Origin of the sequence: Micromonospora echinaurantiaca (genome assembly GCF_900090235.1) — a bacterium.
Classification (GTDB): Bacteria; Actinomycetota; Actinomycetes; order Mycobacteriales; family Micromonosporaceae; genus Micromonospora; species Micromonospora echinaurantiaca.
On the sequence record NZ_LT607750.1, the window covers coordinates 913,350 to 968,520 of the forward strand.

The window sequence follows — 55,171 nt, forward strand, 5'->3', positions numbered from 1 at the left end:
CGCCCCGCCGCCGAACGGCACGTCCGCCGTCGGTGGGCGGTCGCGGCCGGGCGCGGCGGCCGAACGGTGCCGCCGCGCCCGGTTGTCGCCGGGCGTACCCGGCGCGGCGGTCAGCCGGTGAAACCGCCGTCCACGTTGACCACCGCGCCGGTCACGTATCCGCCGTCGGCGCTGGAAAGGTGGGCCACGGTGGCGGCGATCTCGGCCGGCTCGGCGAACCGGCCGAGCGCGGTGAAGCCGGCGATCGCCGCCGCGTTCGGCCCGTCGGCCGGGTTGGCGTCGGTGTCGGTCGGCCCGGGGTTGACCAGGTTGACCGTGACGCCGTGCGGGCCGAGTTCCCGGGCCAGGCCCCGGGTCAGGCCGATCAGCGCGGTCTTGCTCATCGAGTACAGCGACAGCCCGGGGAAGACCGTCCGTTCGCCGACGTTGCTGCCGATGTTGATGATCCGGCCGCCGGCGCCCAGGTGCCGTACGGCCGCCTGTGCGGCGACGTACGGCGCGCGGACGTTCACCGCGATGGTCCGCTCCACCTCGTCGGGGCCCAGCTCGGTCACCGGCCCGACCAGGAACACCCCGGCGTTGTTGACCAGGATGTCCAGCCGGCCCAGCTCGGCCGCCGTACGGTCGACCGCGGCGCGCACTGCCGCCGGGTCGGCGCTGTCGGCCTGGACGGCCAGCGCGCGCCGGCCGAGCGCCTCGACCTGCTTCGCCACCACCGCCGCCCGGTCGGCACTGTGCTGGTAGGTGATCGCCACGTCGGCGCCGTCCTGGGCGAGGCGCAGCGCGATGCCGGCGCCGATGCCCCGGGTGCCGCCGGTGACCAGGGCGACCTTTCCGTTCAACGGGTTGTTCGTCATGACTCGATCATGCGAGCCGGACCCGCCGCCGGTCTGGCGGTGATCGGACGCCTCGTCGCGGACCTGACGTCCGAGAACCGCGGGTCGAAACCGGCCGCGCGGTCGGCGGTCAGCGGTCGGTGTCGGGCGGATCGCCAGCGAGGCCGAGGCCGCGCTCGCCCAGCGCCGCGCGGAGCACCCGGACGGCCTTGGGGCCCACGCCGTGCAGGGCCAGCAACTCCCGCTCGGTCACGCCGGTCAGCTGGGAGAGGCGAGTCCAGCCCGCCGCTGCCAACGCGCCGCGGGCCGGTGCGCCAGCCGCCCGTGGAATGTCGTCGTCGCTCATCGTGTCGGCTCCTCCCGGTGCGCTGTCTGCCCAGCCGCCGGCGGTGTCCGTGCGGCCACCTCCGTGCGGTGGACGGTAACGCCGCTCACCGACAGACCCGGCTCAGGGCAGCCGCTGGGCCAGCCAGGGCAGCAGGGCGTCGGCCTGGGCCTGCTGGAACGCCCGGACGGTGGGGATGCCGGGCGGCGGCGGTCGCCGGGCGGCATCGGCGAAGAAGCCGGCGAGGCCGGCGTACACGCCGGTCAGCGCGGCCGGGTCGACGTCGGCGGTCAGCGGCAGCCGGCGCAGCAGCGCCTCGGTGTCGTGCCCGCCGTGCAGCCGGACGTTGACCAGCAGCAGCGCGGTGTCCAGCCAGGCCGGCCCGCGGCAGGCCCACGGCCAGTCCACCACGGTCACCCGGCCGGCCGCGTCGAGCAGCAGGTTGTCGGCGCGCAGGTCGACGTGGCAGAGCGTGTCGCCGTCCAGCGCGGCGAGGCCCCGCTCGGCGGCGGCGCAGAGGTCGGGCAGGCGCGCGGCGGCCCACGGGTCCAGACCGGGCGGCGGGTCGGCGGCGATCCGGTGCCAGCCGGTGAAGTCGTACGCCAGGTGCTCGGCGGCGGTCGGCGCGTGCGGCACCGGGTTCGGGGTGAGCGCGGTGGCCATCGTCTCCAGGGCGGCGAGCACGACGGTCAGCTCGTCGGCCCGCCACGGGGTGACCGGATGCCGACCGTCCACGTCGGTGAGCACCAGCGCCACCCAGTGGCCGTCGTCGTAGCAGCCGAGCAGCCGTGGCGTCGGGGCGTGCCCGGGCAGCGCCGCGGTGTTGCGGGCCTCGGTGCGGTGCAGCCGGGGACTGACGTCGTTCTGCGCCGGGCTCACCGCCTTGACGAACGCGCGCCGCCCGGCGGCGGTGCGGACCCGGTCGGCGGTGCCGGGGGAGAAGCCGCCCGGCTGCGACACCGCCTCCACCACCCGGTCGCCGAGGATCCGCTCGACCTCGGCGCGCACGTGGTCGGGCAGGTCGGCCCAGCCGATCCGGCCCTTCGTCAGGCTCTCCACCGGTCCACCGTGCTCGACGCCGGAACCGGCGGGCAAGCCGATTACCGGCGGCGCGGATCGGCACCTCCGCGATCCCGGTGCCGGTCCTGCGCGATGTGGTGCCGCTCGTGCCGCGCTGCCGGCGCCGGGCGTCCCGTTCGTGGTCACCGGGCGGGTGTCGTGCGGGACGACCACCCCGCTGACGAGCGGCCGGCCCGACCTGGCCCCGGGCGCGCGGCGACCCGCTGCGCCGCGGCTGCCGTGACGACGTCGCCTTCCACGCTGCCAGCGGGTTACCCGGTGGCGTGTTCGAGGTCGCTCTGCTGCACTACGCCATGGACGGGCTGCCGCCCGACCTGCCGACCACCTCGATCGACGTCGGGTCCGGCCCCGACGACGTGGTTTCCGCCTTCGTGTCCCGGCTGGTCGCCGCCGTCGGCGGGAACGCCGATCCGCCGGAGTAGGGAGCGCCATGAGCCTGTCCCTGGAACCGATGACCGCGGCCCAGCTGGCCCGGCTGCGCGTGCCGCTGGAGCGGTCGTACGCCGACGCTCTGGCCGGGACCGGTGACCTGACCCCGGAGGCCGCCCGGGCGCAGGTCGCGCTCCAGGTCGGCCGGCTGCTGCCGGACGGCGCGGCCACCGCGGACGTGCTGCTGCGGGTCGCGCTGGTCGACGGCGTCGAGGTGGGCTGGATCTGGGTCACCCTGCCCGGCGGCGACCACCCGAAGACGGCCTGGATCCACAACATCGAGGTACATCCCGGACACCGGGGCCGGGGGTACGCACGGCGGATGATCGAGCTCGTCGAGGCGGAGCTCGCCCGGCTCGGGGTGGGCCGTCTCGGGCTCAACGTCTTCGGCGACAACACCGGGGCGATCCGGCTCTACGAGAGCCTCGGTTTCCAGGTCATCACCCAGCAGATGGCCAAGTCGGTCGACCCGGTGGGCTGACCGGGCGAGGGTTGTTCCCCGGCGCAACGGGAAACCCGCCCGGGACGCACCTGGGGAGGAGCGACGGATGACGCGTGGCGCCGGACTGACCATCGGTGTGCTCGGCTCGTACGGTGGTCGCAACCTCGGTGACGAGGCGATCCTCACCGGGCTGCTTGCCGATCTGCGCGAGCAGGAGCCGAACGCCCGGATCATCGTCTTCTCCCGCAATCCCGCACACACCCGGGTGGCCCACCCGGACGTGGAGGCGGTGCCGTGGGAGGGGGTCAGCCGCACCGACTCCGCGCTCGTGCTGGCCCAGCTCGACCTGCTGATCCTCGGCGGTGGCGGCATCCTGTACGACAAGGAGGCCCGCCGCTACCTGCGGGTGGTCCGGGTCGCCCAGGAACGCGGCCTGCCGCTGCTGACGTACGCGGTCGGGGTCGGGCCGCTCAGCGAGGGCGTGGACACCGGGATGGTGCGGGAGACCCTGGCCAGCGCCACCCAGGTGACCGTCCGGGACCAGGAGTCCCGGATGGTGCTGGAGGAGGCCGGCCTGCTCAACCCGATCACGGTCACCGCCGACCCGGCGTTCCTGCTGGAGCCGGAGGACTTCCCGGGGCACCTGCTGCGCGAGGAGGGGGTGCCGGCCGGCAAGCGGCTGATCGGGATGAGCGTGCGCGAGCCGGGTCGGGCCGCGGAACGCCTCGACGTGGACGGCTACCACCGGCTGCTGGCCCAGATCGGCGACTTCCTGGTGCACCGGGTGGACGCGTACGTGCTCTTCGTGCCGATGGAGCGGGACGACATCCGGCACTCGCACGGCGTGCTGTCCCACATGATCGCCGCGGAGCGGGGCCGGATCCTGCACGGCACCTACTCGCCCCAGCAGGTGCTCGGCCTGATGCGCCACTTCGATCTGGCCGTCGGCATGCGGCTGCACTTCCTGATCTTCGCCGCCATGGTGGGCACGCCGTTCCTGCCCCTGCCGTACGCCGGCAAGGTCTTCGACCTGGCCCAGCGGCTCGGCGTGCCGGCGCTGCGCGGCGTGGAGCGGGAGGTGGAGGGCCCGCTGCTGGCCGAGGTGGACCGGCTGTGGGACGAGCGGGACCACCGCGCCGAAGCCACCGCCCGGCGGGTGGCCGAGGTGTGCGACCAGGCCCGGGGCACCTCGCAGGTCACCCGCGCGGTGCTGGAGAACCTGCGCGCCCGCAACCTGGCCCAGGTCGGCGCCTGAGCGCCGGCACCCGAGCGTCGGACCGTGCCCCGGCCGGCACCGGACCGCCGCCCGGCCGGCCCGGGGCCCTCACACCGCCGGGCCCCGCCAGGAGTAGCGCCAGTCGCGGGCCCGGCCGTCGACCGTCTCCAACTCGTAGATCTCCGCCTGGGTGAGTCCCTCCGGACCCAGGTGGTGGTGGGTCAGCGGGGGACGGCCGTTCGGGTCCAGCTCGACGGTGACCGTCTCGCCGTCGGCCGGACCGCCCGCCAGAGGGATCTCTACCGTTGTCGCCATGGGCCCATCCTGCCCCGACGACCGCGCCACCGCAGCGATAGCGGGGCAGCGGGCCGGCCGGTCGCGGGGCTACCGTCGGCCGATGGCGGAGATCTCGATCGACCCCACGCTCGGCCCGGTGCTGGCCCGGACGGGCGACGAGCGGGCAGTGCTCGAATCCTTCCTCGACTTCCACCGGGCCGTGCTGCTGCGCAAGGTGCGCGGGCTCGCCGACGCGGACGCCACGCGCCGGCTGGTGCCCTCCGCTACCACCCTCGCCGGCCTGGTCAGACACCTCACCATGGTGGAGCGCAACTGGTTCCCCTGCCTGCTCGCGCCCGGGCCGGACGACGTGTACCTGACCACCGAGGAGGAGGCGTTGGCCAGCTTCGCGCTGACCGGGGAGGACACCGTCGAGCGGCTCGCCGCCGACTACGAGCGGGCCTGCGCCCGGTCCCGGGAGGTGGCCGCCCGGTTCCCGCTCGACCACGTGGTGCCGCACCCGCAGCTCGGCGAGGTCTCGCTGCGCTGGATCCTGGTGCACATGATCGAGGAGACCGCCCGGCACGTCGGCCACGCCGACATCTTCCGCGAGTTGACCGACGGCAGCACCGGCGCGCTCTGAGCCGCCACCGTCGACGACGCCGCCCCGGCCGGCCACCCCCGCCGCCGGGGCGTGGACCGGAGGCGGGGTCAGAGTCGCGGCAGCAGGCCGGGCGGGTACTCCATGCCGTCGTGCGTGCAGGCCGCGGCGGCCACCCGGGCCGCGTACGCCGCCGCGTCGGGCAGCGCCGCGCCGCGCAGCCGGGCCGCGATCAGACCGGCCGCGAAGGCGTCCCCGGCGCCGTTGGTGTCCCGCACCGGCGCCGGCGGCGCGGCGGCCGGCACCGGCCGGGCACCGGGGTGCAGTTCGGCGCCGGATGCGCCCCGGGTGACCACCACCGTGCGCGGCGCCAGCGCCTCGGCGACCTGCCCGGCCGCGGCGTCCAGCCGGACCCCGCTGACGAAGACCAGGTCGGCGGCCTCGGCGAACGGGCGGTGGTAGGGGTTGGTGCCGTCCCAGTCGTGCAGGTCGGTGGAGATCGCGGCGACCGGCGCGAGCCCGGTACGCAGCGCGGGCAGCAGGTCGAGGGTCCAATCCATGATCGACAGGTGCACGTGCGCCGCGTCCCGGACCAGCCCGGCCAGCTCGGCCGGGGTGAACGGGGCCGGTCCGCGCCACGGCCGCGGGTCGTAGAGCGACATCCGCCGGCCGGCCGGGTCGACCAGGTTCACCGACCGCCGGGTGCCCGCCGGGTCGTCGGCCAGCACGGCGTGCACCCCGGTGCGGGTCAGTGCGGCCCGGACCACGTCGCCGGCCGGGTCGGCGCCCAGCACGTCCAGCACCGCCACCCGCAGGCCGAGCGCGTGCGCGGCCAGCGCCACCCCGGCGCCGGTGTTGCCGATGCGCAGCTCGATCGGGTCGACGGTGACCGAGTCGGCGGCCGGCAGCGGCAGCGCGGGCACCCGCACCCGCACGTCAACTCCGAGGCCGCCGATCACCAACAGGTCGTACATGGCGTTCGACGGTAGCCTGCCCGGGCCGCCTATCCTGGGTCGGGCGTCGACGAGGGGGGACGAGTGCTGGTCATCCACGGGTCGTGGCTGCCCGGCGACGGCCCGGACGGCGCGCTCGCCGTCTGGGCCGAGGACAGCACCCGGCCCACCGACGCGCCCCGGCGGCCCGGCCGCGCGCCCCGGGAGCGTCCGCACCCGTTCGCCGCCGACCACGCCACGCTGGCCGCCGCGCTGGCCGAGGGCGCCGACCCCGCCGAACTCGGCACCGCGCTGCTCACCCTGCCCACCCGGGCCGGCGCGCCGCTGGACTCACCGGAGCTGGTCCGGACCGCCGTCGTGGCACCGGCCCGCGGGTCGGTCACCCTCGCCGGCTGGCGGGTGCCCGTCCTGCTGTACGCCCCGGACGCCGCGTGGGCGCTGCTGCGCCGTTTGGACCTGGCGGCCGCGGCGCCCGGCGCCACCCTGCGGCACCTCGCCGAGCTGGCCGAGTTCGCCGCCGACCTGGTCACCCGCGGCCGGGTCCTGCCCGGCCTCGCCGACCTCCCCACCGAGGCGGCTGATCCGGCGGGCGACCCCGACCGCGCCGCCGCCGACGGCGGTGTGGGCCGGGCGGTGTGGCGGCCGCTGCTCACCGGCACCGACGCGGGCTGGGCCCGGGCGCTCGCGCTGGCCCTGCCCCCGGCCGCCCGCGCCCTGATCGAGGTGGACCGGCTCGACCCGGCCGCGCGCCCGCCCGCCGCCCCGCGGGTGGCCGGTCGGGAAGCCGCCGGCCGCCGGGCGGAGGTCGCGGCCGGCGTGCTGGTCGCGGAGGCTCTCGACGCGCTCACCGACGCGGCCGCCAGGGCGGCGCTGGGGGAGATCTCACTGGCCCGGGGAGCCCGCCCGAACGGAGCGGTGCCGCCCTGGCTGGCCGCGCTCACCGGCCCGCGCCGGGACTTCACCGCCGACCCGGCCGCCCTGGACACCCTCCGCACCGAGCTGGAGACCTGGCAGCGGGACGCCGCCGGTGGCTCGGTGCGGGCCAGCTTCCGGCTGGTCGAGCCGCCCGCCGACGAGCTCACCGAGCCGGTCGTGGTGGTGCCCGTCGACCCGACGGCGAGGGTGGGGCAGCAGGGCCGCTGGCGGGTCGAGTTCGGGCTCCAGGCGGCCGACGAGCCGAGCCTGCACGTCGCGGCCGGGCAGGTCTGGCGGGCGCCCCAGTCGGTGGGCGGCCTGGCCGGGCGGCTGGACAGCCCGCAGGAGACGCTGCTGGCCGAACTGGGCCGGGCCAGCCGGCTCTGGCCGGAGCTGGACGCGGCGTTGCGTACCGCCACCCCGGAGGCGCTGGAGCTGGACGTCGAGGGGGCGCACCGGTTCCTCCGCGAGGGCGCCCCGGTGCTGCACGCCGCCGGGTTCGCGGTGCTGCTGCCGTCCTGGTGGCAGCGCCCCTCGTCGCGGCTCGGCGCCCGGTTGCAGGCGCGCAGCCGGACCGCGCCGGGCACGGTGGCCACCGCCGCCGGCGGGGTCGGGCTGGACGCCCTGGTCGACTACCGGTGGGAGGTGGCCCTCGGCGACCAGCCGCTGAGCGCTGACGAGCTGGCGTCGCTGGCCGCGTTGAAGACCCCGCTGGTCCGGCTCCGCGGCCGCTGGGTGGAGCTGGACCCGAAGCGGCTCGCCGCCGGGCTGCGGCTGCTCCGCTCGGCCGGCGAGCTGACCGTGGCCGACCTGCTCCGGCTCGGCCTCGCCGACGCCGAGCAGCCCGACGCGCTGCCGGTGCTGGAGGTGACCGCCGATGGCGCGCTGGGCGACCTGCTGGCCGGCGCGGTGGAGCGGCGGCTCACCCCGGCCGACCCGCCGCCGGCATTCCACGGCACGCTGCGGCCGTACCAGCGGCGGGGGTTGGCCTGGCTGGCCTTCCTCCAGTCGCTCGGGCTGGGCGGGGTGCTCGCCGACGACATGGGGCTGGGCAAGACGGTGCAGCTGCTCGCGCTGCTCGCCGGCGACCCGCCGCAGGCCGGGCCGACCCTGCTGGTCTGCCCGATGTCGCTGGTCGGCAACTGGCAGCGGGAGGCCGCCCGGTTCGCGCCCGGGCTGCGCGTACACGTGCACCACGGCGCCGAGCGGGCCCGGGGGGCGGACTTCACCACGGCCGTGCACGACGCGGACCTGGTGCTCACCACCTACTCGGTGGCGGCCCGGGACGCGCTGGACCTGGCCGGCATCGACTGGCACCGGGTGGTGCTGGACGAGGCCCAGGCGATCAAGAACGCCGCCACCCGCCAGGCCGAGGCGGTACGCGCGCTGCCGGCCCGGCACCGGATCGCGGTCACCGGCACGCCGGTGGAGAACCGGCTCGCCGACCTCTGGTCGATCATGCAGTTCGTCAACCCCGGGCTGCTCGGCCCGGCGGCCACCTTCAAGAAGCGGTTCGCCGAACCGATCGAGCGGCACGGTGACGCCGAGGCCGCCGAGCGGCTGCGCCGGATCACCGGCCCGTTCGTGCTGCGCCGGCTCAAGACCGACTCGTCGATCATCTCCGACCTGCCGGAGAAGCTGGAGATGGAGGTGGTCTGCAACCTGACCGCCGAGCAGGCCTCGCTCTACCAGGCGGTGGTCGACGACATGATGGCCCGGATCGAGTCCAGCGACGGCATCGAACGGCGCGGGCTGGTGCTGGCCACCATGACCCGGCTCAAGCAGGTCTGCAACCATCCCGCCCAGTTGCTGCGCGACGGCTCGCCGCTGGCCGGGCGCTCCGGCAAGCTGGCCCGGCTGGAGGAGATCCTCGACGAGGTGCTCGCGGCGGGGGAGAAGGCCCTGCTGTTCACCCAGTACGCGGAGTTCGGCGGCATGCTGCGCGGGCACCTCGCCGCCCGGTTCGGCCGGGAGGTGCTGTTCCTGCACGGCGGGGTGGGCAAGGCCGACCGGGACGCGATGGTCACCCGGTTCCAGTCGCCGGACGGGCCCGCGCTGTTCGTGCTCTCGCTCAAGGCCGGCGGCACCGGGCTCACCCTGACCGCCGCCAACCACGTGGTGCACGTCGACCGGTGGTGGAACCCGGCGGTGGAGGACCAGGCCACCGACCGGGCCTTCCGGATCGGTCAGCGCCGCCGGGTGCAGGTACGCAAGTTCGTCTGCGCCGGGACGGTGGAGGAGAAGGTCGCGGCGCTCATCGCCGACAAGCGCGGCCTGGCCGAGCGGGTGGTCGGCACCGGCGAGCAGTGGGTCACCGAGCTGTCCACCGCGCAGCTGCGTGAGCTGTTCAGCCTGGAGGCCGGGGCGGTGGTGGAGTGAGCGAGCCAGTGAGTGGGACCGCGCGCGGCCGGTTCGCCGACTACGGCCGTCCCCGCCGGGTCGACGGCGGCCTGCGCGCCCGCAGCACCCGGGGTGCCATCGGCCGGTCCTGGTGGTCGCGGCGCTTCCTGGAGGTGCTGGAGTCGTTCGCGCTCGGCACCCGACTGACCCGCGGCCGGTCGTACGCGCGGGCCGGCCAGGTGGTCAGCCTGGACATCGCCCCCGGCATGGTCAGCGCCGTGGTGCAGGGTTCCCGGGCGCAGCCGTACCAGGTGCGCATCGCGCTGTCGCCGTTTCCGGCCGCGCTCTGGTCCCGGATCGAGGACGAGTTGGCCGCCCGGGCGTTCTTCAGCGCCCGGCTGCTCGCCGGTGACCTGCCGGCCGAGCTGGAAGAGCTGTTCGCCGCCGCCGGCGGCCCGCTCTTCCCCGCCGGGATCGACGAACTGGCCCAGCACTGCAGCTGTCCCGACTTCGCCGTGCCGTGCAAGCACCTCGCGGCGACCTTCTACCTGCTCGCCGAGGCGTTCGACGCCGACCCGTTCCAACTGCTGCACTGGCGGGGCCGGGCCCGGGTCGAGCTGCTCGACCGGCTGCGTGCCCTGCGCGTGGCGGCCGGCGGCACGGACGGTGCGGCGGGCGCCGGAGCAGGCGATCGACCGTCCACGGCGGACGACGCGGCCGCGTCGGCGCCGGCCGGACCGGCGGCGGACACTGTGGACGTTCCGGTGGTCGGCGCCGCGCGGGCGGTCGCCGGCCTGCCGCCGGCGCCGCTGGCCGAGGCGGTGGACCGGTTCTGGCTCCCGCCGGTGCCGCTGCCGGACCGGCCGCCGAGCCTGGCCACCGGGCCGGACCTGCTGCTGCGCCAGCTCGGCCCGCCCACTCCGGCCATCGGCGGTCCGGGGCTGGTGGAACGGCTGCGGCGGGCCTACCGGGCCCTCGGCGGGTCATAGCCAGCGGCGCCGGTACCGCCACATGACGGCGGCGTTGGCCAGCAGCACCACCGCGCAGATCGCGCCGGCCATCCGGCCGGCCAGCACCGTCGTCGCCGGCAGCGAGGCCCACAGCACGATGGTCAACAGCATCAGATAGCGGCTGCGGCGGGCCCGGGCCCGACTGTCCAGCCGGGCGAAGAACGCCGGATCGCTCTCCCGGAGGTGGCGGGTGATCTGCTCGAACCTACGCTGATCCTCTTTGCTGAGCATGTGCCTTCCCCTCACGCGTTCAGCGGTTCGGCGGCATACCCGTTGCGGCGGCGGCTCACGCCCTCGTGCTGCTACTTTGCCCGCCCGCCCGCCGGGCCGGCGGCACGGTCCCGCCCGGGGAGCCGACGCCCCGGGTGACCGGTGTCCGGACACCTCAGTACAGGCTTATCCGGACCTTAAGTTTCGCTGTGCCGTTGAACGGCGCGAAAAGCGTCGCGGACGGCGAAAACGTTACGTCGGGGTCGGCGGGTGACGGGTCGGCCCTGCTCCCAGGCCCCGGGACCGGCCGACTGGCGATCCCGCCCGCCGGCGCGCCGCTGAGCGCTGTCTTAAGTGCCCTCACGGGGCCCTCCGGCGCGCCTTGAGGCGGCCGGACCCCTTCACTACCTTGCCGGTCAACCCCCTCAGGCAACAGTCGCCGGACCTCGACCTCGCTGGTCGCAGCCGTGCCGGCGCACGGTAGGAATCGGGATTGGTACATGGCCGACCAGAATGTGCCACCACGGCGACCGCGGGACGACCGCGGCTGGGACGTACGACAGCACCCCAGCACCGGATACCGCGACCCGGACGCGTCAACCCCGCACGGATACCGCGCCGCCCACCCCGGCGGGCAGCCGGAGTATTCGCGCGGACCGCAGTGGGTCGGTCCGGACGGCTTCGGCCAGCCGACCGGCCCCACCGGCGGCTTCGCCCAGCAGACCGGTGGCGCCGGACTGCCCAACGTGGACGACGACGAGGAGCCCGGCCGCCCGGTCGGTCGCCGCAAGGCGCTCGCCGCGCTCGGCGGCACCGCCGCGGTGGTCGCCGGCGGCGCCGCCCTCGCGATGACCCCGCAGGTGCGCAGCCTCTTCGGCGACGAGCCGGTCGGTGACGCGACCGGCACCACGGTCACCGACGGCACCGCCGCCCGGCCCAGCGGGCAGCAGCCGAGCACGGTGCGCACGTACACCGAACAGAACGAGAGCTACATGGGCTCCCGGGCCGGCGAGGCGCTGAAGAAGAACGCGCCGACCGGCGGCCGGACCTTCTCCGGGCCGGCCGCCGCCGCGGCGGAGACCCCGGTGACCGTCAAGACGGTGCTGGCCAAGGACCCGATCCTGCACCTCGCCCGACGGGCCACCTTTGGCGCGACGCCGAAGGTGGTCGCCGACATCCGCGAGCGGGGCATCGACGCCTGGCTGCGCACGCAGCTCGACCCCGACAAGATCGCTCCCACCCGGGCCGAGCTGAAGCTCGCCGAGCTGCCCACCCTCAAGCTCTCCACCCAGCAGCTGCGCGACCAGCGCGACCAGCTCAACGAGCGGGGCGCCCAGCCGGAGCGGGAGATGGTCGAGGCCACCATCGCCCGGCAGATCTGGTCCGACCGCCAGCTGTACGAGGTGATGGTCGACTTCTGGAACGACTTCCTGCACGTCGCCGCGGACTTCGACGGCGGCGAGGTGTACCGGGCCTCCTTCGACCGCGACGTCATCCGGGCGCACGCGCTGGGCAGCTACCCGGAGATGTTCCTGGCCGCCAACAAGCACCCCGCGCTGCTGCTCTACCTGAACCAGAACGACTCCCGCGCCGACGCGGTCAACGAGAACCTGGCCCGGGAGAACCTCGAGCTGTACACCGTGGGCGTCGACGGCGGCTACACCGAGAAGGACGTCCGGCAGGCCGCCCTGCTGCAGACCGGGCGGGGCGTCAACGACGGGAAGTACGTCTTCCGCCCCGAGCGGCACTACGTCGGCAAGGTGAAGATCCTCGGCTTCACCCACGCCAACAACTCCAAGGACCCGAAGAAGGCCGAAGCGGCCATCGACGCGTACCTGACCTACCTCGCGCTGCACCCGTCGACCGCGAAGTACGTGGCGCAGAGCCTGGCCACCCGGTTCGTCTCGGACACCCCGCCGAAGTCCCTGGTGGACCGGCTGGCCAAGACGTACACGGCGAACAAGGGCCTGGTGAAGCCGGTGCTGATGACGCTGTTCAGCTCCTCGGAGTTCTGGGCGGCGGTGGGGCAGAAGGTGCGCCGGCCGATGGAGTACCTGGTCGCCACCTACCGCACCCTCGGTGTCTCGCCGGAGGCGTCGCCGAAGCACGACAACGGCGACAACAAGCGCACCCCGTTCGCCCGCGGCCTGCGGCAGATCCACGACAAGCTGCGCGAGCTGGGCCAGTACCCGATGGGCCAGCCCACCCCGGACGGCTACCCGGACGTCTACGTCGCGTGGACCTCCGCCGGCACGATGGTCAACGGCTGGAACGAGGCCGGCGACCTGCTGGCCGGCTACCGCACCACGTTCACCTACACCCGGCCGGAGAAGCTGGTCGCCAAGCCGCCGGCCACCGCCGGGGCGTACGTGGACGCGCTGGCCAAGCGGCTGGTGCAGCAGAAGCTCTCCGCCCGGGAGAAGGCGCTGATCCTCGGCGTGGCCGGTGTCTCGGCCAACACCCGGGTCGACGCCACCTTCAACGGGGCCATCGCCGCCGTCGCGCGGGCGATCCTCGCATCCCCCCAGCACCACCTCCGGTGAGGCATTCGATGGAGAAGACCGTGTACTCGTACCCCCTGCACCCCGAATGCCCCGACCTGCGGCGGCTGGCCGACAACCCGGCCGAGGCGCTGCTGCGGGCGGAGGCCGACGTCGTCGCCGCCGAGAACGCCGCCGAGCGGAACCGCTACCGGCGGCTGGAGGACCTGGAGGAGGCCCAGCAGGACGGGCGTGGGGTGACCCGGCGCACCTTCGTCGCCGGCGCCGCCGCCACCGCCACCGCGCTGGCCACCGCCCAGTTCGTCACCACCTCGGCGTCGTTCGCCGCCACCAAGACCGGCACCCTGATCCACGTCTTCCTCTACGGCGGGCTGGACGGGCTGAGCCTGGTCGCCCCGGCGGACGACCCGGTGCTCGCCAAGGCCCGCCCCGACCTGTTGCTCGCCGACGACTCCCTGGCGGTGGGCCGCGGATTCAAGCTGACCAGCGCGTTCAAGTCGCTGGAGCCGTGGCTGAAGTCCGGCCGCCTCGGCTTCGTCCCGGCCGTCTCCGACGAGCGGCTCTCGCGCAGCCACTTCCAGGCCGCGGACGCCTGCAACCTGGGCGGCCTGCCCGGCGAGACCGGCGGCCGGGGCTGGCTGGACAGCCTGGTCGACGCGCTCGGCAAGGGCACCGCCTTCCGTAGCGTCGGCATCGGCAGCACGCTGCCCCGCTCGCTGGTCGGCACCAACGGCGCGCTGTCGCTGAACAGCGTCGGCTCGCTGCGGCTCAACGGCGACGACCGGTTCCGGGCCGCCACCGAGAAGGCGATCAAGGGCCTGTTCACCGGAATCAACCACCCGGTCGAGGAGGCCGTGCAGTCCGGCCTGGGCGCGCTGGCGACCGCGCAGAAGCTGGCCGCCAAGCCGTACCAGCCGGCCGAGGGCGTGCGCTACGAGGGCGTCGGCCGCGCCTTCCAGCAGCTCGCCCAGCTGATCAAGGGCGGCGCGAACGTCCGGGTCGCCACGGTCGGGATGGGCGGCTACGACACCCACGAGAACCAGGGCACCCGCTCCGGCGGCCAGCTGCACCGGCGGCTGACCGAGCTGGCCGACGCGATGGCCGCGTTCTTCACCGACCTCGGCGACCAGGCCGACGACGTGACCATCATGGTGTCCAGCGAGTTCGGCCGGCGGGTCGCCTCCAACGGCGGCGGCACCGACCACGGGCACGGCGGGGTGGTCACCATCCTGTCCGGACGGAAGCTGGCCGGCTCGCTGCTCGGCACCTGGAACGGATTGAACGATCTCGACTCCGGCGACGTACCCGAATACAACAACATGTTCGACGTCTACGGAGCCGTCGCGCAGGGTCGCTTCGGGCTCACCAACGCGGAGGTGGAGAAGATCTTCCCCCGGCAGAAGTACACCCCGATGAAGCTGTACGCGTGACGTACACCCGTACCCACGCCGCCGGCCGCCGCACCGGGACCCCGTCCCGGCACGGCGGCCGGCCGGCTGCGGACGTACCGCCGGCGGTGCCGCCGCGGCGCGGGCCTGGCGGCCGGCGGCTGCTGGCCGCCCTGCTGGTGGTCGGCCTGCTGGCCAGCGTGCTGCCCTGGTGGCTGGACACCCCGGCCGGCTCGCTGCGCGACTCCGCCGCCACCCTCACCGCGGCCGGCCGGATCACCGGCCTGGTCGCCGGCTACCTGCTGCTGGTGCAGGTGTTCCTGATGAGCCGGCTGCCGGTGCTGGAACGGTGGATCGGCGGCGAGCAACTGGCCCGCTGGCACCGCGACGTCGGCGCCACCCTGCTGGTCGCGGTGCTCGCGCACACCTCGCTGATCGTGGTCGGCTACGCCGGGCTGGAGGACAACCCGGTGCTCACCGAGGCCGGTGTGCTGCTGCGCGACTACGAGGACATGGTTTCCGCGTTCGCCGCCGCCGGCCTCATGGTGCTGGTCGGCTTCACCAGCATCCGGGCGATCCGCACCGCGCTGCCGTACGAGCTGTGGCACGCCCTGCACCTGTCCGCCTATCCGGTGCTGCTGCTCGGCTTCGGCCACCAGTTCAGCAACGGCGCGCAGCTGTTCCGCCCGGGCCCGGTGCGTACCTTCTGGATCGCCCTGTACGTGCTGGTGGTCGCCGCTCTGCTCTGGGGCCGGGTGCTCGCCCCGCTGGTGTTCAACCTGCGGCACCGGCTGCAGGTCGCCGACGTGGTCGCGGAGAGCCCGGACACCATCTCGATCTACCTGACCGGCCGGCGGCTGGACCGGATGGACCTGCTCGGCGGCCAGTTCTTCCGCTGGCGGTTCCTCACCCGGGGTTGCTGGTGGCAGTCCCACCCGTTCTCGGTCTCCGCCGCGGCCAACGGCCGCTGGCTGCGGCTGACCGTCAAGGTGGTCGGCACGCACACCGCCGACCTACGGGACCTCGACCCCGGAACCCCGGTCTGGGTGCAGGGGCCGTCGGGCACCTTCACCGCCGCGCACCGCACCCGGGAGCGGGCCCTGCTGATCGCCGGTGGCAGCGGGATCACCCCGATCCGGGCGATGCTGGAGGAACTGCCGCCCGGCGCGGCGTTGATCTACCGCGCCCGGACGCCGGCCGACGTGCTGCTCAGCCGGGAACTGGACTGGCTGGCCCAGGCCCGGCACGTCTCGGTCTGGTACGTCATCGGCTCCCGCCACGACCCCGGCCCGCGTCAGGTGATGAGCCCGGACGGGCTGCGCCGGCTGGTGCCCGACGTCGCCCGCCGGGACGTCTACCTCTGCGGGCCGCCCGGCCTGGTCGAGCAGTCGCTCCAGGTGCTCCGGCAGGCCGGCGTGCCCCGCCGGCAGATCCACCTCGCCACGTTCGAGCTGTAGAGAGGCATCCATGCGCCGCGCACTCCTCGCGATCACCGGCCTGGCGGCCAGCACCACCGCGATGGTGGTGCTCAAGGGCGGGCCGGACACCACGCAGGTGGCCGCCCAGGGCCTGCCGGTCGACGGCCAGCCGGTGGCCCCCGGGGCCGGCTCGGCACCGCCGGAGGCGCCGGCCGGGGCGCGCGAGGCGCCCGCCGGCGACACCGCCTCGCCCCGGCCCACCCGCACCACCGCCCGCCCACCGGCGAGCCGGCCCAGCGCCGGCACCCGGGCGCCGTCCGCGCCGCGGACCAGCAGCAAGCCGGCGCAGCCGAGCACCCGCACGGTGACCGGGCCGGTGGTGGAGAACGAGTACGGCAACGTCCAGGTGCAGATCACCCTCTCCGGGTCGCGGATCGTCAACGTGGTCGCGCTCGAGCTGCCCGAGGAGACGGCCCAGTCCGACCAGCGCAGCGAGCAGGTCGACGACCGGTACAGCGGCACCGCCGGGCTGGTGGTGCAGCAGCAGAGCGCCGACCTGGACACCGTCTCCGGGGCCACCGCCACCAGCGAGTCGTACCGGCGGTCGTTGCAGGCCGCCATCGACCGGGCCGGCTGAGGTGCCGGCCGCACCGGCCCGGCCCGGGCTGCGCCGGGTCGAGCAGGTGATGGGTACGGCGATCAGCCTGGACCTCGCCGACGACCTGCCCACCGCCGAGCTGACCGCGCTGGCCGACGCCGTGTTCGGCTGGCTGCGCGAGGTGGACGCCCGGTTCAGCACGTACCGGGCGGACAGCGAGGTGTGCCGGGTGGACCGTGGTGAGCTGGCGGTCGCCGACGGCTCGGCCGACCTGCGGGACGTGCTGGCGCGCTGCGCGGATCTGTGGGCCGTCACCGACGGGTTCTTCGACGCGTACGCCACCGGCCGGCTGGACCCGTCCGGCTACGTCAAGGGGTGGGCGGCGCAGGTCGCCTCGGACCGGCTGCTCGCGGCCGGCGCGGCGAACCACTGCCTGAACGCCGGCGGGGACGTGCGGGTGCGCGGACGGTCGGCCACCGGCCGGCCGTGGCGGATCGGCGTCCGGCACCCGTGGGATCCGATGGCCACCTGCCTGGTGCTGACCGGCACCGACCTGGCGATCGCCACCTCGGGGGTGTACGAGCGCGGCGCGCACGTGCGGGATCCCCGCCGGGGTGTGCCGGCCAGCGGACTGCGTTCGGTCACCGTGGTCGGGCCGGACCTCGGCGTGGCCGACGCGTACGCCACCGCCGCGGTGGCGATGGGCGCCGCCGGCGTCGGTTGGCTGGACCGGCTCGCCGGCCACCAGCACGCGATCGTCACCGAGGACGGCCGGCTGCTGCACTCCACCGGCCTGCCGCTGGCCGGCTGACCCCCCTCAGGGTGCTTCGTGGCGGGGCTCACGTGCTTCCCGCGCACCGCCGAACAACAGGTGGTGCGGCCGGCGCGGGCTGTCCGGTCAGCGGGCCGGACGGTGGGTGCCGGCGGGCCGGGAGCCGGCCGGCCGGGGCCGGCCCGGGCGGGAGCCGGCCGGTCGGGTGCCCGCCCAGCGGTACCGCGGGCGGCTGTGCCGGGGCGGCTCGGTGCCGTCCGGCTGACGCGTGGTGTCGTCGGTGGACATGAAACCCCCGCTCCTGGCGTCTGCGCCGTCGCCCTGTGCAACGAGGACGGACCGGCCGGCGACGCTGCCCGGGCGGGGTTCACATCCCGCGGCGCGGCAGCGGCAGATGGCCGGGGAGCAGTTCCGAGGTCAGCGTCACGCCGGTGGCCCGCAGCGCGTCGATCAGCGCGTTCTGCACCAGATAGGAGTCGGGCAGCCGCCAACGGGCCTGCTCCGGGGCGACGGCCCAGCGGACGGTGCCCTCCGGCAGTCGGGTCGGCGGTGCGGGGATCCACGAGCCGGGCCCGTGCCGTACCACGTGGAAGCAGTGGTCCAGCTCCGGCCGCAGCGGGTCGCCCGGGCGGACCAGGAACATCCAGCGGCCGGTGGGGGTCACCAGCACCGGTCCGCGTACGCCCGGGCCGGCCGGGTGGGTCTGCACCGCGTCGAGGACCCGCCGGCCGAGGTGCGCGGCGACCTCCAGCACGTCGAACGCCCGGCCGGTGGGCAGCAGCACGCCGTGCGGCCGGGTGCGCCACCAGGTCGCCACCCGGGCCGGGTCGGCGCTGGCCGCGTGCTCCCAGTTCTCCAGCGCGGGGTGGCAGCCGACCGTGGGGCAGCCGGCGCGGCCGCAGACGAACCGGCTGCGCGCCAGGCAGGCGCCGGGGGTCACCTCCCAGCCGTGCAGCGCGTAGCGGACGGCCACCCGGCGCAGCCGGACCCGTTCCAACGGCGACAGTTGGACGACGCGTGGTCCGACGTTCCCCCACATGTGTGCCATCTCCCCTCGGCGGCCCGGTCGGGCACCCGGCCCGCATGTCGAGCACCGTCACTGCCGTAACCCACGGTCGTTGAGTTGACGAACGGCTGATGCAAGTTGCACGAAAACTACGAGGACTGGCTGTACGGCTGACGCACAGAGTGTGCGACCAGCGAAAACCTGAGACCTACCGCGCGCCCGCAACCGCGAGGGGGTCAGCCGGCCACGGCCGGGGTCGCACCAGGGGAGGGATGGGGATGGACGAGTTACCCATTGGGCGGCGGGTGGCCTACTGGCGCGGGCGGCGCAAGATGTCCCAGCAGGTATTCGCGGACCGGCTGGGCAAGTCGAAGAGCTGGGTGGACAAGGTCGAGCGCGGGGTGCGCCGGCTGGACAAGTTCTCCGTCGTCTACGAGATCGCCGACATCCTCCAGGTCGACGTGCAGCTGCTGCTCGGCAAGGACCCGGAGCGGCGTACCGACGCGTTGAACTGCATCGACCAGGTCGAGGTCCAGGAGATCCGGGCCGCCCTGGAGCGCTACGACTCGATGAGCGCGTACTTCGACGCGGCGCCGTACCCGCCGCCGCTGGCGGACATGCGCAAGGCGGTCAACCACGCCTGGCTCACCTATCAGTACGGCCGCTACGGGATGCTCACCCGGGCGCTGCCCAAGCTGCTGCGCGACGCCCAGGCCGCCGACGCCGGCTACGGCGGCGACCAGGCCCGCGAGGCGGCCCACCTGCTCGGGCAGGTCTATCAGATCGCCTCCTCGGTGCTGCGCAAGCTCGGCGAGTGCGACCTGGCCTGGCTCGCCGCCGACCGGTCCATGGCGGTCGCCCAGCGCGCCGACGACCAGCTGCTCGCCGGCATCGCCACCACCCGGGTCTGCAACGCGCTGGCCGCGATGGGGCGGGCCCGTCCCGCGCTGGAGCTGAACGTCACCATCGCCAACCGGCTCGCCCCCGGCGGGAGCAACGACGCCTCCCCGGAGCGGCTCTCCGTCTACGGCATGCTGCTGTTGCAGGGCGCGATGGCGGCGTCCCGGATCGGTGACTCGGCCACCGTCGACGACCTGCTCAACGGCGCCCAGGAGGCGGCTCGGCTGCTCGGCAGCGACCAGAACCACTACTGGACCTCGTTCGGGCCGACCAACCTGGAACTGCACCGGGCGGCCGCGGCCGTCGAGCTGGGCGACGGCGGCCGGGCGGTCGAGGTGCACCAGCGCATCCAGGAGCCGGCGTTCAACGCGCTGCTGCCCGAGCGGCGGGCCCACCACCTGCTCGACATCGCCCGCGGCTACGCCCAGATCGGCGATGTGGCCAACGCCGGCGAGATGCTGCTGCGCGGTGACCGGCTGGCGCCGTCCGAGATCCGCTGCCGGCCGATCGCCCACGAGGTGATGTCGGACATCCTGCGTCGCACACGTGGTGCGCCGCCTTCTCCGATCGCGGAGTTGGCTGAGCACATGGGAGTAGGGGTATGAGCGCGGAGCCGGTCTGATGACCGGCCGGCAGCACACCGAGCGCCGCGAGGTGCTCTACGTCATCGCCTGCGGATCGCCGCTGGCGCGCCACGTCGGCCGGCTCGTCGAGCTGGCCCAGCGGGACGGCTGGGACGTCTGCGTGATCACCACGCCGGACGGCGCGAAGTTCGTCGACCGGGCCGCGCTGGCCCGGCAGACCGGTCACCCGGTGCGGACCCACTACAAGAACCCGGGGGACCCGGACGTCCTGCCGCCCGCCGACGCCATGATCGTCTGCCCGGCCACGGTCAACACGGTCAACAAGTGGGCGGCCGGGATCACCGACACGCTCGCGCTGGGCCTGCTGGTCGAGGCGCAGGGCCTGGGGGTGCCGCTGGTCGCGGTGCCGTTCACCAACACGGCGATGGCCCGCCATCCGGCGTTTCGCAGCGGTCTGGCGCGGCTCGCCGAGTGGGGGGTGACGGTGCTCTTCGGCGACCACGTCGTCCCGCTGCACCCGCCCGGGACGGGGGAGCGGCACCTGAGCGCCTTCCCGTGGGCGCTGCCGCTCACCGCGGTCCGCGACCGGCTCTGCCGGGTCGGCCCCGCCGTGGCCTGAGCAACCGCCGCGCCCGAGCATCCGCCCGGGCCGGCCGGGTACCGGTAAGCTGGCCCGCCGTGAGCACAACCGCAGTTCCGCCGACCGTCGCCGACGTGGTGGCCGAGCTGGAGCGGCACTACCCGCCGGTCTGGGCGGAGGACTGGGACCGGGTCGGGCTGGTGCTCGGCGAGCCCTGCGCCCCGGTACGCCGGGTGCTCTGCGTGGTCGACGTGGTGCCCGAGACGGTCGCCGAGGCGCTCGCCGCCGGGGTCGACATGATCGTCGCCCATCACCCGCTGCTGCTGCGCGGGGTCTCCTCAGTGGCGCCCACCACGTACAAGGGGCGGATCGTCCACCAGTTGATCAAGGCGGACGTGGCCCTGTACGTCGCGCACACCAACGCCGACGTGGCCGCTCCGGGCGTCTCCGACGCGTTGGCCGCCCGGTTCGGGCTGACCGGGCTGCGCCCGCTGCACCCGCCCGCGCCCGGGTCACCGGAGCACGGCGCCGGGCGGGGGATCGGCCGGATCGGCGAGCTGCCGGAGCCGATGACCCTCGCCGAGCTGGCCCGGCACGCCGCCGCCGTGCTCCCGGTCACCGCCTGGGGTGTACGCGCCGCGGGTGACCCCGAGCGGACGGTGCGTACGCTCGCGGTCAGCGGCGGATCGGGCGACGCCTTCCTGGCCGACGCGACCGCCGCCGGGGTGGACGCCTACCTCACCGCCGACCTGCGCCACCACCCGGCCGGCGAGCACCTCGCCGCCGACGGGCCGGCGCTGCTCGACGCCGCCCACTGGGCGACCGAACGACCGTGGCTGGACGACCTGGCCGCCCTGCTGCGGGCGACGCCGGGTGTCGAGACGCTGGTGTCCGACCTGGACACCGACCCGTGGACCGTACACGCCGCCCCACCCGCGGTGGACGACAAGGAGCCCCGACCGTGAAGGCTGACCCCCAGGTCCAGCGCCGCCTGCTCGACCTCCAGGCGATCGACACCGCGCTCGCCCAGCTCGCCCACCGCCGCCGCACGCTGCCCGAGCGGGCCGAGCTGGAGGCGCTGGCCCGCCAGCTGTCCGCGCTGGAGGACGAGCGCGTCCGTGCCCAGGTGGCGGTCGACGACCTGGACCGGGACATCGCCCGGCTGGAGAAGGACATCGACCAGGTGCGGGCCCGCAAGACCAAGGACGAGGCGCGGCTCGCCGCCGGCAGCGGCCCGGCCCGGGAGCTGGAGGCGCTCCAGCACGAACTTGCCTCGCTCAACCGCCGGCAGGGTGACCTGGAGGACGCCGAGCTGGAGCTGATGGAGCAGCGGGAGACGGCGCAGGCCGTGCTGGACGACGTGGAGCGCCGGCTGGCCGAGGCCCGGGAGCAGCGGGACGCCACCGAGCGGCGCCGGGACGAGGCGCTGGCCGAGATCGGCAAGGAGGAGGAGTTCAAGCAGTCGGCCCGCCGGCCGCTCGCCGACGACCTCCCGGCCGACCTGGTGAAGCTCTACGACAAGATCCGCGAGGACACCGGGCTCGGCGCGGCGCTGCTCGCCGCCGGCCGATGCGGCGGCTGCCGGCTCGAACTCTCCGGTGCCGACCTGGCCCGGATCCGCAAGGCGGACCCGGACGACGTGGTCCGCTGCGAGGAGTGCCGGCGGATCATGGTGCGTACCAACGAGTCCGGTCTGTAGCCCGTGGCGCCGCGGGTGGTGGTCGTCGAGGCCGACGGCGGATCGAGGGGCAACCCGGGCCCGGCCGGCTACGGCGCGGTGGTCCGCGACCCGGAGACCGGCGAGGTGCTCGCCGAGCGCTCCGAGTCGATCGGGGTGGCCACCAACAACGTGGCCGAGTACCGGGGGCTGATCGCCGGGCTGGCGGCCGCCGCCGAACTGGGCGCCGCCGAGGTGGAGGCGCGGATGGACTCGAAGCTGGTGGTCGAGCAGATGTGCGGCCGCTGGCAGATCAAGCACCCGGGGCTGCGCCCGCTCGCCGCCCAGGCGGCCGGGCTGGTCGAACGGTTCGCGGCGGTCCGGTTCAGCTGGATCCCGCGGGAGCGCAACCGGCACGCCGACGCCCTCGCCAACGCCGCGATGGACGCCGCCGCCGGCGCCGCGCCGGTGGCTCCGGCCGTCGCACCGCCGCGCGTCGTGGAGCCGCCACGCGGCCTCGGCCCCGAGCCGGCGGGCCGGGAGCAGGCCCGCGAGGCGGCCGCCCGCGCCGCGGCAGAGCGGATTACCGGCACCGACCCGGCCACCGCGCCCGCCTCCTGGGAGCCGCGCCCGAGCTTCACCGCCACCCGGCTGATCCTGGTGCGGCACGGCGAGACCGAGTACACCGAGCAGCGCCGCTACTCCGGCCGCGGGGACGTGCCGCTCTCCGACCGGGGCCGGGCCCAGGCCCGGGCCACCGGCGACCGGGTGGCCGAGCTGGCGCCGACCGTCGCGGCCGTGGTCAGTTCCCCGCTGTCCCGGTGTACGGCGACCGCCGAGGCGATCTCCGCGGCGCTCGGCGGCGTGCCGGTACGCCGCGCGGACGACCTGATCGAGTGCGACTTCGGTGCCTGGGAGGGGCGGACCTTCGGCGAGGTGCGCGAGGGGTGGCCCGGCGAGATGGACGCCTGGCTCGCCTCCACGGCGGTGTCCCCGCCCGGCGGGGAGTCGTTCGCGGCGGTGGCCGAACGTACCCGCCGGGCGTTGGACGCGCTGGTCGAGGCGTACCCCGGGGAGACCGTCGTGGTGGTCTCGCACGTCTCGCCGATCAAGCTCGCGCTACGCGACGCGCTCGCGGCCGGCGATGCCTTCCTGCACCGGCTCTTCCTGGACGCCGCCGGCATCTCGGTGCTGGACCGGTGGCCCGACGGCGGCATCGCCGTCCGCACCGTCAACGACACCGCCCACCTCCCCACCCCCTGACCACCCCCCGCCCCCGCACCCCACCCCGCACCCGTCGCGCTCGTTCACCGAAAGAGTGGCCATTCTCCGCGGAATGGCCGCTCTTTCTCTGTTCGTGCGGACCGCAGGGCGGTGGGTGCCCGCCGTTCGGCGCAGCCGAGCGGCCGTTCGGCGCAGCGGAGTGGATCAGCCGAACGTGACGGCGCTCACAGGGCCGTAGCCTCCGGCCGTCACATCACGAGCTACGACTGGAAGGTGGGTCCGATGGCTGCACCCGAACCGGCCACACCCGCACCGGAGGCGCCCCTGACGGGGTCGTCCCGGGCAAAGGACAAGAGCAGATGGAACTGGTTGCTCTTCATCCCGATCGTGGTGCCGCTGATCCCGGCGTTCTTCAACGCCGACGGCCCACGGCTGTTCGGCTTCCCGCGGTTCTACTGGCTCCAGTTGGCCTACATCGTGCTGGGCGTGGCCACCACGACGGTGGTCTACCAGCTCACCAAGAAGCGGGGTGACCGCTGATGTGGCGCGACCACCTCACCGAGATCATCATCTTCACGCTGCTCTTCCTCCTGGTCAGCGTGATGGGTTTCGTGGCCGCCCGGTGGCGGGCCCCGCGCGACATGGCCCACCTCGACGAGTGGGGGCTGGGCGGGCGCAACTTCGGCGGCTGGATCACCTGGTTCCTGGTCGGCGGTGACCTCTACACCGCGTACACCTTCGTGGCGGTGCCGGCGCTGGTCTTCGGCGCGGGGGCGATGGGCTTCTTCGCGGTGCCGTACACCATCGTCATCTACCCGCTGGTCTTCCTGGTGCTCTGTCGACTCTGGTCGGTGTCGCACCGGCACGGCTTCGTCACGCCGGCCGACTTCGTCCGCAGCCGGTTCGACTCGCCGGTGCTGGCGCTGCTGGTCGCGATCACCGGCATCGTCGCCACCATGCCGTACATCGCGCTGCAGCTGGTCGGTATCGAGGCGGTGCTCAAGGCGATGGGGGTGACCGGGGAGAGCACGCTGGCCCGGCACCTGCCGATCATCGTGGCGTTCGCCATCCTGGCCGCGTACACGTACCAGTCCGGGCTGCGCGCGCCGGCGCTGATCGCCTTCGTCAAGGACACCCTGATCTACATCGTGATCCTGGTGGCGGTGCTGTACCTGCCGTACAAGCTGGGCGGCTGGGGCGAGATCTTCGGCGCCGCGGACGCCAAGTTCGACGCCTCACCGAGTCCCGGCGACGGGGTCCTGCTCAACGCCAACAACCAGCTCCAGTACGTGACGCTGGCGTTCGGTTCGGCGCTGGCGCTGTTCCTCTACCCGCACAGCATCACCGGCGTGCTGGCCAGCCGGAACCGGGACGTGATCAAGCGGAACATGTCCGCGCTGCCGGCGTACAGCCTGCTGCTCGGGCTGATCGCGCTGCTCGGCTACATGGCCATCGCGGCCGACGTGAAGCCGCTGCCGGGGGCGAGCGAGGGGACGGTGGACAACAACACCATCGTGCCGCTCCTCTTCGACCAGCAGTTCCCGAGCTGGTTCACCGGCGTCGCGTACGCGGCCATCGGGATCGGCGCGCTGGTGCCGGCGGCGATCATGTCGATCGCGGCGGCGAACCTGTTCACCCGCAACATCTACAAGGAGTACCTGCGGCGGGACGCCACCCCGGCGCAGGAGGCGAACGTCTCCAAGATCACCTCGCTGGTGGTCAAGATCGGCGCGGTGGCCTGCATCGTCTTCCTCGACCCGCAGTTCTCCATCGACCTCCAGCTGATCGGCGGCGTGATCATCCTGCAGACGCTGCCGGCGGTGGCGCTCGGCCTCTACACCCGCTGGTTCCACCGGGGTGCGCTGATCGCCGGTTGGGCGGCCGGCATGGGGCTCGGGATGTGGATGCTCTACCAGATCTCCAGCCCGACCCGGAAGCACTTCGCCGGCTCGGCGTTCCCGCTGGAGAAGTTCGGCTTCGACACCCCGAAGACGATCTACGTGGGCATCGTGGCCGTCCTGGTCAACCTGCTGGTGGCGGCGATCCTGACGCTGATCCTGCGGGCGGTGAAGGTGCGCGAGGGCGTCGACGGCACCACGTCGGACGACTACTTCGCCGACGAGGGCGACCCGCGGGTGACGCCCGGCGACCGCCAGGACGCCGACGCGGCTCCGGAGCCGGTCGCCTGAGCCCGCCCCGGCCCCCGGCTGCGCGCCGCGCCCGGGGGCCGGGAGCGGCGGTCCCGCCCGGGCCCGGATCGCCGTGCCCGCGGCCGGGCGGCAGCGCGCTCCTCAGCTGAGCGCGCGGTAGAGCAGGTAGAGCCCGATCACCGTGCCGAAACTGACGATCAGCGTCTTGAGCACGACCGACGGCAGCCGGCGGACCAGCCGGGCGCCGGCGTACCCGCCGACCAGCGTGGCCGGCGCGACCAGCGCCACCGCCGCCCAGTTCACCGGGCCGAAGAGCGCGAAGACCACCAGCGTGGTCACCCCGACCAGGGCGGAGAGCAGGTTCTTGATGGCGCTCACCCGGGCCAGCGTGGCGTCCAGCACCAGGGCCAGGCCGGCGACCAGCATCACCCCGAGCGCCGCGCCGAAGTAGCCGCCGTAGACCGCGCCGACCGCGACCATGGCCTGCACCGCGACCGTGCGGCGGCGCGGCGACAGGTCGCGCGGATGCCCGACCAGCCGACGCAGCGGGTCCTGGAAGGCCAGCACCGCCGTCGCGCCGAGCACCAGGAACGGTACGACCAGCTCGAACGCCCGCGCCGGGGTGGCCAGCAGCAGCAGCGCCCCGGCGATGGTGCCGACGATCGTGGTGGGCACCAGCGTGGCCAGCGCCCGCCCGGGTGGCAGGTCCACCCGGCTGCCCGCCACGCTGGCCACGTAGCCGGGGAAGACGGCCACCGAGTTGCTGACGTTGGCCGGCACGGGCGGCAACCCGACCGCGATCATCGCGGGGAAGGTGATGAGCGAGCCCCCACCGGCCACCGCGTTGACCGTGCCCGCGGCGAGACCGGCGGCGAGCAGCAGGGCGGCGTCGGCGAGATCCATGGTCACCAGAGGCTAGTACGGGCTCCGGCCGGCCGCCGGGGGCGGTGCCGCCGCGCCTCTCAACCTTCCGGCCCGGTGCCGCGTCGTACCGGTTGAGACGGGCCCAGGGGAAGGAAGCGGACCATGACCGGTCACGACCAGGGGGCGGCGCGTGGATGACGCCGACTTCCGGGAGTTCGTCGAGGCGCGTTACGGCGACCTGCTGCGGACCGCGTACCTGCTGACCGGCAGCCGGGACACCGCGCAGGACCTGGTGCAGGACGCGCTGCTGAAGGTGATGCGGCACTGGCGCACGGTCGACGAGCCGATGGCGTACGTCCGCCGGGCGATGGTCAACGAACGCACCAGCCGCTGGCGGCGGATCGGCCTGCGGGAGTTGCTCACCTCGGTCGTGCCGGACCGGGCCGGCCCGGACGCCACCGACGTGGTCGCCGTCCGCGACGAACTGCTGGCCGCGCTGGACCGGCTGCCCGCCCGGATGCGGGCGGTGCTGGTGCTGCGCTACTGGGAGGACCTCTCGGAGGCCGACGTGGCGGCGACGATGGGGTGTTCGGTGGGGACGGTGAAGAGCCAGGCGGCGCGGGGGCTGACCCGGCTCCGTGCGGTGCTGCACCCGCCGGCCGGCCGTTCGGCGGTCAACGGCGAGTTGACGGGGGAGCGGGCATGAGCGTGGACGAACTCCGTGCCGGGCTGGCCCGGATCGCCGAGACGGTGGTGCCGGACGAGGACCCGTACGACCGTCTGATGCGGCACGCCCGACGGCGCCGGCGGCGTCGCTTCGCGGGCCTCTGGGCGGCGGCGGCCGCGGTCCTCGCCGCCGCACTGGCCGGCCCGGCGGCCCTCACCGCCGCGGGCCTGGACGGACGCCCCGACGACGGTACGCCGGCCCTGCACGGCTTCCCGGTCGACTCGGAGTGGACCTGGCGCCTGATCAACTCACCCACCCGGGGAAGCCTCGCCGGCGACCGGGCCTTCCTGAGCGAGCTGACCCGCCGCGCCGGCCGGGACGGCGACCGACTGTTCATGAGCGCGGAGTTGTCGACGGTGAAGGTGCTCTGGGCCGACGACACGGCGGGTTTCCGTAGCGTCGTGCTGGCCTACCACTCGGACACCCATGCTGGGCTGGTCACCCTGGAGGCCGAGGTCGGAGCGTCACCGCGGGACCTGGTCCGGGGCGACAGCCAGGCGAACCTGGAGCCGGCCGCCTTCACCGTGCTGGAAACCAACCACGGCACCGAGCAGAACTGGCTGCTCGGGTTGGCGCCATCCGGGTGCACCGTCTCCTACGCCCGCTCGGCCCAGTTGTGGAGCGGCGTGCAGCGGCGCTGGCAGACCGCGCCCGGCGGCGACCACATGCTGGTCGAGCCGGCCCTGGCCCGCGGTTGGTGGCGGGTCGAATGCGACGGCCAGCTCCGCCAGGCCGGTCCCATCGCCATCCAGCACGACACCGTGGAAACCCGATGGGCGGGGAAGGACGACCCGCGGGACGGCCGGCCGAACCCCGCGCCGACGGCCGACTGGCGGACGGCGCGGGGCGCGGATACCGCGTACCGGAAGCTGGTGGACGGCAGCGGCCTGGTGGGCGGCGTCATGCCGCCCGAGGTCCGCTGGGTGGGCCGGCTCGATTCCCGGGACGCCGTCCTGGTCGGCCCACCCGGCGACGGCCCGCTGGTCCTGCAGCTCGGCTCCGGGGAGGGAGGGCGGCTCGCGCTGTCCGGTCCCGGCGAGGCCCGGCCCGACATCTCGAGGATCGAGGGGTTCGGCCCGGACCGGACCCCGCTGGTGGCCACCGGGACCGGCGTCGCGTACGACCTGGCTGCGGTCCGCGTGCCGGCACCGGTCAACGGTCATGCCGCCCTCACCGACCGCCTGCTGGTGGTGCCGCGCCGGGAGGCCGTCCGGGTCGAGGCGGTCGCGGACGGCCAGGTCGGTGCCACGGCGGAGGTACGCGGCGGCGCGGCGCTGCTGACCCTGCCGCTCGGCGCGCAGGTGACCCTGCGTGCGGTGGACGGCGACGGGAAGGTGGTGGGCTCCGGGACGCTGCGGGAGCCGGCCAACGGCGAGCGGATCTTCAACGAGTCGCTCGTGTGGAACTGGTGAGCCGCTCCCGGCGTCGATCACAGGGGCCGGCGGTCGACACGGGGCGACCCGCCGGCCCCGGAATATTCCCGCTGCCGACTCACCTCCGGCGGCGCGGCTCGCGGCCGGCGCCACCCCGCCCGGGGCGGAAATGGGCGCCGTCGCCGCGTCGTTAGGATGAGTGCGCGACGGACGAGTCGATCGGGCGGTCGCGTCGGCGGGCTCCGGCCCGCCGCCGAGGAACGTCCGGACTCCACAGGGCAGGGTGGTTGCTAACGGCAACCCGGGGTGACCCGCGGGACAGTGCCACAGAAAACAGACCGCCGACCCCATCGGGGACGGTAAGGGTGAAACGGTGGGGTAAGAGCCCACCAGCACCCCGGGTGACCGGGGTGGCTCGGTAAACCCCACCCGGAGCAAGGCCAAGAAAGGATCGTCGCCCGCAGGATGACGATCCGCGCAGACGCTTGAGGGCGGCCCGCCCGATGTCTGCGGGTAGGCCGCTGGAGCCTGCCGGCGACGGTAGGCCGAGATGGATGGCCGCCGCCGACGCGCGCCTCCGGGCGCGCGCCGGTCACAGAATCCGGCGTACAGGTCGACTCGTCCGTCGCCCATTCAGGTTGGCTGGGTCAGCTGGTTTCGCCGTCCCGAGTCGGCCAACCCAGGCGTGTAGAAGTGGCGGTATCAGCTCAGTACGGCTGGCCGCACACCCTCCAGGCGCCATCCTCCTTCACCAGGAGGAACGTGTGCTGGTCGGTGAAGCCGCTGTCCAGCGTCAGGGCCATGTTCACCGTCGCCGACGTGCGGCCGTTGACGGTCGAAACGTTGACGCCGTTGACCTTGTGGCCGCGGATCTTCGGCTGCTGAGCGACGCCCCGGGCGAACGCGTCCCTCGCGTACCGGCCGCGCGTCTGGCTGCACAACTGTCCGTAGGCCCCGTCCGTATCGCCGGCTTCCAGGTCGGTCACGAACGACTCGGCGGCCTGTCGCGCCGGATCCGTCGCGCCCTTGACCCCCTTGTACAGGAAGAAGCCGCCGACACCGGCGCCACCGCAGCACAGCACGAGGACCACGCCGACGACGATCAACACGGTCCGTAGCGTCCGCGGTTGCGGCGGTTGCGGCGGTTGCGGCGGTTGCGGCGGCTGGTATGGCTGGTACGGCTGGTGCGGGTGGGTCATAGGGAGCGACGGTAGGGGATGCGAGAAGTTCTCGATGCCCTGTCGACGTGAATCCGGCGTACCGGTCGACTCGCGTCCGTGCTGCTGGGGCCGGCGCGGTGCCGTCGGGGTCAGCCGTCGCCGGCAGAGAAAAGTCGACGCCCCTATATGGACGGTTACCCCTCCCTGAGCGGTACCGGACCCGTTGACCGGCCGGCCACCCCCGGCCGGCCGGTCAAAACGCGGGCCACCACCGTCACCGTTGCGGCTCGTGACGTCCGCCGTCCGGGTCGGGTGTCGACTACTTCGGCTGCGCGATCTGGATCAGGTTGCCGCAGGTGTCGTCGAACACAGCGGTGATCACCGCACCCATGTCGGCGGGCTCCTGCGTGAACACCACCCCGAGCTGCTTCAGCCTCTTGTGCTCAGCGTCGATGTCGTCCACGGCGAACTGCGTGAGGGGGATGCCGTCGCTGACCAGGGCCTCCTTGAACGCCTTGGCGGCCGGGTGCGCGTCGGGCTCCAGCAGCAGTTCGACCCCGTCCGGCTGGTCCGGCGAGACGACGGTCAACCAGCGGTACTCACCCACCGGCACGTCGGTCTTCTTCACGAAGCCCAGCACCTCGGTGTAGAAGCGCAGCGCGTTGGCCTGATCGTCGACGTACACGCTGGTCAGGTGGATCTTCATGTCGTCTCCTCTGGGGTTTCGGGCCGCAACCATCGCTCGGCGATGGAGTGCAACGGCCGGACATCGATGTGGTGGAACTTGTAGCGACCCTGCCGGCGCGTGACGATCAGGCCGGCGGCCTCCAGGACGTCAAGGTGCTGGGAGATCGCCTGGCGCGACGACGTGACCTGGTGCTTGGTGGCCAGCCGGCCGCAGATCTCGAACAGGGTCTGGCCGTCACGGTCGGTCAGCTCGTCGAGGATCTGCCGGCGCGTGGGATCGGCCAGTGCCTGGTACAGGTCACCCATGCGGCCACTATAGGCAAGCGACGACTTGCATATCAAGGCTGCGCGTCGTCACGGCGCCACTCGTCGGCCAGCTCCGCCGCCCGCGAGGGTTGGGCGTTCCCCGACTACCCCGCAGGCGTCATGTGCTGCACTCCACACCTAGTCTCATTATGTAGTTGCCTAAAGAGATTAGGCTGATTCCTATGCAACCCCTCACCGAGTCCGCCATCCGCGCCTCCTTCGTCAACTGCACGAAGGGCGAGGCGAAGCGCCTGGCCGTGCCGAAGGATCTGGCCGAGCGCCCCTGGGACGACCTCGACTTCCTCGGGTGGCGGGACGGGTCGGCGACGGAGCGGGCCTACCTGGTCGCCGAGTCCGGTGCCGGGCCGGTCGGGGTGGCGCTGCGGGTGGCCCCGCAGACCGGGCGGGTGCGGCGCAGCATGTGCTCGTTCTGCCTGACCACCCACACCGGAGACGGCGTCTCGCTGATGACCGCGCGCAAGGCCGGGAAGGACGGGCGGCAGGGGAACTCCGTGGGCGCGTACATCTGCACCGACCTGGGCTGCTCGCTCTACCTGCGGGGGAAGAAGAACGCCGGACGGCGGATCGACGAGTCGATCACGCTGGCCGAGAAGGTCGAGCGCACCCTGGCCACCGTCACCGCCTTCCTGCACAAGGTGGTCGAGTGAGCCGACCAGGCCGGCCCGGACGGGGACGGACAGGGCCGGCCCGAGCCACTACGCTTGCGTCGCATGCATCGCAGCCGGGTCTACGCCCTCCTCATCGACACCCCCGAAGCCGAAGCCGCCCAGGCGACCGCGTTCTGGTCCGCCGCACTCGGCGTCCGCAGTGAGGTCGACCCTCAGTACCCGCAGTTCATCGGCCTGCACGACGCGCTGCCCGGGATCGTCACCGCGGTGCAGTCGGTCGACGACGCGCCTCGCTTCCACCTCGACTTCGAGACCGACGACGTCGAGGCCGAGACGGCGCGGCTGGTCGCCATCGGCGCCACCGAGGTGACGCGGTGGCAGGAGTGCCGGGTGCTGCGGGTGCCGGGCGGGCACCTGGTCTGCGTTCTGCCCGTGGAGAGCCCGCCGGAGGTCTTCGACGCCCAGGCCAAGACCTGGCCCTGACCTCGGGCCTCCGCCGCGGCTACCCCTGCCTGGCTCGCTGCCGGGCGGCCTCGTACAGCACGACGGTTCCGGCTGCCGCTGCGTTCAGCGAACTGGCGGCACCGACGATGGGGATGCGGACCATCCGGTCACTCGCCTCCTGCCAACCGGCGCTGAGTCCGTGTGTCTCGTTGCCAACGAGAAGGAGTGTGGGGCACGTCAGGTCGTGCTCGGCGACATCCACCTCGCCATGCTCGTCCGTGCCGATGATCTGAACCCGCGGCAGGCCGGCCGCACGCACCGCAGCTATCCAATCGAGAACCTCCCGATGGCTGGCGACTCGCACCACCGGGAGGGCGAACAAGGATCCCGTGCTGGCCCGGACCGCCTTCGGGTCGTACGGGTCGGCCGCGTGGCCGGTGACGATGACACCGGAGGCTCCGAAGGCGTCCGCGGAACGGATCAGTGTGCCGACGTTGCCCGGGGTCTTCGGGCGATCGAAGACCACGACGAGCATCTTCGGGCCGACCGGGACGCGATCCAGGCTGTCCTCGGGCTGCGCCACCACAGCCAGCAGCTCGGGCGACTCTTCCTCCTTGCCACCAAGTTCACGCATCAGCTCGGGTGCAAGAGCAACCCGAGTAGTCGAGACCTGATCGAGGAGATCCCGACACCACCGGGACAGGATCTGCCGGTCGGGATAGAGGAGAGCCCGAACCTCCCATCCGTGTTCCAGGGCCAGGCTGATCGGGCGCACCCCCTGCACCAGGAACTCCCGCAGACGCTGGCGCTTGTTCCGGTTGGTCAGCAGTGCCTGCCACTGCTGGAAACTCGCGTTCCGGGCGGTGATCTTCAAGGTCTTCGCCACGGAGCCGATTCAACACCATCCGCCTGTCCATGGGCCGTTTCCCTGGGACGCTCCGGACGGCACAGCCCTCACTCCGCGATACCGCTGATCTCGGCGAGCACGCGCCGCTGGAAGGCGCGGGCTTCGGGGCCGCTCGGTGCCGGGCCACCGGCGCGGGCCGCGATCGACCGTTCGATCAGGCCGGCCGGCTCGCCCGCGTCGGCCGCCCAGTCGTCGGCGAGCAGCCGGCGGCCGGCCTCGGCCTTCGACAACCACCGGCCGTGCCGGACCTTCGCCAGCGACCGGCAGGCGCCGAGCACCGCGTCCTCGGCGCCGGGGGCCGGACCGTCGCCGGGCGGGGTGGGCAGGGCCAGCCACCAGCGCAGCGCGTCGACCAGCAGCCGGCGCAGGTCCGCCGGGGACAGGTCGGCGAACGCCTCGGCGGCCGGCGGCCCGAGCAGGGCCTGCCCGCACTCGTGCAGGATGCTGCGGTCCAGGCCGTACCAGAACCGGCCGTCCGCCGCGGGCCGCTCGTCCGCGTCCCAGGTGACCCGGAAGTCCATCCGCGCCCCGGTGTTCAGCTCCACCTCGAAGCCGGGCTCCGGGGTGCCGGAGCGGGCAGCCGCGGCGGTGTAGACGACCAGTTCCAGGCCGCGCGCCGGGCAGGGCAGCGCCTCGTACCGCAGCCCGGCGACCAGCCGGCGCTTGCGGTCCGGGTCCAGCGGCCGCGCGCAGACCAGCGCCACGTCGACGTCGCTGCGGCCCGGCTGGTATGCCCCCAGGCCGACCGAGCCGGCGGCGTACGCGCCGACCAGATCGTCGCCGAGCACGTCACGGGCCACCCCGACCAGGTCGGTCAGGTAGCGGCGCACCTCGCTGTCCACGCCACATTGTGGCCCGCCGGTTCGGCGGGGTCGCTCCCAGGGGCGGTCAGTCGTCGGTCCACGTCGTGCCCGGCGGCAGGTACCAGGTCGCGGACTCGTCGGCCAGGGCGTGCGCGACGACCGTACGGGCGTGCGCGTCCAGCGCCGGCAGCGCGTCCATCGCAAACCAGCGCACGGCCAGCGACTCGTCGTCGTTGACCCGGGCCGTGCCGCCCAGCAGCCGGCAGTGGAAGCCCAGGTTCAGGTACTCGCAGCGGTCGCCGTTGGGATAGCTGTGCAGGTGCGAGACGACGCTGCTCAGCCGCACCGGCTCGACGTCCAGGCCGGTCTCCTCGTACACCTCGCGGACCACCGCTGTGGCCGGCTGCTCGCCGGGCTCGACGAAGCCGCTGACCACCGACCAGCGCCCGTCGTCGGCGCGCTGGCCGAGCAGCAGCTCGCCGGCGGCGTTGCGGACCACCGCGCTGACGCTCGGCAGCCAGAGCAGGTCGTGGCCGACGTGCTTGCGCATCCGCAGGATGTAGTCCGGTACGCCCATCGGCCGACCCTAACCCCCGACGATCAGCGGTCAGCCGGACCAGCTGATGTTCCGGCGGACCCGCTCGTACTCGCGGGCCAGCTCGGCGTCGATGCGGGCCGAGCGTTCCTCGTCGAGCACCACCGCCGGCTCGTACGCCGGCCGGCTCGCCAGCATCCGGTGGCGCAGCCCGCTCGGCGGGTGGGAGGCGAACAGCGACGTCTCCTCGCGCACGGACAGTTGGCGACGCCGGGGCAGCGGGTCGGCCGCCGCCACCCGTGCCTCGGTCACCGCCGCCCGCCAGCGCTGCGGCCCGTGCCCGGCCCGCGCCTCCCGGCGTACGGCGAGTGCGATGGAGTCCACCGCCACAGTGGCGTCCAGCAGGCTGGTCGCGGCGGCGGTTCCGGCGGCCCGCGCGGACATCTCGTCGGCCAGGTACTCGGCCCGCTGGATGTCCCGGAGCGCGACGCAGACCAGCGCCACGTGCACGGCGAACAACAGCCGCGCCAGCGTCCACTGGAACGCCCGGGCCAGCGCCGCACCGAGCAGTTCGAAGATGCCGGCGCCGGAGACGGTGTCCACCGGACGGACCAGGTTCGCCGCCGAGCCGAGCGTGGTGAACGCGGGCTGGGTGAGCAGCGCCCGGCGCGGATCGCCGTTGACGAAGTGCCCGAGTTCGTGGCCGAGCAACGCCACCCGCTCCGGCGGGGTGAGCGAGCCCCAGTACGGCAACCCCAGGCAGAGCACCGCCCGACGCCGCAGCCCGACCCGGCCGGCGTACGCGTTGAGGTCGCCGTCCACGCCAACCACCTCGGGAACGGGTGCGCCGACCGCCGCCGCCACCTCGTCAACGAGCCGGAACAGCTCCGGCGCCCGGGCGCGGTCGAGCACCTCCAGGTCCTCGTCCAACCGGCCGAACCGGGGACGCAGCGCGACGGCCAGCCCGAGCAGCGCGACGCCGAGCACGATCGACGGGTTGGGGAACCGGAACGCCACGATCAGCCAGATGCCGGTGCCGGCGAGCGCGAAGACGCCGGCGAGCAGCACCAGCGAGGCGGCCCCGGTGACCACCCGGGCGACGCCCGCGCCGGTGGCCGCCGGCGGCCGGCGACCAGTCGCGCGAACTGCCGCCGCGTCGCCCGGTAGGCGAGCCGGTGGGTCCACCGGTCCACCCACCGCCAGCCGAACTCCGGAGCCCGCCGGTCCACCTGGTACGCGTCGAGATTCCACTCGCAGTCGGCGCACCAGGACAGCGCGCCGGGCAGCGACACCGTCCCGGCGCCGCAGTCCGGACAGCCGCTTTGGTCGGCCACCGTGTCGATCATGAGGTCCGATGGTGCTGGTGGCCGCGGCGTACCGGAACCGGCCGTTCGGCCGATCCCGTCTCGCCCCGGGCTTCGGCCGGCACCTGTTTCCGCAGTTCCGGCCCACTCCGCGAGGTAGCACGTCTACTGTGGAGACGAACGGACATTTGCGGTGTTCCGGTGGCGGCCGGGCGATTCGCGGTGCACAGTGATCTCATGAGCGACAGCGGGAGTGGTGGGCACTACTACTGGTGCACCCGACACCACCGGGTCGAGACCGATGCCGACGTGTGCCCTGCCAAGCACGTTCTCGGACCGTACGCCTCAGCCGCCGACGCGGAGAACGCCCTGCAGCGGGTGCGGGAGCGTAACGAAGCGTGGGACGCCGAGGACGCCCGTTGGGCCGGGGAGGACAGATGAGCGGCGCGGGACGGCCCGCGTCGAGGTACCGCGTGCTCCGCGAGGGCGAGAGCACGTCCCCAAGGAGGGAACCGAGATGGCCGTAACACCGAAGGCCACCCGCCCGGCCGCGAAACGGACCACCGCGAAGAAGACCGCCGCGGCGGAGCGGAACACCGGCGCGAGCCGCACCACGCCCGCGCGCCGGGCCGCCTCGACGACGGCGGCCAAGAAGGCGACCACGGGCGCCGGCCGGGCACCGGCGAAGAAGACCGCCAAGACGACCCCCGCCCGCAAGGCCGGCGCCAAGGCCACCACCGCGGCGAAGAAGGCCGCCGCCAAGGCGCCGGCCAAGAAGGCGGCGACCCGGACCACCGGCCCCGCGAAGAAGACCGCGGCAGCGGCGAAGAAGGCGCCCGCCAAGACCTCGACCGCGGCCCGGAAGGTCAGCTCCACGGCGAAGAAGACCACCGCGGCCGCCAAGAAGACCACCACGGCGGCGAAGAGGACCACGACGGCCGCGGCGAAGAAGACCACCACCGCGGCGAAGGCTCCGGCCAAGAAGGCCACCACGGCGGCGAAGGCTCCGGCGAAGAAGGCCACCACGGCGGCGAAGGCTCCGGCGAAGAAGACCACCACGGCGGCGAAGGCTCCGGCGAAGAAGGCCGCCGCCAAGAAGACCGCCGCCAAGAAGACGGCGCCGACCCGCCCCACCGGCACCGCCCGCAAGGCCGCGGCGAAGACCGCCCCGGCCCGCAAGGCACCCGCGAAGAAGGCGACGGCGACCTCCTCGACCACGGCCCGCAAAGCGGCCACAGCCAAGAAGGCTCCGGCGAAGCGGACCACGGCGGCCAAGGCGCCGGCGAAGAAGGCCACCACGCGTACGGGGGTGGCCCGCGGCACCCGGACCACGGCCCGGAAGGCCACCGGCTGACCTGCCGCGCCGGCCGGTCGGCGCCGACCGACCGGCCCGCTTCGACCGGCCCGCGCCGGGGAAGCGGATCAACCGCCGCGCTGTCAGGATGGACCCCGTGGTCATCCGACGCGTACTCGCGCCCCGCATCGACTTCGGCGCGCTGCGCCGCGAGCTGGGACTCCCCGAGGAGTTCCCGGTCGCGGCGCAGCGCGAGGCGGACGCCGCGGCGGCCGGGCCACCCCGCCCGAGCGTCGACCGCACCGACGTGCCGTTCGTGACCCTGGACCCGGCCGAGTCGCGCGACCTGGACCAGGCGATGTGCCTCACCCGCCGGCCCGGCGGCGGCTTCCGGGTGCGGTACGCGATCGCCGACGTGGCCGCGCACGTCCGCCCCGGCGGCGCGCTGGAGGAGGAGACCTGGCGGCGGGGGCAGACCGTCTACCTGCCCGACGGCAACGTGCCGCTGCACCCGGAGACGCTCAGCGAGGGCGCGGCGAGCCTGCTGCCGGACGTCGACCGGGCCGCCGTGGTGTGGACGATCGACCTGGACGCCGACGGCGACACCGTCGCCGTCCACCTGGAACGGGCGCTGGTGCGCAGCCGGGCCAAGCTCGACTACGCCGGCGTCCAGGCCGACGCCGACGCCGGCCGGCTGCCCGACCCGATCGCCCTGCTGCCCGAGCTCGGCGCGCTGCTCACCGCCCGCGGGCTGCGCCGGGGCGCGATCAACCTGCCGCTGCCCGAGCAGGACGTGGAGGCCGACGGCGACGGTTGGCGGTTGGTGCTGCGCGGCCCGGTGCCGATGGAGGAGCACAACGCCCAGATCTCGCTGCTGACCGGAATGGCCGCCGCCGACATCATGCTGGCCGGCGGGGTCGGCCTGCTCCGCACGATGCCGGCGCCGAAGCCCGAGGCGGTCCAGCGGCTGCGGGCCGCCGCCGCCCCGCTGGGCGTGCACTGGCCGGACGGCGCCGGCCCCGGTGAGGTGCTCGCCGGGCTGGACGCCGGGCAACCCCGGGCGGCCGCCTTCGTCGACCAGGCCGCCGAGCTGATGCGCGGCGCCGCGTACACCGCGTTCGACGGCGAGGTCCCCGAGCAGCCGCGGCACGGCGGCGTCGCGGCCGCGTACGCCCACGTCACGGCGCCGCTGCGGCGGCTGGCCGACCGGTACGCCACGGAGGTCTGCCTGGCGTTGCACGCCGGCCGGCCGGTGCCGGACTGGGTGCGCGCGGCGCTGCCCCGGCTGCCCGAGGCGATGGCCGTGACCGACCGGACCGCCTCGGCGGCCACCCGCGGCGCCATCGAGCTGGCCGAGGCGGTGCTGCTGGCGCACCGGGTGGGGGAGACCTTCGACGCCGCGGTGCTGGACGTCGACGCGCCGCCAAACGGCCGCGGCCGGCCGGGCCGGCCGCCGGGCGGCACGGTGGCGCTGGACGACCCGCCGGTGCGGGCCCGCTGCCTCGGCGAGCTGCCGCTCGGCGAGCGGATCCGGGTCCGGCTGGTCACCGCCGACCCGGCCGCCCGCTCGGTGGTCTTCGAACGCGCCTGACCCGCGCCGCACCGACGCGCGCCGTGCAGCCCGCGGGACTTTGGACCGCAGCGCGTGGCGCGCTGCCCGCCGGTGTCCGTCGACCCTGACCGCCGCAGGCTTCCCCGCAAACGCGCTGCCCGCCGAACCGGGCCGCCGCACGCTTGCGCGTGGTGCCCTGCCCGCCCGGCCTTGGCCGCCGCACGCCTGCGTGCGGCGCGCTGCCGGCCGGGGTCGGTCGACCCGGACCGCCGGGGCGGTGCGCCGCACTCGGGCCGCTCGGGGCAGCGGGGTTTGTCACAGCGCCGGACGGTGCTGCCGGGACACCGGGTTTGCGAGGATGACCGCATGGCATACGACGCGAGCGCACTGCCCGACGTGTCCGGGCTGACCGTCGGCATCATCGGCGGGACCGGCGACCAGGGGCGGGGTCTCGCCTACCGGTTCGCCCGGGCCGGCCAGCGGGTGCTGATCGGCTCCCGGTCGGCCGAGCGGGCCGCGCGGTCAGCCGAGGAGATCGCCGCCCTGCCCGGCGTACCGGCGGGGACGAGCGTCACCGGGGCCGGCAACGACGAGGTGGCCCGCGGCAGCGACATCGTCATCATCGCGGTGCCGTGGGACGGGCACGCCGCCACCGTCGCCGCGCTCGCCGAGCCGCTCGCCGGCAAGATCGTCGTCGACTGCGTCAACCCGCTCGGCTTCGACAAGCAGGGCCCGTACGCCCTGCCGGTGCCCGAGGGCAGCGCCGTCCAGCAGGCCGCCGGGCTGCTGCCGTCCTCCCGGGTCTGCGCGGCGTTCAACCACGTCAGCGCCCCGCTGCTGGCCGACCCGGAGATCGACCGGATCGACCTGGACGTGCTGATCTGCACCGAGGACCGGGAGGTGGCCGGGGTGGTCGCGGCGCTCGCCGCGCGGATCCCCGGGATGCGCGGCATCTACGCCGGCCGGCTGCGTAACGCCCACCAGATCGAGGCGTTCACCGCCAACCTGATCGCCATCAACAAGCGCTACAAGGCGCACGCCGGCATCCGCGTCACCGACCTCTGACGAACCCGGTGATCCACTGACGCTGAGCAGGGCGGATCAGCCGCTCCGCGCCTGCCCAGCAGCAGACGATCATGGCGTTGTCCCCCGGCGGGGCGTGAGCGACCCGCCGGGGGACAAGGGGTCAGAAGGTGTGGTCGGGGGTGGGGAAGTCGCCGCCGCGTACCTCGTCGGCGAAGCGGCGGGTGGCGTCGGCGAGGGTGCCGGCCAGGTCGGCGTAGCGCTTCACGAAGCGCGGCGCCTTGCCGGCGCGCAGCCCGGCCATGTCCTGCCAGACCAGCACCTGGGCGTCGGTGTCCGGGCCGGCGCCGATGCCCACGGTCGGGATCCGCAGCTCGTGCGTGATCCGCTTGGCCACCTCGCCGGGCACCATCTCCAGCACCACCGCGAACGCGCCCGCCTCGGCCACCGCGTGGGCGTCGGCGATCACCTCGTCGGCGGCGTCGCCGCGGCCCTGCACCCGGTAGCCGCCGAGGGCGTGCTCGCTCTGCGGGGTGAAGCCGATGTGCGCCATCACCGGGATGCCGGCGCCGGTGATCGCCGCGATCTGCGCCGCGCAGCGCCGGCCGCCCTCGAGCTTCACCGCGTGGCAGCCGCCCTCCTTCATGAACCGCACGGCGGTGCGCAGCGCCTGCGTCGGGCCCTCCTCGTACGAGCCGAAGGGCAGGTCACCGACGACCAGCGTGTGCCGGGTGGCCCGGACCACCGCGCGGACCAGCGGCAGCAGCTCCTCGGCGGTCACCGGGACGGTCGTCTCGTAGCCGAACACGTTGTTCGCCGCCGAGTCGCCGACCAGCAGTACCGGGATGCCGGCCTGGTCGAAGATCGACGCGGTGTACTGGTCGTACGAGGTGAGCATCGGCCACCGCTCGCCGCGCTCCTTGGCGGCGATCAGGTCGCGGGTGCGGATCCGGCGGGTGGCCGGGCCGCCGTAGAGGGCGGTCACCTCGGTCGGGGTGGACTCCACCATGACTCTCTCCTTCCTCGAGGCCGCGTACGCGGTCCCCGGGTTCCGCCGCGATCGTCGCACCGGACGGCCCGCCGGCGGCAGGGCGCAGTGGAGGATTTCACTCCCGGATCCGGTCCCGACCGGACCGGTGTGGGCTCAGCCCTTCTCCCGCCACCGGTTGGTGATCGGCAGCCGCCGGTCCCGGCCGAACGCCTTCATCGAGATCTTCGTGCCCGGCGCGGACTGCCGCCGCTTGTACTCGGCGGTATCCACCATCCGCAGCACCTTGTCGACCACCGCCGGATCGTGGCCGGACTCGACCAGCCCGTCCCGGCCCAGGTCACCGTCCACGTAGCCGATCAGGATCGGGTCGAGCACGTCGTAGTCGGGCAGGGTGTCGCTGTCCAGCTGGCCCGGGCTCAGCTCGGCGCTCGGCGGCTTGCCGATCGAGTTCTCCGGGATCGGCGGGGTCTCGCCCCGGCGGGCCGCGTCGGCGTTGCGCCACTTCGCCAGCCGCCAGATCAGCGTCTTCCAGACGTCCTTGACCGGGTTGAAGCCGCCCACCGAGTCGCCGTAGAGGGTGGAGTAGCCGACCGCCAGCTCGCTCTTGTTGCCGGTGGTCAGCACCAGGTGGCCCTCCTGGTTCGACAGCGCCATCAGGATCACCCCGCGCACCCGGGCCTGGAGGTTCTCTACCGTCACCCCGGACAGCGACATGTTGGCCAGGAAGGTGTCCACCATCGGCTGGATCGGCTCGGTCCGGTAGTCCAGCCCGGTGCGCTTGGCCAGCTCCGCCGCGTCCTCCCGGCTGTGCTCGGAGGAGTGCTGGCTGGGCAGCGACACCCCGACCACCCGGTCGGGCCCGAGCGCGTCCACGGCCAGCGCGGCCACCACCGCCGAGTCGATGCCGCCGGAGAGGCCGAGCACCACCGAGGGGAACCGGTTCTTGTTGACGTAGTCGCGCAGGCCGAGCACCAGCGCGTGCCACACCTCGGCCTCGTCGGCCACCGGGGCGATCAGCCCGCCGGCGACCGCCGGCCCGGTCGGCGCCGGCGGCAGCTCGCCCACCGCGGCGCGTACCACCCGCAGCCCGTCGGCCAGTTCGGTGTCCGCGGCGGCCGGCTCGGCCGCCGCGGGCAGCTCCAGGTCGTGCACCAGCAGGTGCTCGACGAACTGCGGCGCCCGGGCGAGCAGCTCGCCGTCCGCGCCGACCACCATCGAGTCGCCCTCGAAGACCAGCTCGTCCTGGCCGCCGATCATGTTGACGTACGCGATGGCCGCGCCCGCCTCGGCGGCCCGGCGGCGGACCAGCGGCAGCCGGATGTCGTCCTTGTTCAACTCGTACGGCGAGCCGTTGATGTTGACGACCAGCCCGACGCCGGCCTGCCGGGCGGCGGCGAACGGGCCGCCGGCCTGCCACAGGTCCTCGCAGATGGTCAGCGCCACGTCCACCCCGCCGACCCGGACCACTGTCAGCATGTCGCCCGGCAGGAAGTAACGGTCCTCGTCGAACACCCCGTAGTTGGGCAGGTGGTGCTTGAAGTAGGTGGCGACCACCTCGCCCCGGTGCAGCAGCGCGGCGGCGTTGCGGGCGCCCCGCCCCGGTTCGGCGTCCCCGGCGACCTGCGGCGGGCCGTCGGCGTCCAGGTAGCCGACCACCACCGCCAGGTCGCCCAGCCCGTCCGCGGCCAGGTCGGCGGCGAGCCGGCGCAGGGCCGCCTGCGAGGCCGCCACGAACGACCGCCGGAAGACCAGGTCCTCGACCGGGTAGCCGGTGAGCGCCATCTCCGGGAACGCGACGAGCTGGGCGTCGGCGTCGGCGGCCTGGCGCGTCCAGTCGCGGACCAGGGCGGCGTTGCCGGCGAGGTCGCCGACGGTCGGGTTGACCTGGCACAGGGCGAGACGCAGGGTGGGCATGCCCTCATCTTGCCCCAGCGACCGGAGCCCGACACGGCGGGCGGCGCGAGACGGCGCCCACCCCCGCGGCGCCGCGCGGGCCCTGGCCGGCACGGGCGGTCCGCGCGGCGGGACGCGGCGGGACGCCCGGCGGGAGGTTCGCGTAACGTCGGCGTAACGAGGCCGGTGGAGACTGGTCGGTCAGGCCGGGCCGGGGCCCATCCGGTGGCCGACGAGGTGTCGCGAGGAGTGGAAGTGGACCGTCAGCAGGAGTTCGTCCTCCGTACGCTGGAAGAGCGGGACATCCGGTTCGTCCGGCTCTGGTTCACCGACGTGCTCGGCACCCTGAAGAGCGTGTCGGTGGCGCCCGCCGAGCTGGAGGCGGCGTTCGAGGAGGGCATCGGGTTCGACGGCTCGGCGATCGAGGGCTTCGCCCGGGTCTTCGAGTCCGACATGGTGGCCATGCCCGACCCGACCACCTTCCAGGTCTTCCCGTTCGAGGGCGGGGTCAGCGGCGAGAGCGCCCGGATGTTCTGCGACATCCTGCTCCCCGACGGCGGGCCGTCCTGGGCCGACCCGCGGCACGTGCTGCGCCGGGCGTTGTCCAAGGCTGCGGAGAAGGGCTTCACCTTCTACACCCACCCCGAGATCGAGTTCTTCCTGCTGGAGAACGGCCCGCTGGACGGCTCGGTGCCCACGCCGGTGGACACCGGCGGCTACTTCGAGCACACCACCCACGCGGTGGCCCGCGACTTCCGCCGCCAGGCGGTGCTGGCGCTGGAGCGGATCGGCATCTCGGTGGAGTTCAGCCACCACGAGGTGGCCCCCGGCCAGCAGGAGATCGACCTGCGCTACGCCGACGCGCTCACCACCGCCGACAACATCATGACCTTCCGGCACGTGGTGAAGGAGGTGGCGCTCTCCACCGGCGTGCAGGCCACCTTCATGCCGAAGCCGTTCACCGACCAGCCGGGCAGCGGGATGCACACCCACCTGTCGCTGTTCGAGGGGGAGCGCAACGCGTTCCACGACGCCGGCGACCCGATGAAGCTGTCCAAGGTGGCCCGCGCGTTCATCGCCGGGCTGCTGGTGCACGCCCGCGAGTACACGGCGGTCACCAACCAGTGGGTGAACTCCTACAAGCGACTCTTCCCGCAGGCCCTGCCGGACCGGGTCACCGAGAGCCCGGCGTACGTCTGCTGGGGTCACCTGAACCGGTCCGCGCTGGTCCGGGTGCCCGCGTACGGCAAGCCGAACTCGGCCCGGGTCGAGGTCCGCTCGCCGGACTCGGCGGCCAACCCGTACCTGGCCTTCGCGGTGCTGCTCGGCGCCGGCCTCAAGGGCATCGAGGAGGGCTACGAGCTGCCGCCGGGCGCCGAGGACGACGTCTGGTCGCTGACCAGCGCCGAGCGGCGGGCGATGGGCTACGAGCCGCTGCCGGAGAACCTCGCCGAGGCGATCGACGTGATGGCGGGCTCGGAGCTGGTCGCCGAGGTGCTCGGCGAGCACGTCTTCGACTTCTTCCTGCGCAACAAGCGCGCCGAGTGGGAGCAGTACCGCCGCGAGGTCACCCCGTACGAGCGGCAGCGTTACCTGTCGCTGTAGCCGGGGCTGCCGGCGGTGGCGCGCTGCCGCTATCGTCTCGATCACCGCGCCGGCACCCCCGCCGGGCGTAGCCGGTCGGGAGGCAGTCGGTGCTGGAGGATCTGCTCAGCGGAGCCTGGCAGAGTGTGGTGTTCGGGGTCGTCGGGGTGGCCCTGATGGCGGCCGGATTCCTGTTGGTCGACCTGCTGACCCCGGGGCGGCTGCGGGAGCTGATCTGGGTGCGCCGCAACGGCAACGCCGCGCTGCTGCTCGCCGCCAACCAGCTCGGCATCGCCGGGATCGTCTTCACCGCGATCCTGACCAGCTACAGCGACTTCACCAAGGGGTTGGCGTCCACGCTGATCTTCGGGCTGATCGGGTTGGCCATCATGGCGCTGGCCTTCTTCGTGCTGGACCTGCTCACCCCGGGCCGGCTCGGGGAGATCATCTGCGCGGATGAGCCGCACCCGGCGGCTCGGGTCAGCGCCGCCACCCACTTCGGCGCCGCGCTGATCGTCTGCGCCTGCATCGCCTGAGCCGGCCTGTCGTACCCGCGGCCTAGGGTCGCGGGGTGAACCGCACGGACCGTCTCTACGCGCTGGTCGAGGAGTTGCGCGCGGTGTCGCCGCGGCCCCGCAGCGCCCGCTGGCTGGCCGAGCGATTCGAGGTCAGCACCCGCACCATCGAGCGCGACATCGGCGCCCTGCAACAGTCCGGGGTGCCGATCTGGGCCGAGCCGGGCCGCACCGGCGGCTACGCGGTCGACCGCGCCCGCACCCTGCCGCCGGTGAACCTCACCCCCGGCGAGGCGGTGGCGATGGCGGTGGCGCTGCACCGGCTGCGCGGCACGCCGTTCGCCGCGGCGGCCGGCACCGCGCTGCGCAAGCTGCTCGCGGTGATGCCCGCCGCCGACGCCGCCGAGGCGCACCGGCTGGCCGCGCGGGTGCACCTGATCGGCGACGGGCCGGTGACGCCCGTCCCGGCCACCGTCGCCGACGCGGTGCCCGCCGGGCGGGTGCTGCGGATCCGGTACGCCGACCGCGCCGGCGCCGGGACGCTGCGCGAGGTCGAGCCGCTCGGCTACCTCGGCAACCCGCGGCACTGGTACCTGCTGGCCTGGTGCCGGCTGCGCGACGGCATCCGGGCGTTCCGCACCGACCGGATCGTCTCGGTGACCACTCTCGCCGAGCGGGTCCCGCAGCGGGACCTCGACCTGGACACCGCCTGCGACATCCCGCGGGAGCGACTCCGCCGCCTCACCCTGGTCTGACTGACGACGACGGCCGTCTCGGCACGGTTCGGCTCGACGACGCCGCCGCTCGACGGACGGCAGCGCTGGCCGGATTTGCTGGGTCGCGCTGCCGGGCGCGAGGTGCTGCCGGGTGCTTGCTGGGGGCGCTGCCGGGCGCATGCTGGGCCGCGCGGCCGGTTGCGCGGTGCCGCCGGGTGCTTGCTGGGTCGCCGGGCTGCCGGGTGCGGGGTGCTACCGGGTGCTTGCTGGGCCACCGCGCTGCCGGGTGCGCGGTGCCGCCGGGCGTCCGGTGGTGGTGCCGGGATCGGGGCGGGAAACACCGACAGGGGGCTGTCGCGGGCGGGGCGAAAGCTGGGGATCGACGGCGCCGGCCGACCGGCCGGCGCGTGGATCCGGGAGGCACCACATGACCATCAGCAACGGCGTGACCTGGTTCGAGATCGGCACCGAGCGGCCGGACGAGGCCGAGCGGTTCTACGGCGACCTGTTCGGCTGGAGCTTCACCGAGGAGGGCGCTGGCGGCGCCACGTACCGGACGACCGGAGCCGGCGGGAGCGAGGGGATCGGCGGCGCGATCCGGGGCACCGGCGGCACCGGCCCGAACTACGCCATCTTCTACGTACAGGTGGCCGACGTGGCGGCGACCTGCCGACGGGCGGAGGCGGCCGGCGGCAAGGTGCTGGTGCCGCGTAAGCAGAACGACAACGGGCTCAGCTTCGCCCACCTGCTCGACCCGGCCGGCAACCACGTCGGCGTTTTCACCCCGCCGCCGGCCGGCTGAGCCGGACCGGCCGGTCCGTACCGCTCGGAACGCGCGGACTCGTCGCCGGGCCGTGATGCCTGGGAGTCATCACGATGACTCCCAGGCATCACGGCGGGAAGGGGCACCCGAACCGGGCGACCGGTGGGCAGACCCGGGTCGAGCGCGTGGGGCGTCAGCCCGATCTCACTTACCGGCCGGGCCGCCGTGCCCGCCGCGGCCGCCCGGGCCGCCCTGGCCGTGGCCGGCCGGGCCGCCGGGGAAGACGCCGGCCTCGCCCGCCGCGGTGATCGCGTCGGCCTGCTCCTGGGTGAGCTTGCCGTCCTCGACGGCCTGCGCCAGCCGCTCCTTCAGCGCCGCCTGCCGGTCCTCGGCGGACGGGCGCTCCGGCCGGTCGGCCGGCTTGCGTTCCTCGCGGATCTTCTCCAGCGCGGCGGTCACCTTGTCGGTGGAAACGCCCAGCTCCTTCGCGAGCGCCTCGGCGAACTCGGCCTGGCGGTCGGCCCGCTGCTGCTGCCGGTCGTCGTTGGCGCTCGCGCTCGGTGCCGGGTCGGTGCCGTCGGCGGCGAAGGCGACCGTCGGGGCGGCGACCCCGAGGCCGAGCACGCCGGCCGTCGCCAGCCCCGCGATCAGGTGCTTCCTCGTCATGGCCATGCTGTCCTCCAACTCGTCGGTACGTGTTGCGCTGACCTCACCGACGGTGACCAGCCGACCTGGGGGCGCCCCATGGCGAACCTGTCAGCGAGCTGGCAATCCAGGCCGCCCGGCCCGGACAAACCGGTTGCTCCCGGACGCCCCAGCGGTAAGGGCGGACGGTCGCCCGACCCGACCCTCGCCCGTCCCCGGCGCGTTGATCATGAGGTTAGCGGTGCCGATTCCGGCATTTCGCGCCGCTAACCTCATGATCAACCAGCGGTGGAGGAGGGGAGGTGGGGGAGGGAGGGGGTTAGTGGACGGCGGGGGTGGCGGTGAGGGTTTCGGTGTCGGTGTCGAGGGTGGCTTCGGTGCCGACGGGGACGGTGAGCTGGCCGGGGCCGTGGCCGATGGGGAGGCCGCCGAGGACCGGGACGCCGAGGTCGCCGAGGCGCTCGGCGAGCACGTCGGCGACGGTGACCGACCAGCCGTCCGCGCAGTCGGTGAACTGGCCCACCGCCACCCCGGCCAACCCGTCCAACGCGCCGGCCCGGCGCAGCTGGGTGAGCATCCGGTCCACCTTGTACGGCGGTTCCCCCACGTCCTCGATCAGCAGCACCGCCCCGGTCAGGTCCGGCATGTCCGGGGTGCCGAGCGACGCCACGATCAGGCAGAGGTTCCCGCCGAGCAGCCGGCCGGTGGCCCGGCCGGGCACCCGTACCGGGTAGGTCTCCTCACCGGGCACCGCGGTCACCGTGACCGGCTCGGTGGTCATCAGTGCGGCGTGCAGGGACTCGGCGGACCGGGGCGGGGTGCGGTCGTCCGTCCAGGCCGCGCCGGGGCCGTGCACGCTGGCCAGCCGGGCGCCCCGCCAGAGCGCGAACTGCAACGCGGTGATGTCCGAGAAGCCGGCCACCACCTTCGGGTCCCGGCGTACGGCGGCCATGTCGATCGCGTCCACCACCCGCTGCGCGCCGTACCCGCCCCGGGTGCAGATCACCCCGCGTACCTCGGGGTCGGCGAACGCCGCGTTCAGGTCGGCGGCCCGCAACTCGTCCGCGCCGGCCAGGTAGCCCTGCCGGGCGTACGCGTTGGGCGCCAGCTTCGGCCGCAGCCCCCAGCCGGTGAGCAGCTCGATGCCGCGGGCCACCCGTTCCGGCCGGGTCGGCCCGGACGGCGACACCAGCATCACCGTGTCGCCGGGGCGCAGCACCGGCGGGCGGAGGACGGACGGCTGCTCGGGCGTGGTGTGGTCGGGCACAGCGGCAGAGCCTAGTCGCGCCGGGGACCTATCCGGTGACGTACCGCTGCGCCCACTCGCCGGTCGGCGGGATGGGGGTGATGACGTCGATCAGGACGCCGTCCGGGGCGGCCAGGATGAAGTGCCGCTGGCCGAAGTCCTCGCTGCGCAGCTCCAGTTCGACGGGGAGGCCGGCCCGGACGGCGAGGCGCTCCCACTCGGCGTCGACGTCGCTCACCTCGAGGTTGAGCAGCAGCCCGCGCACCGGAGCCCGGTACGCCGCCGGCAGGGTCGGGTGCCGGTGGTCGAGCAGGGCCAGCTCGCACTCCGGCGGGCCGGGGCGGCGCAGGCTCACGTACCAGTCGGCCTCGAAGGTCGGCTCGAAGCCCAGGTGTTCCTGGTAGAAGTCGCGAGCCTCGGTGAGCCGGCCGGTGCAGACGACCGGATAGAAGCTGGTCAGGTTCATGGGGGAATCCCCTTTCGCATACCATCGGTATGTGAAGGACGCTAATTCGCGTACCGTTGGTATGTCAATGGAGGGTCGATGACGCAGGGGATCCGGGCCCGGCAGCGCGCACAGACCCGGGCGGCGCTGGTGCGCCAGGGGCGGCGGCTCTTCGCCACCCAGGGCTACGCGGCCGTCGGGCTGGCGGAGCTGGTCGAGGCCGCCGGGGTCACGAAGGGCGCGCTCTACCACCACTTCACCGGCAAACCCGACCTGTTCCGGGCGGTCCTCGCGGAGGTGCAGCAGGAGGTCGCCGACCGGGTGGCGGCCGCCGCCGACGCCCACCACGACCCGTGGTCCCGGTTCACCGCCGGCTGCCGGGCCTTCCTCACCGCGAGCACCGATCCGCAGCTGCAACGGATCATGCTGGTCGACGGCCCGGCGGTGCTCGGCTGGAACGAGTGGCGCGCGCTGGACGAGGCGACCTCCGGCCGGCACCTGGCCGAGGCGCTGACCGAGCTGGTCGACTCCGGGACGATCGGCCGGCAGCCGGTCGCGCCACTGGCCCGGCTGCTCTCCGGCGCCATGAACGAGGCGGCGCTCTGGCTGGCCGGGACGACGGATCCGGCTGCCCTCAACGACACCTGGGCGGCGCTGTCCCGAATGCTGGCCGCCCTGCGCACCCCGAGCCCCGCCGGCTCCGCCGGGTGACGGCACCGGCGTGTGCGTGCCGCCCGTGGAGCCGCTCCGGGGTTCGGCGGGGCACCGGCTAGCCTCGACGGCGTGGCAACCGCGCTGGTGATCGAGAACGACCCGACCGACGACGCCCGCCGGCTGGGCGAGTGGCTGACCGAGGCCGGGCTGGAGCTGTGGGTGGTACGGCCGCACGCCGGTGACGAGCTCCCCGCCGACCTGGCGGGGTACGCGGCGCTGGTGGTGCTCGGCGGCGAGCAGCAGGCGTACCCGCTGCCGGACGGATCACCGGGCGCGCCCTGGTTCCCGGCGGTGGAGGGGCTGCTCCGCAAGGCTGTCCGGCACCGCGTGCCCACCCTGGCCATCTGCCTGGGCGCGCAGCTGCTGGCCACCGCGCACGCCGGTCAGGTGGAGCGCAGCCCGTCCGGGCCGGAGATCGGCCCGGCCGTGGTCGGTCGCCGGGACGCCGCCGAGGCCGACCCGCTCTTCCGGTACGTGCCGCTGATCCCGGACGTGCTCCAGTGGCACGCCGACGAGATCACCGAACTGCCCCGTGGCGCCACCCTGCTGGCCGCCTCCACCCGCTACCCGCACCAGGCGTTCCGCCTCGGCGACCGGGCCTGGGGGCTGCAGTTCCACATCGAGTGCGACACCGCGATGATCGCCGACTGGGCCGCCGACTCCACCATGCTGGCCGAGCTGGGCTACGACCCGGAGCTGGTGGTGGCCGCCTGCCACGGGGTGATGGTCGACGTCGAGGAGGTCTGGCAGCCGTTCGCCGCCCGGTTCGCCGCGCTGGCCCTCGGCGAACTGGACGACAGCGGGCCGCGGCGCAGCCTGCCGCTGCTCGGGCAGGGATGAGCCGGCCGACCAGGGCCGCCGGGCGGCTGGCCCGCTACGGCTTCGGGATCGGCGAGGACGACGGCGGGGCACGGGCGGCCGACCTGCTCGGCCCGGACGGGCTGGGCCTGTGGCGGCCGGACACCCAGGAGCCGGCCGACGAGGCGGCGGCGGAGCTGCTGGCGGCGCTGTCCCGGGCCGCCGACCCCGACCTGGCGCTGCGCCAACTGCACCGCCTGGTGGAGGCCGAGCGCCGGGCGAGCGCGACCGACAACCGCGCCGCGGCCGCCACCGTCAGTCAGCGCGGGGGTACCGGTCGGGCCGCGGCCGCCGGCCAGCGCGGGGGCACCGGCGCGGCAGCGGACCCGGCCGGCGGCGCGGCGGAATCCGCGGCCGGGATCGGTGCCGGGTCGGCCCTGCTGGCCGCGCTCGGCGACGACCCGGGGCTGCGGCGCCGGCTGCTCGCGGTGCTCGGCGCCTCGTCGGCGCTCGGCGACCACCTGGTGGCCAACCCGGACCAGTGGACCGCGCTGCGCACCGCCCCGGACGGGCTCGCACCGACCGCCGAGGGGCGGCTCGACCTGACCGGCGACGGCAACCCGATCGCGGTGCTGCGCCGGGCGTACCGGCTGGCGCTGCTGCGGATCGCGGCGGCCGACCTGACCGGCGGGCGGGGCCTGGAGCAGACCATGGCCGCGCTCTCCGCGCTGGCCGACGCCACCCTCGCGGCGGCGTACGGGATCGCGGTCGGTGAACTGCCGGCGGGCACGCCCCACCCCCGGCTGGCCGTGGTGGCGATGGGCAAGTGCGGCGGCGACGAGCTGAACTACGTCTCCGACGTGGACGTGATCTTCGTGGCCGCCGAGGACGCCGATCTCGCCGCGGCGACCACGGTCGCCACCCGGCTGATCCACATCTGCGGGCTGGTCGCCTGGCCGGTCGACGCCGCGCTGCGTCCGGAGGGCAACCGGGGGCCGCTGGTGCGTACCCTCGCCAGCCACCTGGCCTACTACCGGCGCTGGGCCCGCACCTGGGAGTTCCAGGCCCTGCTCAAGGCGCGGCCGGCCGCCGGCGACCTGGCGCTCGGGCGGGAGTGGATCGACCAGCTCGCCCCGCTGCTGTGGCGGGCGGCCGAGCGGCCGGAGGCCGTCGAGGACGTCCGCGCCATGCGCCGCAAGATCATCGACAACATCCCGCCGAAGGAGCTGGAGCGCGAGATCAAGCGCGGCCCGGGCGGGCTGCGCGACATCGAGTTCGCGGTGCAGCTGCTGCAACTGGTGCACGGGCGGGGCGACGAGTCGCTGCGGGTGCCCGGCACGATCCCGGCGCTGCGCGCGTTGGTGGCCGGCGGTTACGTGGGCCGGGCCGACGGCGAGGCGCTGCTGCGCGGCTACCGCTTCCTGCGTACCGTCGAGCACCGCCTCCAGTTGCAGGGCCTGCGCCGCACCCACACCGTGCCGGCCGACCCGGTCGGGCTGCGCTGGCTGGCCGCCGCGCTCGGCTACCAGGCCACGCCGGGCCGCAGCGCCGTCGAGGAGTTCCGCGCCGAGTGGGTCACCCACGCCACCGAGGTACGCCGGCTGCACGCCAAGCTGCTCTACCGGCCGCTGCTGGAGTCGGTGGCCCGGGTGCCCGCCGACGGGCTGCGGCTGACCCCGGAGGCGGCCCGGCACCGGCTGGAGATCCTCGGCTTCGCCGACCCGGCCGGGGCGCTGCGCCACCTGCAGGCCCTCACCGGCGGGGTGAGCCGCACCGCCGCCATCCAGCGCACCCTGCTGCCGGTGCTGCTCAGCGAGTTCGCCGACGCCCCCGAACCGGACCGCGGCCTGCTCAACTACCGGCAGGTCTCCGACAAGCTCGGCAGCACCCCCTGGTACCTGCGGCTGCTGCGCGACTCCGGCCCGGTCGCCCGCCGGCTGGCCCGGGTGCTCTCCTCCTCCCGGTACGCCGCCGACCTGCTCGCCCGGGAGCCGGAGGCGCTGCGGCTGCTGGCCGAGGAGAGCGAGCTGACCCCGCGCCCGCGGGACGTGCTCCACGAGGGGTTCGCCGCCGCGGCCGCCCGGCACGCCGACCCGGTCGAGGCGACCGGGGCGGTCCGCGCGTTGCGCCGCCGGGAACTGGTCCGGCTGGCCTGCGCCGACGTGCTGAGCCGGGCCGGTTCCCTGGCTCCCGCCCCACCCCGTCCGGACGGCGCGGGACGCGCCACGCCGGCGCTGACCGACGTCACCGCGGTCGGCGCGGCGCTGGCCGACGTCACCGACGCCACGCTGGCCGCGGCGCTGCGCGTCGCCCGGGCCAGCCGGCCCGAGCCGCCGGGGCTGCGGTTCGCGGTGATCGGCATGGGCCGGCTCGGCGGGTACGAGTCGAACTACCTCTCCGACGCCGACGTGCTCTTCGTCTACGACCCGCCGGCGGGCGCCGCCGAGAGCGCGGCCAGCGCGGCCGCGCACGCCGTCGCCGAGGAGCTGCGCCGGCTGCTCGCCATGCCCGCCCCCGACCCGCCGCTGGGTGTGGACGCGGACCTGCGCCCGGAGGGCCGGCAGGGGCCGCTGGTCCGCAGCCTCGCCGCGTACACCCAGTACTACGCCCGCTGGTCGAAGGTGTGGGAGGCGCAGGCGCTGCTGCGCGCCCGGTTCGTCTGCGGCGACGCCGACCTGGGCGCCGAGTTCGAGGCGCTGGTCGACCCGGTCCGCTATCCGGCCGAGGGGCTGACCCGCGAGCAGGTGGTGGAGATCCGCCGGATCAAGGCGCGGGTGGAGCACGAGCGGCTGCCCCGCGGCGCCGACCCGGCCACCCACACCAAGCTGGGCCGGGGCGGGCTGGCCGACGTCGAGTGGGCGGTACAGCTGCTCCAGCTGCGCCACGGCGGGGCGAACCCGGCGCTGCGCGGCACGCGTACCCTCGACGCCCTCGCGGCGGCCCGGGACGCGGGCCTGGTCGACCCGGCGGACGCCGCCGCGATGGCCGCCGGCTGGACTCTGGCCGCACAGGTGCGTAACGCGCTGATGCTGGTCCGCGGCCGGGCCGGCGACCAGCTGCCCCGGCACGGGGTGGAGCTGGCCGGGGTGGTCCGGCTGCTCGGCCGGGACGATCCTGGCGAGTTCCTCGACGAGTACCTGCGCACCGGCCGACGGTCCCGGGCGGCGATGGAACGGGTGCTCGATGCCTGAGGCACAAGGACGTGCCCCTACCCATCGGTTCCCGAGGAGCGTTCTCCCGCTGCTCACCGGGCGCGCCTGGCTGCCCGCGGCCGGCACGGCGCTGCTGCTGGCCGCGGCGTTCCTGCTCGCCCCGCCGATGGGCACCGACCTCGCCGCCCAGGTGGCCCGGGCGGAGTTCGCCGACCGCTACGCCGCCCCCGTCGACCTCGGCTGGTACGGCGGCGTCGACCAGTACGGTTACAGCCTGTTCGTTGCCCGCCTGGCCGCCTGGACCGGGCCCCGGCCGCTCGGGGCGGTCGCCGCGGTGCTCGCCGCCGGGGCGCTGGGCTGGCTGTTCGCCCGGCACCGGGCCCGCCGCCCCGTGCTGGCCGGGGTACTTGGCGCGGTGGTTCTGGTCGGCAACCTGGTCAGCGGCCGGATCACCTTCGCCGTCGGGCTGGCGCTCGGCCTGCTCGCTCTCTGCGTGGTCTCCGCTGATCGACCGGCCCGCCCCGGGCGGCTGGTTCTGGCCGGGCTGCTTGCCGCGCTCGCCACCTGGGCCAGCCCGGTCGCCGGGCTGTTCACCGGCCTGGCTGGCGCGGCCCTGCTGCTGGCCAGCCTGCGCCGGATGCCCGGCCCGGGACGACCGCTGCCCGGCGGCTGGCGGGTCGACCGCCCGCTCGGTGAGGCACTGACGCTCTGCCTTGCCCCGGCGCTCGCCCTTGCCCCGATGGCGCTGCTGTTCGGCAACGGCGGCAGCCAGCCGTTCAGTGCCGAGTCGATGCGGATCAACGTGGCGTTGGCTGTGGCGGTGTTCTTCGTGGTGCCGCGCCGCCGCCGGGTGCTGCGGGTCGGCGCCGCGCTGACCGTGCTGCTGTTGGTCGCCGCCCAGGCGGTGCCCAGCCCGATCGGCTCCAACGCGCTGCGGCTGCCGATGCTCTTCGCCCTTCCGCTGCTCGCCGGCTACGCTTCGCTGCCCGGTCCGTGGCTGGCTGGGCTCCTTGCCGCCTGCGTCTGGTGGCAGAACCCGGTGATGACCAGCGATCTGGCCCGGGCCGGCTCGCCGGAGAGTGCCGCCGCGTTCTACCGGCCGCTCGTCGACGAGCTGGACCGCCGGCAGCCGGTGGGCCGGGTTGAGGTGGTGCCGCTGCGCGACCACTGGGAGTCCGCGTACCTGCCGGCGACCGTGCCGCTGGCCCGGGGCTGGGAGCGGCAGGTCGACACCGACCGCAACGGACTCTTCTACGCCGACGACCTGACCCCCGAGGAATACGCCAGGTGGCTGCGCCGGGAGGCGGTCGAATACGTCGCGCTGGCCCCGGACAGCCCGCCCGACCGGTACGCCCGGCAGGAGGCTGCCCTGGTCGCCGCCGGTCAGCCGTATCTGCGCGAGGTGTGGCGGGACGGGACGTGGCGGCTCTACGCGGTGGTCGACCCGACCCCGCTGGTCGGCGCGCCGGCCCGGCTGGTCAGCTCCGGTCGGGCCGCCGTCCGGTTCGTCACCGACGCCCCCGGTGACGTGCCGGTGCGGGTGCGCTGGTCGCGGTGGCTGTCGCTGCAGGGGGCGGGCGGGTGTCTGCGGCCCGGCGCAGACGGGTGGACCGAGGTGCGGGTCCGGGTGCCGGGTCAGTTCTCGATCTCCAGCAGCCTCGCCCCGGCGAACCACTGCTAACGGGGCCGGCCGCTCACCACTCGGGCAGGGAACCCGCATGCCGGCCAGGACCGGAGAGAACTGCTGACTGTCGCCGCGACCTCGAACGGTGGCTGCCGTACGAGGCGTAATCGGAAGCAGAGCGGGAATGCGCCGGCCCGCTCACCGCCCCTGACGAGGCGGAGCCGAAAAGGAGAGGACGACGCGGCATCGGCCCTGACCGGCGCAGCCCCGCTACCCGTCGGGCGGCAGGAATGATCCTGGCGTGCGGGCTGGCCGCCGCTCTGCTTCGAATGCCCTTCCTCTGGACCGGGCTCGGCATGGACGAGGGGGGCTACGCGCACGTCGTACAGCAGTGGTCCCGGGGTGCCCGGTTGTACGGGGAGGCGTGGCTCGACCGCCCGCAAGGGCTGCTGCTGACGTACCGGCTCCTGCTCTGGCTCGACGACGACGGCTGGACCATCCGGCTCGGTGCGGTGCTCGCGGGTGTGGGCATCACGGTGCTGGTCGGAATGATCGGTTGGCTGCTCGTGGATTCTCGGACGGGGGTAGCCGCAGCAGGGCTGTACGCGGTGGCAGGCGTCGCCCCGAACATCGAGGGATTCACTCTCAACGGAGAACTCCTCGCCAGCTTCCCGGCGACCCTGGCCGTGGCCGCTGCCCTGCTCTGGCTCCGGCACCAGTCAGCGATGTGGCTCGTCACGGCCGGCCTTGCGGCGGGCGTCGCCATGACGATGAAGCTGTCCGGCCTGGACGGGATAGCCGTCGGTCTGGTCGTGGCCCTGCTCCGTCCGCGGTCCGGCCGGGTCATCGGGTCACCCCAGGCGCTCTTCCTCGGTGCGTCCGCCGCGCCAGTCGGGTTGTCTGCCCTGCACGGCTGGCACCTGGGCTGGCGCGAGTACTGGACGGCGCTCGTCGGTTACCAGGTCACCGCGATGGGCGAACCCGCCGCCGGACCCGCTGCCCGCTGGGCCGACTTCACCGGTAGCCTCGGTCCCGCCGCCCGGGACCTGGCGGTGGTGGCGGGGGC

55 protein-coding genes and 1 other RNA gene (1 of these 56 running past the window's edge) are annotated in these 55,171 nt (G+C 74.4%); 35 read left to right on the top strand and 21 right to left on the bottom strand.

Translation table 11 applies throughout. From position 1 onward, the window contains the following. Nucleotides 1-110: 110 nt before the first annotated feature. The 3 genes from GA0070609_RS04290 to GA0070609_RS04300 form a co-directional block, all read right to left on the bottom strand. Nucleotides 111-857, bottom strand: a complete 747-nt coding sequence (locus GA0070609_RS04290) for an SDR family NAD(P)-dependent oxidoreductase (RefSeq protein WP_088992588.1) — start codon at nucleotides 855-857, stop codon at nucleotides 111-113. Between the two features lie 109 nt (nucleotides 858-966). Next, nucleotides 967-1,182 (bottom strand): helix-hairpin-helix domain-containing protein, encoded by a 216-nt coding sequence (locus GA0070609_RS04295; protein WP_088992589.1) that lies wholly within the window; start codon nucleotides 1,180-1,182, stop codon nucleotides 967-969. A gap of 102 nt (nucleotides 1,183-1,284) precedes the next feature. Further along, a complete protein-coding gene (locus GA0070609_RS04300; RefSeq protein WP_172899287.1) occupies nucleotides 1,285-2,220 on the bottom strand; it encodes a phosphotransferase in 936 nt (311 codons plus the stop codon). A 284-nt stretch (nucleotides 2,221-2,504) separates the two neighbouring features. On the opposite strand from GA0070609_RS04300, the gene GA0070609_RS04305 reads away from it, so the two are divergent. The 3 genes from GA0070609_RS04305 (at nucleotide 2,505) to GA0070609_RS04315 (ending at nucleotide 4,367) form a co-directional block, all read left to right on the top strand. After that, nucleotides 2,505-2,663: a hypothetical protein gene (locus GA0070609_RS04305; RefSeq protein ID WP_197700214.1), complete on the top strand. Its 159-nt coding sequence runs from the start codon at nucleotides 2,505-2,507 to the stop codon at nucleotides 2,661-2,663. Between the two features lie 8 nt (nucleotides 2,664-2,671). After that, a complete protein-coding gene (locus GA0070609_RS04310; RefSeq protein WP_088992590.1) occupies nucleotides 2,672-3,151 on the top strand; it encodes a GNAT family N-acetyltransferase in 480 nt (159 codons plus the stop codon). 67 nt (nucleotides 3,152-3,218) lie between these two features. Beyond that, nucleotides 3,219-4,367, top strand: coding sequence for a polysaccharide pyruvyl transferase family protein (locus tag GA0070609_RS04315; RefSeq protein ID WP_088992591.1), 1,149 nt, complete (start codon nucleotides 3,219-3,221; stop codon nucleotides 4,365-4,367). A gap of 69 nt (nucleotides 4,368-4,436) precedes the next feature. On the opposite strand, the gene GA0070609_RS04320 is transcribed toward GA0070609_RS04315, so the two are convergent. Then, entirely contained in the window at nucleotides 4,437-4,643 is a 207-nt protein-coding gene (locus tag GA0070609_RS04320; RefSeq protein WP_088992592.1) for a hypothetical protein, read from the bottom strand. Between the two features lie 82 nt (nucleotides 4,644-4,725). On the opposite strand from GA0070609_RS04320, the gene GA0070609_RS04325 reads away from it, so the two are divergent. Continuing rightward, a complete protein-coding gene (locus GA0070609_RS04325) occupies nucleotides 4,726-5,247 on the top strand; it encodes a DinB family protein (RefSeq protein WP_088992593.1) in 522 nt (173 codons plus the stop codon). A gap of 68 nt (nucleotides 5,248-5,315) precedes the next feature. Here the strand turns inward: GA0070609_RS04325 and GA0070609_RS04330 are convergent, their stop codons facing one another. Further along, the gene (locus GA0070609_RS04330; RefSeq protein ID WP_088992594.1) at nucleotides 5,316-6,179 is read right to left on the bottom strand and encodes a carbohydrate kinase family protein; all 864 of its coding nucleotides are present in this window, start codon (nucleotides 6,177-6,179) and stop codon (nucleotides 5,316-5,318) included. A gap of 63 nt (nucleotides 6,180-6,242) precedes the next feature. On the opposite strand from GA0070609_RS04330, the gene GA0070609_RS04335 reads away from it, so the two are divergent. Together GA0070609_RS04335 and GA0070609_RS04340 are read left to right on the top strand one after the other, a co-directional pair. Beyond that, nucleotides 6,243-9,452: a DEAD/DEAH box helicase gene (locus GA0070609_RS04335; protein WP_088992595.1), complete on the top strand. Its 3,210-nt coding sequence runs from the start codon at nucleotides 6,243-6,245 to the stop codon at nucleotides 9,450-9,452. Between the two features lie 8 nt (nucleotides 9,453-9,460). After that, nucleotides 9,461-10,402 (top strand): SWIM zinc finger family protein, encoded by a 942-nt coding sequence (locus tag GA0070609_RS04340; protein ID WP_231928532.1) that lies wholly within the window; start codon nucleotides 9,461-9,463, stop codon nucleotides 10,400-10,402. Here the strand turns inward: GA0070609_RS04340 and GA0070609_RS04345 are convergent. Next, entirely contained in the window at nucleotides 10,397-10,654 is a 258-nt protein-coding gene (locus GA0070609_RS04345; protein ID WP_088992597.1) for a DUF3040 domain-containing protein, read from the bottom strand. The genes GA0070609_RS04340 and GA0070609_RS04345 overlap by 6 nt on opposite strands. 479 nt (nucleotides 10,655-11,133) lie before the next feature. Between GA0070609_RS04345 and GA0070609_RS04350 the strand changes: the two genes are divergently transcribed. The 5 genes from GA0070609_RS04350 to GA0070609_RS04370 are packed head-to-tail and all read left to right on the top strand — an operon-like array spanning nucleotide 11,134 to nucleotide 17,349. Continuing rightward, the gene (locus GA0070609_RS04350; protein WP_088992598.1) at nucleotides 11,134-13,176 is read left to right on the top strand and encodes a DUF1800 domain-containing protein; all 2,043 of its coding nucleotides are present in this window, start codon (nucleotides 11,134-11,136) and stop codon (nucleotides 13,174-13,176) included. A gap of 8 nt (nucleotides 13,177-13,184) precedes the next feature. After that, on the top strand, nucleotides 13,185-14,564 hold the full coding sequence (locus tag GA0070609_RS04355) for a DUF1501 domain-containing protein (RefSeq protein ID WP_088992599.1): 1,380 nt from the start codon (nucleotides 13,185-13,187) through the stop codon (nucleotides 14,562-14,564). Then, the gene (locus tag GA0070609_RS04360) at nucleotides 14,561-15,979 is read left to right on the top strand and encodes a ferredoxin reductase family protein (protein ID WP_088992600.1); all 1,419 of its coding nucleotides are present in this window, start codon (nucleotides 14,561-14,563) and stop codon (nucleotides 15,977-15,979) included. The genes GA0070609_RS04355 and GA0070609_RS04360 overlap by 4 nt, the downstream gene beginning before the upstream one ends. A 10-nt stretch (nucleotides 15,980-15,989) precedes the next feature. Then, nucleotides 15,990-16,577, top strand: a complete 588-nt coding sequence (locus GA0070609_RS04365; RefSeq protein WP_088992601.1) for an FMN-binding protein — start codon at nucleotides 15,990-15,992, stop codon at nucleotides 16,575-16,577. A 49-nt stretch (nucleotides 16,578-16,626) separates the two neighbouring features. Then, entirely contained in the window at nucleotides 16,627-17,349 is a 723-nt protein-coding gene (locus tag GA0070609_RS04370; RefSeq protein ID WP_088997487.1) for an FAD:protein FMN transferase, read from the top strand. Between the two features lie 87 nt (nucleotides 17,350-17,436). On the opposite strand, the gene GA0070609_RS33040 is transcribed toward GA0070609_RS04370, so the two are convergent. Continuing rightward, nucleotides 17,437-17,598, bottom strand: a complete 162-nt coding sequence (locus tag GA0070609_RS33040; RefSeq protein WP_157748057.1) for a hypothetical protein — start codon at nucleotides 17,596-17,598, stop codon at nucleotides 17,437-17,439. Between the two features lie 79 nt (nucleotides 17,599-17,677). Beyond that, nucleotides 17,678-18,358 (bottom strand): bifunctional DNA primase/polymerase, encoded by a 681-nt coding sequence (locus tag GA0070609_RS04375; protein WP_172899288.1) that lies wholly within the window; start codon nucleotides 18,356-18,358, stop codon nucleotides 17,678-17,680. A 236-nt stretch (nucleotides 18,359-18,594) separates the two neighbouring features. Here GA0070609_RS04375 and GA0070609_RS04380 point away from each other — a divergent pair, with 236 nt between their 5' ends. The 7 genes from GA0070609_RS04380 (at nucleotide 18,595) to mctP (ending at nucleotide 25,450) form a co-directional block, all read left to right on the top strand. After that, a complete protein-coding gene (locus GA0070609_RS04380) occupies nucleotides 18,595-19,821 on the top strand; it encodes a helix-turn-helix domain-containing protein (RefSeq protein WP_088992603.1) in 1,227 nt (408 codons plus the stop codon). Nucleotides 19,822-19,837: 16 nt separating this feature from the next. Further along, entirely contained in the window at nucleotides 19,838-20,419 is a 582-nt protein-coding gene (locus GA0070609_RS04385) for a flavoprotein (protein WP_088992604.1), read from the top strand. Between the two features lie 95 nt (nucleotides 20,420-20,514). Beyond that, nucleotides 20,515-21,345, top strand: a complete 831-nt coding sequence (locus tag GA0070609_RS04390; protein WP_172899472.1) for a Nif3-like dinuclear metal center hexameric protein — start codon at nucleotides 20,515-20,517, stop codon at nucleotides 21,343-21,345. After that, nucleotides 21,342-22,079: a zinc ribbon domain-containing protein gene (locus tag GA0070609_RS04395; protein WP_088992606.1), complete on the top strand. Its 738-nt coding sequence runs from the start codon at nucleotides 21,342-21,344 to the stop codon at nucleotides 22,077-22,079. Before GA0070609_RS04390 ends, GA0070609_RS04395 begins: the two co-directional genes overlap by 4 nt. Nucleotides 22,080-22,082: 3 nt before the next feature. After that, nucleotides 22,083-23,300, top strand: a complete 1,218-nt coding sequence (locus tag GA0070609_RS04400; RefSeq protein ID WP_088992607.1) for a bifunctional RNase H/acid phosphatase — start codon at nucleotides 22,083-22,085, stop codon at nucleotides 23,298-23,300. A 243-nt stretch (nucleotides 23,301-23,543) separates the two neighbouring features. Next, nucleotides 23,544-23,801, top strand: a complete 258-nt coding sequence (locus GA0070609_RS04405; protein ID WP_088992608.1) for a DUF3311 domain-containing protein — start codon at nucleotides 23,544-23,546, stop codon at nucleotides 23,799-23,801. Continuing rightward, nucleotides 23,801-25,450, top strand: a complete 1,650-nt coding sequence (gene mctP / locus GA0070609_RS04410; protein WP_088992609.1) for a monocarboxylate uptake permease MctP — start codon at nucleotides 23,801-23,803, stop codon at nucleotides 25,448-25,450. Before GA0070609_RS04405 ends, mctP begins: the two co-directional genes overlap by 1 nt. Before the next feature lie 102 nt (nucleotides 25,451-25,552). On the opposite strand, the gene GA0070609_RS04415 is transcribed toward mctP, so the two are convergent. Further along, nucleotides 25,553-26,314 (bottom strand): sulfite exporter TauE/SafE family protein, encoded by a 762-nt coding sequence (locus GA0070609_RS04415; RefSeq protein WP_088997488.1) that lies wholly within the window; start codon nucleotides 26,312-26,314, stop codon nucleotides 25,553-25,555. A gap of 151 nt (nucleotides 26,315-26,465) precedes the next feature. Here GA0070609_RS04415 and GA0070609_RS04420 point away from each other — a divergent pair, with 151 nt between their 5' ends. From GA0070609_RS04420 to rnpB, 3 genes are all read left to right on the top strand, one after another. After that, nucleotides 26,466-26,981, top strand: a complete 516-nt coding sequence (locus GA0070609_RS04420) for a SigE family RNA polymerase sigma factor (RefSeq protein ID WP_088992610.1) — start codon at nucleotides 26,466-26,468, stop codon at nucleotides 26,979-26,981. Continuing rightward, a complete protein-coding gene (locus tag GA0070609_RS04425; protein ID WP_157748058.1) occupies nucleotides 26,978-28,414 on the top strand; it encodes a hypothetical protein in 1,437 nt (478 codons plus the stop codon). Before GA0070609_RS04420 ends, GA0070609_RS04425 begins: the two co-directional genes overlap by 4 nt. A 172-nt stretch (nucleotides 28,415-28,586) precedes the next feature. Beyond that, an RNA gene (rnpB, locus tag GA0070609_RS04430) (RNase P RNA component class A) lies at nucleotides 28,587-29,000 on the top strand. A gap of 82 nt (nucleotides 29,001-29,082) precedes the next feature. Here rnpB and GA0070609_RS04435 read toward each other — a convergent pair. The 3 genes from GA0070609_RS04435 to GA0070609_RS04445 form a co-directional block, all read right to left on the bottom strand. Continuing rightward, on the bottom strand, nucleotides 29,083-29,484 hold the full coding sequence (locus tag GA0070609_RS04435) for an Rv0361 family membrane protein (protein WP_157748059.1): 402 nt from the start codon (nucleotides 29,482-29,484) through the stop codon (nucleotides 29,083-29,085). 370 nt (nucleotides 29,485-29,854) lie between these two features. Further along, nucleotides 29,855-30,241 (bottom strand): VOC family protein, encoded by a 387-nt coding sequence (locus GA0070609_RS04440; protein ID WP_088992613.1) that lies wholly within the window; start codon nucleotides 30,239-30,241, stop codon nucleotides 29,855-29,857. Then, nucleotides 30,238-30,528 (bottom strand): ArsR/SmtB family transcription factor, encoded by a 291-nt coding sequence (locus GA0070609_RS04445; protein WP_088992614.1) that lies wholly within the window; start codon nucleotides 30,526-30,528, stop codon nucleotides 30,238-30,240. Before GA0070609_RS04445 ends, GA0070609_RS04440 begins: the two co-directional genes overlap by 4 nt. A gap of 182 nt (nucleotides 30,529-30,710) precedes the next feature. Between GA0070609_RS04445 and GA0070609_RS04450 the strand changes: the two genes are divergently transcribed. Then, a complete protein-coding gene (locus GA0070609_RS04450) occupies nucleotides 30,711-31,196 on the top strand; it encodes an FBP domain-containing protein (RefSeq protein ID WP_088992615.1) in 486 nt (161 codons plus the stop codon). Between the two features lie 63 nt (nucleotides 31,197-31,259). Then, nucleotides 31,260-31,640, top strand: coding sequence for a VOC family protein (locus GA0070609_RS04455; RefSeq protein ID WP_088992616.1), 381 nt, complete (start codon nucleotides 31,260-31,262; stop codon nucleotides 31,638-31,640). Nucleotides 31,641-31,659: 19 nt separating this feature from the next. On the opposite strand, the gene GA0070609_RS04460 is transcribed toward GA0070609_RS04455, so the two are convergent. The 4 genes from GA0070609_RS04460 to GA0070609_RS04475 form a co-directional block, all read right to left on the bottom strand. Beyond that, complete coding sequence (locus GA0070609_RS04460; protein ID WP_088992617.1) at nucleotides 31,660-32,487, bottom strand: TrmH family RNA methyltransferase; 828 nt, start codon at nucleotides 32,485-32,487, stop codon at nucleotides 31,660-31,662. Between the two features lie 68 nt (nucleotides 32,488-32,555). Next, complete coding sequence (locus GA0070609_RS04465) at nucleotides 32,556-33,350, bottom strand: nucleotidyltransferase (protein ID WP_088992618.1); 795 nt, start codon at nucleotides 33,348-33,350, stop codon at nucleotides 32,556-32,558. Nucleotides 33,351-33,396: 46 nt separating this feature from the next. After that, a complete protein-coding gene (locus GA0070609_RS04470) occupies nucleotides 33,397-33,888 on the bottom strand; it encodes an NUDIX hydrolase (protein WP_088992619.1) in 492 nt (163 codons plus the stop codon). A gap of 30 nt (nucleotides 33,889-33,918) precedes the next feature. After that, on the bottom strand, nucleotides 33,919-35,031 hold the full coding sequence (locus GA0070609_RS04475; RefSeq protein WP_231928533.1) for a M48 family metalloprotease: 1,113 nt from the start codon (nucleotides 35,029-35,031) through the stop codon (nucleotides 33,919-33,921). 636 nt (nucleotides 35,032-35,667) lie between these two features. Between GA0070609_RS04475 and GA0070609_RS04485 the strand changes: the two genes are divergently transcribed. The 3 genes from GA0070609_RS04485 to npdG all read left to right on the top strand — a co-directional run bounded on the left by GA0070609_RS04485 (nucleotide 35,668) and on the right by npdG (nucleotide 39,061). Then, a complete protein-coding gene (locus GA0070609_RS04485; protein WP_088992620.1) occupies nucleotides 35,668-36,504 on the top strand; it encodes a histone in 837 nt (278 codons plus the stop codon). A 97-nt stretch (nucleotides 36,505-36,601) separates the two neighbouring features. Beyond that, nucleotides 36,602-38,035, top strand: a complete 1,434-nt coding sequence (locus GA0070609_RS04490) for an RNB domain-containing ribonuclease (RefSeq protein WP_088997490.1) — start codon at nucleotides 36,602-36,604, stop codon at nucleotides 38,033-38,035. Between the two features lie 327 nt (nucleotides 38,036-38,362). Next, nucleotides 38,363-39,061, top strand: a complete 699-nt coding sequence (gene npdG / locus GA0070609_RS04495; protein WP_088992621.1) for an NADPH-dependent F420 reductase — start codon at nucleotides 38,363-38,365, stop codon at nucleotides 39,059-39,061. 121 nt (nucleotides 39,062-39,182) lie between these two features. Here the strand turns inward: npdG and panB are convergent, their stop codons facing one another. Then, the gene (panB, locus tag GA0070609_RS04500; RefSeq protein ID WP_088992622.1) at nucleotides 39,183-40,028 is read right to left on the bottom strand and encodes a 3-methyl-2-oxobutanoate hydroxymethyltransferase; all 846 of its coding nucleotides are present in this window, start codon (nucleotides 40,026-40,028) and stop codon (nucleotides 39,183-39,185) included. A 135-nt stretch (nucleotides 40,029-40,163) separates the two neighbouring features. Beyond that, complete coding sequence (locus GA0070609_RS04505) at nucleotides 40,164-41,924, bottom strand: NAD+ synthase (RefSeq protein WP_088992623.1); 1,761 nt, start codon at nucleotides 41,922-41,924, stop codon at nucleotides 40,164-40,166. A gap of 234 nt (nucleotides 41,925-42,158) precedes the next feature. Here GA0070609_RS04505 and glnA point away from each other — a divergent pair, with 234 nt between their 5' ends. From glnA to GA0070609_RS04525, 4 genes are all read left to right on the top strand, one after another. Then, the gene (glnA, locus tag GA0070609_RS04510; protein WP_088992624.1) at nucleotides 42,159-43,508 is read left to right on the top strand and encodes a type I glutamate--ammonia ligase; all 1,350 of its coding nucleotides are present in this window, start codon (nucleotides 42,159-42,161) and stop codon (nucleotides 43,506-43,508) included. 89 nt (nucleotides 43,509-43,597) lie between these two features. Next, entirely contained in the window at nucleotides 43,598-44,023 is a 426-nt protein-coding gene (locus tag GA0070609_RS04515; RefSeq protein WP_088992625.1) for a DUF350 domain-containing protein, read from the top strand. A gap of 35 nt (nucleotides 44,024-44,058) precedes the next feature. Further along, entirely contained in the window at nucleotides 44,059-44,757 is a 699-nt protein-coding gene (locus GA0070609_RS04520; protein ID WP_088992626.1) for a helix-turn-helix transcriptional regulator, read from the top strand. Between the two features lie 388 nt (nucleotides 44,758-45,145). Further along, nucleotides 45,146-45,520: a VOC family protein gene (locus GA0070609_RS04525; RefSeq protein WP_088992627.1), complete on the top strand. Its 375-nt coding sequence runs from the start codon at nucleotides 45,146-45,148 to the stop codon at nucleotides 45,518-45,520. 165 nt (nucleotides 45,521-45,685) lie between these two features. Here the strand turns inward: GA0070609_RS04525 and GA0070609_RS04530 are convergent, their stop codons facing one another. From GA0070609_RS04530 to GA0070609_RS04540, 3 genes are all read right to left on the bottom strand, one after another. Next, nucleotides 45,686-46,153 carry a hypothetical protein gene (locus GA0070609_RS04530; RefSeq protein ID WP_088992628.1) on the bottom strand — a complete coding sequence of 156 codons (468 nt, stop codon included), beginning with the start codon at nucleotides 46,151-46,153 and terminating at the stop codon, nucleotides 45,686-45,688. A gap of 292 nt (nucleotides 46,154-46,445) precedes the next feature. Further along, complete coding sequence (locus GA0070609_RS04535; RefSeq protein WP_088997491.1) at nucleotides 46,446-47,321, bottom strand: S66 peptidase family protein; 876 nt, start codon at nucleotides 47,319-47,321, stop codon at nucleotides 46,446-46,448. Between the two features lie 100 nt (nucleotides 47,322-47,421). After that, a complete protein-coding gene (locus tag GA0070609_RS04540; protein ID WP_088992629.1) occupies nucleotides 47,422-47,838 on the bottom strand; it encodes a VOC family protein in 417 nt (138 codons plus the stop codon). 78 nt (nucleotides 47,839-47,916) lie between these two features. On the opposite strand from GA0070609_RS04540, the gene GA0070609_RS04545 reads away from it, so the two are divergent. The 5 genes from GA0070609_RS04545 to GA0070609_RS04565 all read left to right on the top strand — a co-directional run. Then, entirely contained in the window at nucleotides 47,917-48,528 is a 612-nt protein-coding gene (locus GA0070609_RS04545) for a TetR/AcrR family transcriptional regulator (protein ID WP_088992630.1), read from the top strand. 72 nt (nucleotides 48,529-48,600) lie between these two features. Continuing rightward, nucleotides 48,601-49,371, top strand: a complete 771-nt coding sequence (locus tag GA0070609_RS04550; protein WP_088992631.1) for a type 1 glutamine amidotransferase — start codon at nucleotides 48,601-48,603, stop codon at nucleotides 49,369-49,371. Next, complete coding sequence (locus GA0070609_RS04555) at nucleotides 49,368-52,520, top strand: bifunctional [glutamine synthetase] adenylyltransferase/[glutamine synthetase]-adenylyl-L-tyrosine phosphorylase (protein ID WP_088992632.1); 3,153 nt, start codon at nucleotides 49,368-49,370, stop codon at nucleotides 52,518-52,520. Before GA0070609_RS04550 ends, GA0070609_RS04555 begins: the two co-directional genes overlap by 4 nt. Further along, a complete protein-coding gene (locus GA0070609_RS04560) occupies nucleotides 52,513-54,162 on the top strand; it encodes a hypothetical protein (protein ID WP_231928534.1) in 1,650 nt (549 codons plus the stop codon). The genes GA0070609_RS04555 and GA0070609_RS04560 overlap by 8 nt, the downstream gene beginning before the upstream one ends. Nucleotides 54,163-54,395: 233 nt before the next feature. After that, nucleotides 54,396-55,171: the 5' portion of a glycosyltransferase family 39 protein gene (locus tag GA0070609_RS04565; RefSeq protein WP_088992633.1), read on the top strand. It continues 628 nt past the right edge of the window; the window shows 776 of its 1,404 coding nt (coding positions 1-776); its start codon is at nucleotides 54,396-54,398; its stop codon lies beyond the right edge, outside the window.

What these genes read in the sequence shown, in the direction of transcription:
- GA0070609_RS04415 (WP_088997488.1), bottom strand. Translation starts at nt 26,314, where the DNA reads ATGGATCTCGCCGACGCCGCCCTGCTGCTCGCCGCCGGTCTCGCCGCG.
- GA0070609_RS04530 (WP_088992628.1), bottom strand. Translation starts at nt 46,153, where the DNA reads ATGGCCATGACGAGGAAGCACCTGATCGCGGGGCTGGCGACGGCCGGC.
- GA0070609_RS04445 (WP_088992614.1), bottom strand. Translation starts at nt 30,528, where the DNA reads ATGGGTGACCTGTACCAGGCACTGGCCGATCCCACGCGCCGGCAGATC.
- GA0070609_RS04560 (WP_231928534.1), top strand. Translation starts at nt 52,513, where the DNA reads ATGCCTGAGGCACAAGGACGTGCCCCTACCCATCGGTTCCCGAGGAGC.
- GA0070609_RS04535 (WP_088997491.1), bottom strand. Translation starts at nt 47,321, where the DNA reads ATGCTGGTGTCGCCGTCCGGGCCGACCCGGCCGGAACGGGTGGCCCGC.
- GA0070609_RS04325 (WP_088992593.1), top strand. Translation starts at nt 4,726, where the DNA reads ATGGCGGAGATCTCGATCGACCCCACGCTCGGCCCGGTGCTGGCCCGG.
- GA0070609_RS04545 (WP_088992630.1), top strand. Translation starts at nt 47,917, where the DNA reads ATGACGCAGGGGATCCGGGCCCGGCAGCGCGCACAGACCCGGGCGGCG.
- GA0070609_RS04290 (WP_088992588.1), bottom strand. Translation starts at nt 857, where the DNA reads ATGACGAACAACCCGTTGAACGGAAAGGTCGCCCTGGTCACCGGCGGC.
- GA0070609_RS04330 (WP_088992594.1), bottom strand. Translation starts at nt 6,179, where the DNA reads ATGTACGACCTGTTGGTGATCGGCGGCCTCGGAGTTGACGTGCGGGTG.
- GA0070609_RS04485 (WP_088992620.1), top strand. Translation starts at nt 35,668, where the DNA reads ATGGCCGTAACACCGAAGGCCACCCGCCCGGCCGCGAAACGGACCACC.
- GA0070609_RS04555 (WP_088992632.1), top strand. Translation starts at nt 49,368, where the DNA reads ATGAGCCGGCCGACCAGGGCCGCCGGGCGGCTGGCCCGCTACGGCTTC.
- GA0070609_RS04405 (WP_088992608.1), top strand. Translation starts at nt 23,544, where the DNA reads ATGGCTGCACCCGAACCGGCCACACCCGCACCGGAGGCGCCCCTGACG.
- mctP (WP_088992609.1), top strand. Translation starts at nt 23,801, where the DNA reads ATGTGGCGCGACCACCTCACCGAGATCATCATCTTCACGCTGCTCTTC.
- GA0070609_RS04320 (WP_088992592.1), bottom strand. Translation starts at nt 4,643, where the DNA reads ATGGCGACAACGGTAGAGATCCCTCTGGCGGGCGGTCCGGCCGACGGC.
- GA0070609_RS04365 (WP_088992601.1), top strand. Translation starts at nt 15,990, where the DNA reads ATGCGCCGCGCACTCCTCGCGATCACCGGCCTGGCGGCCAGCACCACC.
- GA0070609_RS04385 (WP_088992604.1), top strand. Translation starts at nt 19,838, where the DNA reads ATGACCGGCCGGCAGCACACCGAGCGCCGCGAGGTGCTCTACGTCATC.
- GA0070609_RS04540 (WP_088992629.1), bottom strand. Translation starts at nt 47,838, where the DNA reads ATGAACCTGACCAGCTTCTATCCGGTCGTCTGCACCGGCCGGCTCACC.
- GA0070609_RS33040 (WP_157748057.1), bottom strand. Translation starts at nt 17,598, where the DNA reads ATGTCCACCGACGACACCACGCGTCAGCCGGACGGCACCGAGCCGCCC.
- GA0070609_RS04370 (WP_088997487.1), top strand. Translation starts at nt 16,627, where the DNA reads ATGGGTACGGCGATCAGCCTGGACCTCGCCGACGACCTGCCCACCGCC.
- GA0070609_RS04450 (WP_088992615.1), top strand. Translation starts at nt 30,711, where the DNA reads ATGCAACCCCTCACCGAGTCCGCCATCCGCGCCTCCTTCGTCAACTGC.
- GA0070609_RS04355 (WP_088992599.1), top strand. Translation starts at nt 13,185, where the DNA reads ATGGAGAAGACCGTGTACTCGTACCCCCTGCACCCCGAATGCCCCGAC.
- GA0070609_RS04525 (WP_088992627.1), top strand. Translation starts at nt 45,146, where the DNA reads ATGACCATCAGCAACGGCGTGACCTGGTTCGAGATCGGCACCGAGCGG.
- GA0070609_RS04470 (WP_088992619.1), bottom strand. Translation starts at nt 33,888, where the DNA reads ATGGGCGTACCGGACTACATCCTGCGGATGCGCAAGCACGTCGGCCAC.
- panB (WP_088992622.1), bottom strand. Translation starts at nt 40,028, where the DNA reads ATGGTGGAGTCCACCCCGACCGAGGTGACCGCCCTCTACGGCGGCCCG.
- GA0070609_RS04345 (WP_088992597.1), bottom strand. Translation starts at nt 10,654, where the DNA reads ATGCTCAGCAAAGAGGATCAGCGTAGGTTCGAGCAGATCACCCGCCAC.
- GA0070609_RS04310 (WP_088992590.1), top strand. Translation starts at nt 2,672, where the DNA reads ATGAGCCTGTCCCTGGAACCGATGACCGCGGCCCAGCTGGCCCGGCTG.
- GA0070609_RS04295 (WP_088992589.1), bottom strand. Translation starts at nt 1,182, where the DNA reads ATGAGCGACGACGACATTCCACGGGCGGCTGGCGCACCGGCCCGCGGC.
- GA0070609_RS04505 (WP_088992623.1), bottom strand. Translation starts at nt 41,924, where the DNA reads ATGCCCACCCTGCGTCTCGCCCTGTGCCAGGTCAACCCGACCGTCGGC.
- GA0070609_RS04425 (WP_157748058.1), top strand. Translation starts at nt 26,978, where the DNA reads ATGAGCGTGGACGAACTCCGTGCCGGGCTGGCCCGGATCGCCGAGACG.
- GA0070609_RS04455 (WP_088992616.1), top strand. Translation starts at nt 31,260, where the DNA reads ATGCATCGCAGCCGGGTCTACGCCCTCCTCATCGACACCCCCGAAGCC.
- GA0070609_RS04350 (WP_088992598.1), top strand. Translation starts at nt 11,134, where the DNA reads ATGGCCGACCAGAATGTGCCACCACGGCGACCGCGGGACGACCGCGGC.
- GA0070609_RS04380 (WP_088992603.1), top strand. Translation starts at nt 18,595, where the DNA reads ATGGACGAGTTACCCATTGGGCGGCGGGTGGCCTACTGGCGCGGGCGG.
- GA0070609_RS04440 (WP_088992613.1), bottom strand. Translation starts at nt 30,241, where the DNA reads ATGAAGATCCACCTGACCAGCGTGTACGTCGACGATCAGGCCAACGCG.
- npdG (WP_088992621.1), top strand. Translation starts at nt 38,363, where the DNA reads ATGGCATACGACGCGAGCGCACTGCCCGACGTGTCCGGGCTGACCGTC.
- GA0070609_RS04315 (WP_088992591.1), top strand. Translation starts at nt 3,219, where the DNA reads ATGACGCGTGGCGCCGGACTGACCATCGGTGTGCTCGGCTCGTACGGT.
- GA0070609_RS04375 (WP_172899288.1), bottom strand. Translation starts at nt 18,358, where the DNA reads ATGGCACACATGTGGGGGAACGTCGGACCACGCGTCGTCCAACTGTCG.